This is a genomic window from Hymenobacter citatus (genome assembly GCF_014333615.1).
Classification (GTDB): Bacteria; Bacteroidota; Bacteroidia; order Cytophagales; family Hymenobacteraceae; genus Hymenobacter; species Hymenobacter citatus.
In genome coordinates this window covers 115006-156589 of the sequence record NZ_JACSCY010000013.1, presented here as the reverse complement: position 1 = coordinate 156589, position 41584 = coordinate 115006, and the positions used below count along the sequence as shown (strand labels likewise).

Annotated in this window: 31 protein-coding genes and 3 tRNA genes (1 of these 34 cut by a window edge); 13 read left to right on the top strand and 21 right to left on the bottom strand. The window is 56.2% G+C overall.

Going from position 1 to position 41584, the window contains the following annotated elements:
* Positions 1-58: 58 nt before the first annotated feature.
* The 3 genes from H8B15_RS15745 to H8B15_RS15735 are packed head-to-tail and all read right to left on the bottom strand — an operon-like array spanning position 59 to position 7195.
* Positions 59-667 (bottom strand): transposase, encoded by a 609-nt coding sequence (locus tag H8B15_RS15745; protein WP_187320617.1) that lies wholly within the window; start codon positions 665-667, stop codon positions 59-61.
* Between the two features lie 52 nt (positions 668-719).
* Positions 720-5471 (bottom strand): DUF3320 domain-containing protein, encoded by a 4752-nt coding sequence (locus H8B15_RS15740; RefSeq protein ID WP_187320616.1) that lies wholly within the window; start codon positions 5469-5471, stop codon positions 720-722.
* Positions 5472-5485: 14 nt separating this feature from the next.
* On the bottom strand, positions 5486-7195 hold the full coding sequence (locus H8B15_RS15735; RefSeq protein WP_425489804.1) for an amino acid permease: 1710 nt from the start codon (positions 7193-7195) through the stop codon (positions 5486-5488).
* Positions 7196-7525: 330 nt separating this feature from the next.
* On the opposite strand from H8B15_RS15735, the gene H8B15_RS15730 reads away from it, so the two are divergent.
* Both H8B15_RS15730 and H8B15_RS15725 read left to right on the top strand, forming a co-directional pair.
* Positions 7526-8269, top strand: a complete 744-nt coding sequence (locus H8B15_RS15730; protein WP_187320615.1) for a carboxypeptidase-like regulatory domain-containing protein — start codon at positions 7526-7528, stop codon at positions 8267-8269.
* 545 nt (positions 8270-8814) lie between these two features.
* Positions 8815-9942, top strand: coding sequence for a lipocalin family protein (locus tag H8B15_RS15725; protein WP_187320614.1), 1128 nt, complete (start codon positions 8815-8817; stop codon positions 9940-9942).
* Positions 9943-10113: 171 nt separating this feature from the next.
* Here the strand turns inward: H8B15_RS15725 and H8B15_RS15720 are convergent, their stop codons facing one another.
* On the bottom strand, positions 10114-11301 hold the full coding sequence (locus H8B15_RS15720; RefSeq protein ID WP_187320613.1) for a sensor histidine kinase: 1188 nt from the start codon (positions 11299-11301) through the stop codon (positions 10114-10116).
* Positions 11302-11709: 408 nt separating this feature from the next.
* On the opposite strand from H8B15_RS15720, the gene hemA reads away from it, so the two are divergent.
* The gene (gene hemA / locus H8B15_RS15715; RefSeq protein ID WP_187320612.1) at positions 11710-12981 is read left to right on the top strand and encodes a glutamyl-tRNA reductase; all 1272 of its coding nucleotides are present in this window, start codon (positions 11710-11712) and stop codon (positions 12979-12981) included.
* Between the two features lie 235 nt (positions 12982-13216).
* Here hemA and H8B15_RS15710 read toward each other — a convergent pair whose 3' ends face one another.
* Complete coding sequence (locus H8B15_RS15710; protein WP_185281918.1) at positions 13217-13525, bottom strand: ArsR/SmtB family transcription factor; 309 nt, start codon at positions 13523-13525, stop codon at positions 13217-13219.
* A 321-nt stretch (positions 13526-13846) separates the two neighbouring features.
* Here H8B15_RS15710 and H8B15_RS15705 point away from each other — a divergent pair, with 321 nt between their 5' ends.
* Positions 13847-15016: a mechanosensitive ion channel family protein gene (locus H8B15_RS15705; RefSeq protein ID WP_187320611.1), complete on the top strand. Its 1170-nt coding sequence runs from the start codon at positions 13847-13849 to the stop codon at positions 15014-15016.
* A gap of 104 nt (positions 15017-15120) precedes the next feature.
* On the opposite strand, the gene H8B15_RS15700 is transcribed toward H8B15_RS15705, so the two are convergent.
* Together H8B15_RS15700 and H8B15_RS15695 are read right to left on the bottom strand one after the other, a co-directional pair.
* Positions 15121-16020: a TerB family tellurite resistance protein gene (locus H8B15_RS15700; protein WP_187320610.1), complete on the bottom strand. Its 900-nt coding sequence runs from the start codon at positions 16018-16020 to the stop codon at positions 15121-15123.
* Positions 16021-16148: 128 nt separating this feature from the next.
* On the bottom strand, positions 16149-18677 hold the full coding sequence (locus H8B15_RS15695; RefSeq protein WP_187320609.1) for an AsmA-like C-terminal region-containing protein: 2529 nt from the start codon (positions 18675-18677) through the stop codon (positions 16149-16151).
* A gap of 191 nt (positions 18678-18868) precedes the next feature.
* Between H8B15_RS15695 and H8B15_RS15690 the strand changes: the two genes are divergently transcribed.
* The 4 genes from H8B15_RS15690 (at position 18869) to H8B15_RS15675 (ending at position 23710) form a co-directional block, all read left to right on the top strand.
* Positions 18869-18943, top strand: a tRNA-Val gene (locus H8B15_RS15690).
* Between the two features lie 322 nt (positions 18944-19265).
* On the top strand, positions 19266-20747 hold the full coding sequence (locus H8B15_RS15685; protein WP_187320608.1) for a glycosyltransferase family 39 protein: 1482 nt from the start codon (positions 19266-19268) through the stop codon (positions 20745-20747).
* 79 nt (positions 20748-20826) lie between these two features.
* Positions 20827-22461 carry an ArnT family glycosyltransferase gene (locus H8B15_RS15680; protein WP_187320607.1) on the top strand — a complete coding sequence of 545 codons (1635 nt, stop codon included), beginning with the start codon at positions 20827-20829 and terminating at the stop codon, positions 22459-22461.
* 70 nt (positions 22462-22531) lie between these two features.
* Positions 22532-23710 (top strand): hypothetical protein, encoded by a 1179-nt coding sequence (locus tag H8B15_RS15675; protein WP_187320606.1) that lies wholly within the window; start codon positions 22532-22534, stop codon positions 23708-23710.
* 180 nt (positions 23711-23890) lie between these two features.
* Here the strand turns inward: H8B15_RS15675 and coaE are convergent, their stop codons facing one another.
* The 7 genes from coaE to nusB form a co-directional block, all read right to left on the bottom strand.
* Complete coding sequence (gene coaE / locus H8B15_RS15670) at positions 23891-24487, bottom strand: dephospho-CoA kinase (protein ID WP_187320605.1); 597 nt, start codon at positions 24485-24487, stop codon at positions 23891-23893.
* The gene (locus H8B15_RS15665) at positions 24484-25449 is read right to left on the bottom strand and encodes a YbbR-like domain-containing protein (protein WP_187320604.1); all 966 of its coding nucleotides are present in this window, start codon (positions 25447-25449) and stop codon (positions 24484-24486) included. The genes coaE and H8B15_RS15665 overlap by 4 nt, the downstream gene beginning before the upstream one ends.
* A gap of 164 nt (positions 25450-25613) precedes the next feature.
* A complete protein-coding gene (gene yajC / locus H8B15_RS15660; RefSeq protein ID WP_187320603.1) occupies positions 25614-25901 on the bottom strand; it encodes a preprotein translocase subunit YajC in 288 nt (95 codons plus the stop codon).
* Positions 25902-26022: 121 nt separating this feature from the next.
* Positions 26023-26547 carry a DUF1573 domain-containing protein gene (locus H8B15_RS15655; RefSeq protein ID WP_187320602.1) on the bottom strand — a complete coding sequence of 175 codons (525 nt, stop codon included), beginning with the start codon at positions 26545-26547 and terminating at the stop codon, positions 26023-26025.
* 110 nt (positions 26548-26657) lie between these two features.
* Complete coding sequence (locus H8B15_RS15650; protein ID WP_187320601.1) at positions 26658-27659, bottom strand: isocitrate/isopropylmalate dehydrogenase family protein; 1002 nt, start codon at positions 27657-27659, stop codon at positions 26658-26660.
* Between the two features lie 192 nt (positions 27660-27851).
* Positions 27852-28163 (bottom strand): YtxH domain-containing protein, encoded by a 312-nt coding sequence (locus H8B15_RS15645; RefSeq protein WP_187320600.1) that lies wholly within the window; start codon positions 28161-28163, stop codon positions 27852-27854.
* Between the two features lie 136 nt (positions 28164-28299).
* Positions 28300-29487: a transcription antitermination factor NusB gene (gene nusB / locus H8B15_RS15640; RefSeq protein WP_187320599.1), complete on the bottom strand. Its 1188-nt coding sequence runs from the start codon at positions 29485-29487 to the stop codon at positions 28300-28302.
* Between the two features lie 383 nt (positions 29488-29870).
* On the opposite strand from nusB, the gene H8B15_RS15635 reads away from it, so the two are divergent.
* The gene (locus tag H8B15_RS15635) at positions 29871-31655 is read left to right on the top strand and encodes an ABC transporter transmembrane domain-containing protein (RefSeq protein ID WP_187320598.1); all 1785 of its coding nucleotides are present in this window, start codon (positions 29871-29873) and stop codon (positions 31653-31655) included.
* A gap of 196 nt (positions 31656-31851) precedes the next feature.
* Here the strand turns inward: H8B15_RS15635 and H8B15_RS15630 are convergent, their stop codons facing one another.
* Positions 31852-32229 carry a T9SS type A sorting domain-containing protein gene (locus H8B15_RS15630; protein WP_187320597.1) on the bottom strand — a complete coding sequence of 126 codons (378 nt, stop codon included), beginning with the start codon at positions 32227-32229 and terminating at the stop codon, positions 31852-31854.
* A 284-nt stretch (positions 32230-32513) separates the two neighbouring features.
* Between H8B15_RS15630 and H8B15_RS15625 the strand changes: the two genes are divergently transcribed.
* The 3 genes from H8B15_RS15625 (at position 32514) to H8B15_RS15615 (ending at position 33614) form a co-directional block, all read left to right on the top strand.
* Positions 32514-32587, top strand: a tRNA-Pro gene (locus H8B15_RS15625).
* Positions 32588-32695: 108 nt separating this feature from the next.
* Positions 32696-32769: transfer RNA gene (locus H8B15_RS15620), tRNA-Pro, on the top strand.
* A gap of 149 nt (positions 32770-32918) precedes the next feature.
* The gene (locus H8B15_RS15615) at positions 32919-33614 is read left to right on the top strand and encodes an outer membrane beta-barrel protein (RefSeq protein WP_187320596.1); all 696 of its coding nucleotides are present in this window, start codon (positions 32919-32921) and stop codon (positions 33612-33614) included.
* Between the two features lie 68 nt (positions 33615-33682).
* Here H8B15_RS15615 and H8B15_RS15610 read toward each other — a convergent pair whose 3' ends face one another.
* The 4 genes from H8B15_RS15610 to H8B15_RS15595 form a co-directional block, all read right to left on the bottom strand.
* Positions 33683-34207 (bottom strand): hypothetical protein, encoded by a 525-nt coding sequence (locus H8B15_RS15610; RefSeq protein ID WP_187320595.1) that lies wholly within the window; start codon positions 34205-34207, stop codon positions 33683-33685.
* 102 nt (positions 34208-34309) lie between these two features.
* Entirely contained in the window at positions 34310-36010 is a 1701-nt protein-coding gene (locus H8B15_RS15605) for an ABC transporter ATP-binding protein (protein ID WP_187320628.1), read from the bottom strand.
* 167 nt (positions 36011-36177) lie between these two features.
* Positions 36178-36966, bottom strand: a complete 789-nt coding sequence (gene truA / locus H8B15_RS15600; RefSeq protein ID WP_187320594.1) for a tRNA pseudouridine(38-40) synthase TruA — start codon at positions 36964-36966, stop codon at positions 36178-36180.
* Between the two features lie 90 nt (positions 36967-37056).
* The gene (locus tag H8B15_RS15595; RefSeq protein WP_187320593.1) at positions 37057-38256 is read right to left on the bottom strand and encodes a thiolase family protein; all 1200 of its coding nucleotides are present in this window, start codon (positions 38254-38256) and stop codon (positions 37057-37059) included.
* 92 nt (positions 38257-38348) lie between these two features.
* Here H8B15_RS15595 and H8B15_RS15590 point away from each other — a divergent pair, with 92 nt between their 5' ends.
* Positions 38349-38825, top strand: coding sequence for a DUF4293 domain-containing protein (locus tag H8B15_RS15590; RefSeq protein ID WP_187320592.1), 477 nt, complete (start codon positions 38349-38351; stop codon positions 38823-38825).
* Between the two features lie 117 nt (positions 38826-38942).
* Here the strand turns inward: H8B15_RS15590 and H8B15_RS15585 are convergent, their stop codons facing one another.
* Together H8B15_RS15585 and H8B15_RS15580 are read right to left on the bottom strand one after the other, a co-directional pair.
* The gene (locus H8B15_RS15585; RefSeq protein WP_187320591.1) at positions 38943-39866 is read right to left on the bottom strand and encodes a proline and serine-rich protein 1 family protein; all 924 of its coding nucleotides are present in this window, start codon (positions 39864-39866) and stop codon (positions 38943-38945) included.
* Positions 39867-40064: 198 nt separating this feature from the next.
* Positions 40065-41584, bottom strand: the 3' portion of a protein-coding gene (locus H8B15_RS15580; RefSeq protein WP_187320590.1) for a CHU_0125 family OmpA-like outer membrane integrity protein. Its footprint extends 418 nt past the window's final position; only the last 1520 of its 1938 coding nucleotides appear in the window; the start codon falls outside the window, past its right edge; its stop codon occupies positions 40065-40067.

The following is a 41584-nucleotide window of genomic DNA, read 5'->3' as shown; positions in this document are numbered from 1 at the left end:
CGTGATAAGGTCCTTCGCTCCGCTCAGGATGACACGCACTTTTCTACCATTCACAAACTCACAACTTCACCATTTCATAAACATAGGGCCAGTCGTGGAAACGCTCGGGTAGGCGCAGACGCTGGGCGTGGTGCTGCACGTAGGCGAGGATGCGGGTCAGTTCATCAGCATCTTGCACGGCGTATTCATAAGAGCCAGTTTGCCAGAAATCGGCTTCGGGTGGGAGCTGGTTGCGTAGGTGACGGCGGCACTGGGCGGCGGTGCGCTGGTGCAGCAGTTGCAAGGCTTTGTACATTGATAGGCCACTACCCGCTGGCAGGTGCAATACGGCGTGCACGTGGTTAGGCAGCACTGCAAAAGCCAGCACCCGGAAGCCTTGCTCCTCCAGCATCAGCAGCTCGCCAGCTACTATCTCGGCTAACTTCTCCTTTTCTAAGTAGGTAGGGCCTACCTCCGCACGGTCCAGCTCGGCATCGAACTGCGCAAAGAAGCGCTTCTGAGCGCGCTGATAGGCAAGCTGCTGCTGTTCGTCGGTGAGGCCGCCGGCGCGGGCTACCTCCATATTCGTCTGCAAATCAGCGTGTAGCTGGCGGCCGATGGCGTGGCGCAGGGAGCCAGCCAGACGGGAAGTGACGAAAAGCGTTTCGCCGGGGGGTAGGGCGTTCATGTGCACAGATGAGTTCTTGCAGAGGTAGGCGCAGAGGCTCGCAGAGTTCGTGCTAGTTTTTCTTCAGCACGCCGTTTACCTCCACCAATTCGCCTTGGGTCAGCAGGTACTGCACGGCCCCATCTACTTGCTGGCGCATCTCATCCGATAACCGATTGAAGCCGAGCAGGCGCACCGTAGATAGGTACACGGCTTCGCGGGGTAGGGCGAAGCTGTGCGCGATGATGGTGCATACGGCATGGGCCAGCTCTTCCGGGGCAACCAACGACAGCTTGCGGGAAATGGCAGGCAGGTGGCTCCGGTCGCGCAGAGGGGGTGTTTGCATGGTATTTTCCCACAGAAAATCGCCCTGCTGGCGCAGGTGACGCAGATTGGCGGCCAGCGTGGCAGCGGCCCTGCCCACCTTGCGCATGCGGGCGCCTACCTGCGTGGCACCGCTGGCCTGGGCCAGCCGCCGCGTGGCCTCGTCCACGTGAATTGGGCTTTCGATGCGCACTACCTGCGTCAACCAGTTGGCCAGCTGGCCCAGGCTGTGCTGGTGCAGCTCGCGGTGCCCAACGGCGGCGGGCAGTTGCGCCACTTGGTACGGAACGGCCAGCGCGGAGGAGCGCAACGCTTCACGCTCAATCACGACAGGCGCTGCGGCTTCTTCCTTCTGCTGTACCTCTTCCGGCTCGTTGGGCTCATCAAGGGTAGGCTGGTGGCGGGCTTCCTCGATGGCGGCCACCACACTCTCCAACGCTCGTTGCGGATTGCGGAACCAGTCGGTGCTCCAGATACGGTGCAGGCGCCAGCCCATTGCCTCTAGCACCTGCTGGCGTAGCCGGTCCCGGTCGCGGGCCGAGCGGGCGGCGTGATACAGGGTTCCATCGCACATAATGCCCAGCAGGTAGCGGTCGGGCTGGGTGGGGTCTACCACAGCCAAGTCGAGGTAGAAACGCTGGCTGCCTACCTGCTGGCGCACCTGGTAGCCCCGCGCCGTGAGGGCGCGGCGCACCACTTCTTCAAAAGGCGCCTCTACACGGCCAGTTTCTGCGTTGTGGTGGAGGTGACCGTGCTGGGCGAAGGAGAGAAACGCTTTGAGCGCCGCCACGCCTTTCGCTTGCGTGCGGCTGAGATCGAGGTCGTCGGAGGTGAGGTTGGTGAAGATTTCGCAGCGCTGTTTGGCGCGGGTGATGAGCACATTGAGGCGTCGCTCGCCCCCCTCGCCGTTCAGCGGGCCGAAGTTCATGGCGAGGTAGCCTTCCTTGGTGCGGCCGTAGCCGAGGCTGATCAGGATAACGTCGCGCTCGTCGCCTTGCACGTTTTCCAGGTTCTTGATAAAGAACGGCTCGTGCAGGTGCCCGTTGAAAAACGCCTCGGTTTCGGGGTGCTGGCGGCGCAACGCCTCCAGCGCATCCTGAATGGCTTGGCGCTGGGCCACACTGAACGCTACCACGCCCAACGTGAGTTGGGGCGTGGTGCGAGCATGGTGCAGCACGGCGGCAGCCACGGCCGCGGCTTCCCGCGGATTCGTGCGCGAAGTACCTCGCTCGTAGTACGTTGTGGATAAGTAGTGGTAGACCAAGCCCAACTTGCCTTTGTCGCCGGGGCTCGGAAAAACCACCAGCTTATCATCGTAGAACAAGTGGTTAGAGGCCGCAATCAACGACTCGTGCCGACTGCGGTAGTGCCAGCGTAGCATCCGCTCGGACATTTGGCGGGCTGTGCACAGCTCCAGAATACTCTGAATATCAGCCGTCACATTGTCCTCGTCGGTTTCTTCACCAGCGTTGGTGAGCGAGTCGAAGAACGAGGTAGGCGGCAGCTGCTTCGAGTCGCCGACTACTACCAGTTGCCGCCCGCGGGCAATGGCGCCCAGCGCCTCCACCGGCTTCACCTGGCTGGCCTCGTCAAACACCACGATATCAAACTCCACCGCGCCCGGCGGCAGAAAGCTAGCCACCGACAGCGGCGACATCATAAACACCGGTTTGATGGCCTGCACAGCCTGCCCGGCCCGCTCCATTAGCTGGCGCAGGGGTAGGTGGCGGGTTTTCTTGGCGAATTCGTTTTTGAGCACCAGCATCTGCCCCCCGGCTTGCTGATTGGGCAACTGCTCGTAGTGCCGGCGCACGGCCCGCACCCGATGGTGGTAGAGCGAGTCGCGGTCGGCGTGGCGGAAGCGGGCGGCTACCTCCTCGTGCCCAGCCTGCTCGAACTGCCGCAAGGCGGAATGCTGCTCGTAGGCGCTTCTTTGCAGGTATTCCAACCACGTTTGGCGCACGGCCGCCGCTAGTAGCTGCCCCGCCTCGGGCCAGTTTTCGGCGGCGCGTAGCAGCTCCGGTAGTTGCTCGGCCTCCACGGCGGCAGCCACGTTGTTCCATTCTACCGTGAGCTGTAAAGCTGATAGATCGGCCGCCCAGGCGGGTAGGGTGCGTAGTTGGTCATCAAAGGGCTGAAATTGCAGCCGCCCGTCGGGGCCGAAGCGGCGCACTTCGTTCAACTGCAAGCCGTCAACTACCGCTTGCACGGCGGTGCGCTGCTGAACCAGGGCCGCTTCTACTTCCTGCGTAAGCTGCCCGAGGCTTTCCCTGTCCGATGGCTGCGCCGCCCGACTCGGGGAGGCGGCTAGGTAGGAAAGCAACGCGGGCGGCAGTTCTCCGCGTGCAATGCGTTGGTGCGTCAGGGTCAAGTATTCCTGCACTTTACGCAGGGTACGCCAATCAGAATGCCGCCCCTGCCACATCGACCCAAACAGCGTTTGAAGTAGTGGCTCCGCTTCCGCCAGCGTTTGCTCGTGGCGAGCAGCTTCGCGAATGGCATCCACCACAGCTACTACGTCGGCGGCCTTAGTGGGTAGGGGCGCTTGCCACAGGCTTTGCAGCCGCTTGCGGGCGCGGCGGTAGTCACCGCTCAGAAATTTCCACCACTTGTCTCCGTATTGGAGTAGGGTCGCCCGCTCGGCTAGCAGCTCCTGCTGCCAGGCTTCGGGTAGTAGCTGGGTATCGTATTGCTGATGTAGTTGCTGCTGTTTCTCGCCGGCCTGCAACGCGGCTACTAAGCGGTTGTGCTGTTGGCCCCAGGTAGGGTCTGTCACGGCGGCATCAGCAAGCGGCGGGGCCTGTTGCGCGTGGCGGGCGCTGGGCAGCAGCGTTTCGGCGGCGGCGCGGTCGTGGGGCGCGGATAGGCCCAGGTGGTGCGCCAGGGCTTCGGCAGCGGATTGTAGGGCGGTTACGGCTGCGTGCGCCGCGTGCAGATGGGCTGTTAGCGCCGTTTGGTCGGCGGGTAGTAGCAGCGTCAGGGCGCTACCCCAAAAGAGTAGCTGCTTGGGCGTGCCGATTTTTTGCAGCGTGGCCTGTAGCCGGCCGGCCAGGGCCTCGGCGTGGGCCGCGTCAGCATCGGTCCAGGTAGCAAGTTGGGTGAAGGGTAGGCGGAGCAACTCTGCTCCGCCCTGCTTCTCTTGCAGGCGCAGCAGCTCGCCGGTTACCTGCTGCGCGGTGCGCCGACTACGGCCAATGGGCGCGTTCACGGCCAGGGCGTAGTCGTTGAGCTGTTGGCGGTAGCGGGGCAACTGCGCCATGTGGTCTTCCACATGGGCACCCGCAGTAGGTCGGCCTAGCGCCAGCGTCGCTTTCAGCTCGTTGTGCAGCGTCTTTTTGTTGGCTTTGTGGCTGTGCAGCTCCAGGCAGGCCACGCCCAGTCCCAGGCTGTCGAGGCGGCGCTTTACAACTTCCAGCGCGGCCATCTTTTCGGCCACAAACAGCACTTTCTTGCCTGCCCCAATGGCCTCTGCCAGCAGGTTGGCAATGGTCTGCGACTTGCCCGTGCCGGGTGGTCCCTGAATGACAAGGTTGCGGCCCTCGTGCACGGCCAGCAGCGCTAGTAGCTGCGAGGAGTCAGCATCGAGCACCTGGTGCAGTTCGGCGACCGGACTATCGGTATCCAGAAAAGCGGTTTCGCCGAGGGTAGGCGCCGGGTCGCGGAAGCCTTCTGAGCCGAGCAGCGCCGCAATGGTCGGGTGGTCGAGCAACGTAGACGAAGCCGGCCAGGTGGCCGGGTCTAGGTCGCGATACAGCATCAGCTTTCCGAAGGAGAAAAAGCCCAGCGCAATATCGTCGGGAGCTACTTGCCAATGACTTAGAGGTGCTACGGCCTGTTGCACAGCGGCATAATACTCGTTCAAGCCGCCTTCATCCTCCGGTTCGGGTAGAGGTAGCGTCAGGCCGAAGGTGGCCTTCAGCTTGGCTTGCAACGACAGATTGCCTTCTACCTCAGCCCCGGTATAGCGCAGTTTAAATCGCTCGGCCACCGTGCCGCGCTCCAGCAGCACCGGCACCAGCACCAGCGGCGCCCGGCGCGCCTCCTCGCTGCCAGCCGACTCGTACCACGTGAGGCTACCCAGGGCCAGGTACAGAATATTCACACCCTGCTCTTCCAGGCTGGTGCGGGCGGTATAATAGGTGTTAAGCAAGCGTGCTTCCAGCTTTGCCAGCGGCTCGGCGGTTTGCAGCTTGTTATCGGAAAGCGCTGTTGCGGGTATCGTGAACAGCGGTTCCGCTTCAGCATCGGATGCAACAGTAATTGCTGCGTTCAACGCCGCATCTTCTTGCCCGTGGCGCGGAGTGGAATCGGCCAGAAAGTACATGGCCTTGCCCTGGCGTACCAATATGTCGTAGACCGCCGCCGACTGCTCGTGTACTACCTGCACGCCCCGCGCTTTGGCCACCCGGAAGTTGAGCAGCGGATTGTGCAGGCTCAGGTCGAGCAGCTCCTCGCGGGAGGCGTGGAGCCGTTTGGCCAGGGAAAAGTCAGCGGACAGCATGATGGAGGTGCCGGCTACCCTACCCTTGTGTTCAGCTTGCTGTGCTTGTTGCTGTAACCGAAGTAGATAGCCAACCCAATAATCAGCCAGCCGAAGAACAGCATCCAGTTGCTGATGCCGAGCTGGGTCATGAGGTAGAGGTTGGTGAGCAGCCCCAGCACCGGCAGCAACGACAGGCGTTTGGTGAACGACACCACCGTCAGCCCCACGCAGAACAGCAGGAACACAACCATGGGAATCTGGTGGCGAAACTGCTCGTACTCGCCGCTGGTTACGGCGCCCCAAAACTCGTTGATAGCCGCTTGGTTGTACTGCCACAGGCCCACGGCGGCGGCCAGCAAAATCAGTCCCACGGCATAGCGGCCGCTGAGGTAGGGCACCTTGAAACGGGCATCAGATTGGCCGTGCGGGTCGATGATAAGGATGCCGCCGCACACCAGCGCAAATGCGAACAGCGTGCCGATACTGGTGAGGTCAATCACCAGATCCATGTTGAGCAGCAGGGCCGGTACGCCCACAAACAAGCCCGTAACGATGGTGCTGAATGAGGGCGTATGGAACTTGGGGTGCACCTTGGCAAATACCGGTGGCAGCAGCCCATCGCGACTCATGGTCAGCCAGATACGCGGCTGCCCGATCTGAAACACCAGCAGCACCGAGGTCATGGCAAACACCGCCGACACGGCCACCACGCCTGCCAGCCAATCGACCCCTACCTGCTTGAACACGAAGGACAGCGGGTCGCCTACCCCTAGCTCGGTGTAGCTCACCATACCCGTGAGCACCAGCGTGATGACCACGTAGAGAATGGTGCAAATCACCAGGGCGTAGATCATGGCGCGGGGCAGGTCGCGCTGGGGGTTCTTGCACTCCTCGGCCGTGGTGCTGATGGCATCGAAACCGATATAGGCAAAAAATACCGCCGACACGCCTTTGAGCACGCCGCCAATGCCGTTGGGTGCGAAGGGCGTCCAGTTGGCGGTTTTCACGTAGAACGCGCCCACCACAATGACTACCCCTACCACGGCTAGCTTCAACAATACCAATAAGTTGGAAGCCGTTTTCGATTCCTTGATGCCGATGTAGACCAGCGCCGTGACGAGCACCGTGATGATAAACGCGGGCAGGTCGCAGACCAGCTTGAAGTCGCCGAACAGGGTAGGCGCGGTGCTCCAGATGCGGTAGGCTTCCTGCTGGGCGGCGGTGGCCTCCGTGAGCGGCCGGCCAGCTAGCATCAGGTCCAGCACGGCATGGTAGCCGGCATAGGCACTTTGGGTTCCAAGGGTCAGATAATCAGGAATATGCAGTCCCACACCATCCAGCAAGCCGGTAAAGTAATCAGACCACGAAATAGCTACCACGATGTTGCCCACGGCGTATTCCATAATCAAAGCCCAGCCGATAATCCAGGCAGCCAGCTCCCCAAACGAGGCGTAGGCGTAGGTATAGGCCGAGCCGCTGACGGGAATAGTAGCCGCAAACTGCGCGTAGCACAGCGCTGAGAAGGCGCAGGCTATAGCAGTGAACACAAACAGCAGCGACACGGCTGGGCCGCCGTCGTGTGAGGCATTGCCGATGGTACTGAAGATGCCAGCGCCAATGACGGCCGCAATGCCCAGGGCCGTGAGGTCGCGCACGGAGAGGTGGCGGGCCAAGTGGCCTTCCTGCTCGCCGCCTACCCCGGCGTGGGCATCAGCAGGCGGGTTCCACTGAAGTTGGGCAATACTTTTGCGCCGGAACAAGCCGGCCGTGCGCGTTGGAGGTAGCGGAGTAGGCAATGCGGTAGAATCGGTTTTGGAGGGCAAAAGATACTGAATAAATGCGGCGGGCCCGATGTGGCAGCGCTGATGCGCTTGATTCTCAGATCAAAAAGAATCAGGACTTACCCAAATGGCGCGGGCGTTGGTTCCCGCAGAGGTGCGCAGAGGAAAACGCAGAGGTGCGCAGTGTTCTATTGGCACCTTTGCGTAATTTTTTTAGAATTTTGACCGGCGTGTGTGGAATCCAGCGGCGGGTGGCATCTACTGGGTAGTATCGTTCCTACTTCCATCGTTATGCCCACGCCCACTATCACCATCCCTACTCCCTGCCACGAAAGCTGGCAACACATGACGCCCACCGCCCAAGGCCGCCACTGCGCCGCCTGCCAGACCGTGGTAGTCGATTTCACGCAGTTTTCCGACGCCGAGCTGCTGGCCTATCTGGGGCAGGGCGCGGGCCAAGCTACCTGCGGCCGATTTCGGGCCGGGCAGTTGGGGCGACCATTGCGGCCAGCGCTAGCAACAAATACGGTTTCGCGGTGGCGGGCGTGGCTGGCGGCAGCCGTGGCGGTGTGGGGGCTGCGGGAGGTAGCCGTGCCGGCCGTGCGGGCGCAAGTACCAGTGGAGCAGCGGGAACCGAATATCGGTACTATCTCCCTTACAATGGGTTTAGTAGCGCAACCGCCGGTGGTGGTGCGCGGTGTTGTGCTGGACTCTGTTTCGCAGGAACCCCTACCCGGTATTACCGTTCTGCTGACAGGTACCGAAATTGGCACTACTTCCGATATAGAGGGTAAGTTTGAATTGGCTGTACCGCCCGCGGCAGTGGCGATGCACCAAAAACTTACCGTCTCGTTTGTTGGGTATGAACCGCAGCAGGTTGCGCTGTCTGCATCTAACCAGCCGCTGCAAGTGTTGTTGAATCCGTCTATAATGGGAGGGTTATATGTAGTAGCGGGCGGTATCCATTCCTATCATCCCTGGTACACGCCCCGCGGCTTATGGCAACGGGTGAAGCGGCCGTTTCGGCGGTGGTAGAGTGCGGTGCATACGATGTTAGAATACGCGAAATACAGTATAAGATATTTATAATGAACTGCACTCGTTGGTTTTTCCCTAAAATGTGGCGATTTCCGCTAGCTGTTATCTGGTTGTGCTATGCTACTGCCTCCCAGGCGCAAGTGGTCTTATTTCCTCAGGATTCGATAAGGCCGTTTCCATCCCGTAAAAACGCTAAAGCATCATTTCCTGTAGCACCCGACGAAAGCAACGCTGCTGCTATCGTAGAAGGGAAAATTTTAGATGAGGCCAGCAAACCTATCTATGCTTTCGTTGCAATTGCTAATACAAAACCGGAAGTATGGACCAATAAGGTAGGGAACTATCGGCTCCCTGTACCGGCAGCATACATAGTACGACGCCACAAGGTGAAGGTAGTTGTGGGAATGATTGGCTACCTCCCGCAAAGGCTTACTCTTGACCTACGACTTCCAGTCCAACCAGTGATTTATCTTCGGGAAGACACTAGGCCATTATATTGAGCGTCACCAAACCTTTTCCCCCTAAAAATCCTTTATGCGGGGATGAAGAACCTGCTGCTCGCTACCCTACTATTACTCGGCACGCTGTCTGGCTGCGCCGTGAAGCCAACTAACCGCTACGACGTTTTCACCAAAACCGCCCAACTCCCTCAGGAAGAAGCGCCGCACGAGCGCAACTCCCTGGAATGGTGGTATTTCACCGGCCATCTGCGCGATAAGAAAACCGGCGAAGAATTCGGCACCGAGTATGTATTCTTCCACTTCAACATGAATGGCAAGCAGGATTGGCAGATGGTCAACTTTGCCGTGACGGACCCCAAGGCCCAGCAGTTCCGCTACGACTACAAGGTGCGCAAGTTGCCTAAGCTGCTGGCTCCTACCCTACCCATAGGCCTCTCTATGCAGAAGAAGGCCCAGCAGTGGCAGCTCACAGGCCAGGAGGGCCGCTACCACTTGCAGGCCCGTATGGCCCGGCACGCCGGTACTGCCATCAACCTCACCACTACCCCCGCCAAGCCCGTGCTGCTGCACAGCGGCACCGGTTACGAGAACTACGGCGGCAAGGCTACGGCCGGCTATTACAGCTATCCGCGCCTAACGGCCACCGGCACTATGGAGGTCAACGGCCAGCTGCACGAGGTAGAAGGCGAGCTGTGGTACGACCGCCAATGGAACTGCAACTCCGTGATGGCCAAGGACGCCGGCTGGGACTGGTTCAGCATTCAGCTCGATGAGCCCAAGGAAGACTTAATGCTGTACCAACTGTTCAACCGTGCCACTGGGGAGCACGTGGGCGGCGGCTCGCACTATTCGGCCACTGCGCAAAACACTCACCTCGGCGAAGACGATTTTGAGCTGGAAACCCTGGCCGAGTGGACCAGCCCCCACACTCACAAAACCTACCCCAGCAAGTGGCGCGTGCGCATTCCCAGCCAAGGATACGACCTGATTGTAGAACCCGTGATGCAAGACCAGGAGCTGAGCATCAAACTTCTACCCGGCATCAAGATGAGCTACTGGGAAGGCATGTGCCGCGTATCGGGCACGCACCACGGCAAGCCCGTGACAGGCCGCAGCTACGTCGAAATCACCAACCGCAAGGAAAAGCAAAAGGTGAAAGAAGCCGTAGCTAATGCAAGTGACGGAGTGACGGAGCGGCAGAATGATTGAGTGATGGAGTGACTGAGTGAAAACGCCTGTCATCCTGAGCTTGCGAAGGACCTTCGCACAGCAGAACGAGTCGTTGTTACAATGGTTGTTCAAGCGTGAAAAGGTCCTTCGCTCTGCTCAGGATGACAGGCGTCTTTCTCACTCACTACTCACAATTTCACAACTTCACCATTATTCCCCATTCAGCACAATCCGGAACGTAGTACCCTTCCCTACCTCCGACCACTTCACGAAGAGCTTGCCTTTGTGGTAGTTCTCGATGATGCGTTTGGCCAGCGCCAGCCCTAAACCCCAGCCGCGCTTTTTGGTGGTATAGCCTGGTAGGAACACCGAGGCCATCTTGTGCTTGGGAATACCCTTGCCAGTGTCCGTGATGTCGATGGCAATCTGGTTTTTGCTGCGCACCGGCCGTCGCAGGTGGATGTGGATGCTGCCCCGGCCATCCATGGCGTCCACGGCGTTTTTGCAGATGTTTTCTACCACCCAATCAAACAAGGGCACGTTTACCTGCGCGGGTGTATCGGTGGGTAGGGAGGTAGTGATGGTGAAGATGACCTTGCGCGAAACTCGGCTTTGGAGGTAGGCAATGGCGTTTTGCGTCACCAGCAGAATGTTCTCGTCTTTGAGCACGGGCACCGAGCCGATGTTGCTGAAGCGCTCCGTAATGATTTCCAGCCGCCGGATATCCTTACCCAGCTCCTCCACAATCGGCTCGTCCTTAAAACGTTCCGACTCGCGCAAATACGCCTGCCAGCCTACCAGGCTGCTCAGGGGTGTGCCCAGCTGGTGGGCTGTTTCCTTGGCCAGCCCTACCCACACGCGGTTCTGCTCGGCCCGCCGCGACGAGCTGAACGAGAAATACGCAATAACAGCCAGGCAGCTCACCACCGCCAGCTGCACCAGCGGGTAGGTCTGGAGCCGATCGAGCAGGGCGGAGTTCTTGTAATACAGATAGTTACGCAGACCTGCGCCCAGCTCAATCACAATGGGCGGGTGCTTTTCCTTCATTTCCAGCACTTGCTCTTTGAGGAACACCTGGCGCTGCTCGTCGTTCAGGCCCTTGGGCACGTCTACGTATTTGTAGTCCACCACGTCGCCGTCACTGTTCACCAGCAGAATCGGAATGGTTTTGTTCAGCTGAATGATTTCGTCGAACACGAAGGTGGTATTGGCGTCCTCTACCTCCGTATTGATCAGAAAGCGCATGGCCTTGGCGTAGAGGTCAATCTGCTGCTGCTCGCGCTCGGCCAGGTGGCCCACCAGAATGTTGGTATACAGCACGGTAGCCACCGCAATGAGCAGCGCGCTGGCCAGCACCACCAGCTTGCCGCGGGATTTTTGGTCGTAGATCGGAATCAAGGAAAAGCAGTGGAGCCATGCCCCGGGTAGGTGAGACAACGAAGGTAGGAACTCGACGCGGGTAGTACCCAAATAGCCTGCGCACTACCCCGGCCTACCCCTGTGATGCTACCCAACCACAACCTGATAAAAATCATCCACCAGCAGCCACAGAAATGCACCGCCGCAGGCTATACTCACTACAAAAAGCCCAAATAAAGCTGTTTCGGCATAGGTAAGCTGTTTAGAATAAAATAAATATGTCTCTCTACTAGAGTTGAATATTCTTCAAAAAGGCCGTTTTGCGGGGCTATACCCCCTTCTTTCAGAGAACTTGCTTCCGTCCGAACCTCTACCGACTGCCTGCTGTTTTCAATCTATCGAATTGCGCCGTAATTTTGCGCCCTACGCTCCGCGTCAGTACCTGCTATGCTCCACCCGTTCAAAGCTGTCAGCCTCTCCTATAAAAAAGCGCCGCTGGAAATCCGCGAGCTTATTGCCCTGGACGAGGCCGCTTGCCGCCGCTTTCTGCACACGCTCCACCACGACCTGCACTTGCAGGACCTGTTGGTGTTAAGCACCTGCAACCGTACCGAAATCTACTACGCTGCCGACCGCGACCAGAGCCCCGCCATTATCGAGGCCCTGGCGCAGCTCAAGCAGCTACCCGATGCAGCTGCCTACTACCCCTACTTCGATATTCTGGATACCTACGAAGACGCCGTGCAGCACCTGTTTGAGGTGAGCATGGGTCTTGATGCCCAGGTGGTAGGCGACTTGCAGATCAGCAACCAGGTGAAGATGGCCTACCAGTACTCGGCCGATGCCGATGCCGCTGGCCCGTTTTTGCACCGTTTGCTGCACACTATCTTCTTCACCAACAAGCGCGTGCAGCAGGAAACCGCCTTCCGCGACGGTGCGGCGTCTACCTCCTACGCTGCGCTGGAACTGGTAGAGGAACTGACTGCTGATGTAGCCACCCCCCGCGTGCTGGTAGTAGGACTGGGTGAGATTGGTGCCGACGTGTGCCGCCACCTCGGCGACAGTCGCCAGTTCTCGGACGTGACCATCTGCAACCGTACCCGCCACAAGGCCGAGCAACTGGCCGCCGAGTGCGGGGTGAAGGTTGTTGATTTTGAAAACCTGACGCAGAGTCTGCGCGAGGCCGATGTGGTGATTTCCTCTATCGCCCGCGACACGCCGTTTTTCACCCGCGAGCTGGTAGCGCATTTAGATGTGCTGAGCTACAAGTTCTTCATCGACCTATCGGTGCCGCGCAGCATTGAAGCAGAGGTAGAGACGGTGCCCGGCGTGCTGGTGTATAACATCGACGCCATCCATAGCAAGACGTCGGCGGCCCTGGAGCGGCGCTTGGCGGCCGTGCCGCAGGTGCGCGCCATCATTGCCGAGAGCATTGCAGGCCTGGGCGACTGGGCCAAGGAAATGATGGTGTCGCCTATCATCCAGAAAATCAAAGGTGCTCTGGAAACGCTGCGGCAGGAAGAGTTGGAGCGCCACCTCAAAAAGGCCAGCCCCGAGGAAGCCAAGCGTCTCGAAGACGTGACCCGTTCCCTAATGAACAAAGTGCTAAAGCAGCACGTGCTCCAACTGAAAGCCGCCTGCAAGCGCGACAACGCCGACCAACTGGTAGACGCCCTCACGGAGCTGTTCGACCTGGAAAATCAGCCGACTACGGCTTGATGAAGTGGTGAAATAGTGAAATGGTGAGTTGAAAAAGTACGTGTCATCCTGAGCTTGCGAAGGACCTTATCACGAGAGAACGACCGGCATAACAACGACTCGTTCAACTGTCATAAGGTCCTTCGCAAGCTCAGGATGACACGTACTTTTTCAACTCACCATCTCACCACTTCCTCTAAAACACGAAAAGACTGCCCAAAAGCAGTCTTTTTTCTTGTCCTTCCGTGCGGGAGGGTTAAATCGCGTCGCAGCAGTCTTCCAGCGAATCGATTACGTCCAGCAGTTTGGGGATGGAGAGCGAGTAGTAGATCTTGGTTCCTACTTTGAAAGACGACAGGATGCCCCGGTCTTTCAGGGTGATAAGGTGCTGAGAGGCAATAGCCTGAGGCAGATCGAGCGAGCGGTAGATTTCCGTTACGGTCATCTTGTCCTCTTTGCCCAGCAAGTCAACGATGGCGAGGCGCTTGGGGTGAGCCAGCACTTTCAGCATCGCAGCGGCCTTATCTACTTTCTTGGATTCGACGCGCGAGAGCAAAGGTTTCATAGTATGGAGTAGAACGTGGATCGGGCTGTTCATCACAAGGTCGTTGCCCGGAATATGCGTAATACGCTATTTCCCCCTTGCAAAGTTCCTCGGAAAGCAGTACGTGGCGGAAATTTGTACGCCAATAGGGCCTGCGAACCGGGGTAGCGTTTTTTATTTCCTTTGCGCAGACAGCATATCTCTCCACGCTAGCCCATTTGCCCGGCCGGAAAGCGCTGTTGAAGTAGCTATTTCTTTTGTTTTGCGTAACCCAATAGCCGGTCGCATGTTCCTATACGATACGGTTGTTTCGCCGTGTACGCTTCCGCAAGTTTATTGCCTATGACCCTTTCTGAAATTTTGCACTACCGTTTTCTGGGCAACGACGTCCAGACCTACCTCATTGCCTTGGCCATTCTGCTCTTTGGACTGCTGTTCAAGAACCTGATGTCCAGACTTTTAACCAAGTTGCTGTACCGCTTTGTGCGGGGCAAGTCGGAAGGCGTTACGGAAGACCAGTTTCACGAGTTGTTGATTCAGCCGGTGTCGTTGGTCATCTTTCTTACCAGTCTTTATCTGGCCTTTCAGATCCTGAATATTCCGGTGCGTAGCGCCGAGCTGGCCCGCTCCGACCCGTGGTATGAGGTGGCGATTTTCCGGCTGTATCAGATCTGCATCATCTCCAGCATTGCCTGGATTATCACCCGTTTCATCGACTTTTTCGTGCTGGTTTTCCTGCGTCGGGCCGAGGCTTCGCCGCGTGTAGCCAACCAGCTGGTGCCTTTTGCCCGCGACCTGCTCAAGTTTCTGGTTGGCGCGGTGGCCTTCCTTATTATTCTGGGCAAAACGTTTGGGGTAGACGTCACCGCACTGATTGGTGGTCTGGGTATTGGTGGTTTGGCCGTAGCGTTTGCTGCCAAAGAAAGCCTGGAGAATCTGCTGGCCTCCTTCACTATCTTCCTCGACCGCCCTTTTATTGTAGGCGATTTGGTGAGCGTAGGCGACATCACGGGCACCATCGAGCAGATTGGTTTTCGCAGCACGCGCCTGCGCACCGTAGAGAAAAGCTACGTAACGGTGCCCAACAAATCCATGATTGATAAGCCGCTGGACAACCTTTCGCTGCGCACAGCCCGTCGGGTATTCTTCATGATGTCGTTGCGGCAAAACACCTCCAACGACCAGTTGCACAGCATTGTTAACCAAGCGTTTGAGGCCATCAACACGCACCCCCTCATTCAGCCCGACGCCCAGGTGAAATTCACGTCGCTGACTTCCAACTCCAAAGACATTCGCATTCAATACTACGTAGCTACCGACAGCTACGACGAATACCTGAATGTGATGGAGGAAATCAACTTCAAGCTGGTAGAGATAGTGGAGCGTAACGACAGCTCGTTTGTGGACACTACCCGCCTTACAACTACTGCTTCAGGCTCCGGCACTGGTTCCACGGCCCTACCCCGTAGCCTGCAATCCAGCCCCGATGGGTCGTCGGTAGCTAGTTCGTAACATCACAAAAAAGCTGCGGGCGATTGTCCGTTAGCTGTTAGCTCTCATTCTGGCGAAGGAGCTAACAGCTAACGGACAATCGCCCGCAGCTTTTTTATCGCAGTTTATCGGTTACCGCCGAGCAGGCCGCCCAATACGCTGCCCATGTTGCCGCCAAGCAAGCTGCCTAAGCCGCCACCGCCTGCGCTACGAGGGGCAGAGTTGGGCTGTTGCCCCAGGCCGCCCAGAATAGAAATAAGAGAGCCCAGGCCGCCACTGCCGGCGTGCGAGCCCTGCCGGGGTAGGGAGCTGGTATCGTAGGGGTGGGTTACATCGCTCATAGAGCCGCCTAACACATTGCCCAACAGCGAGCCACCCATCAGGCCGCCCAGGATGTCGCCAAAGCCGCTGCCCGATGTGTTGCTGTTCATCAGGTCGCCTACCGTATCTGAGGAGTTGGTAGCGGCACCCGTGTTGCGATTCATTACTTTGGACAAAATCATGGGGGCTACTACCCCCAACAAGCCCGACAGCAGCGCGCTTTTGGGAATGCCCACGCTGGAGAGTTTGTCGGTGAGGCCACCCAGGAAGTTTTGCTTGGTAGGGTCGTTGACATCGTGCGGCACCTGTTCGGCTTGGTCTACCACCTGCTCCAGCACTTGCTGCTGGCCAGCGTTTACTTGCAGGTAGGCCGCAATTTTGTTGATCATAATCTCCTCATCGTTGGTGTACGACCCATCGGAGCGGGCAAAACTGATGAGGTCGGTGATGAGAGAGAAACGCAAGTCGCTGCCGCGCAGGGCGTCCAGGTTTTGCTGCACGCTTTGATTGGTGGAATCTCTGGCCGCCGACAGCACCTGCTGCGTACCAGCCTCACTGAGGCCGGCAGCTTTGGTAAGCTGCTGCAAAAAGTTTTGCTCGGCAGCTGATGCTTCGCGGTCAGCCGAAGACAAGCTGGCAATAATGCCCAGGTAGGCCGTTTTTTCCGGCTCAGAATAGTTTTGCAGAAGTTGAGAGTTGCTCATGGAAGTGAGGACAGAGAGAAGATAAATAGCGGGAGAAATCCTTGCTATCCTCAAACGGGAATGTTCAGTTGCGAGTTATGCGGGCTTCGTCCTCCTTCGCCGCACTCAAGAGGACAGATGCAAACACATTAAAACTCAAAATACTCGCCGGGCTGCGGTTGCGCAGCAGGTTTGGGCGTTGGCTTTCGAGGAATCGTAGCAGGGCGGGTATCGCCTCCACCTGTGCTCGGACGAGCAGTAGGCTGCAAGATGCGGCCCAATATGCCTGGCCGGGTAGTAGACCGAGGCGTGGTCGGGGTGGCCGCAGGGCTGGCCGCCTCGGGCCGTGCCCCCGTCACTAGCTGTGCGCGGGCGCGGTCGTAGCGCACTGTAAAATCCTGCTCGTTGCCACGCACAGCCAGCAGCAGGCGCGGCCCGGTAGGCATGCCCCCGGCCGCATCGGGGCGGCGCAACAGTCCCGGCAGTAGCGGAATGCTGAGGTGGTAGTCCATCTGCTGATCAAAGGTATGCGTGCCCGTCACCTGAATCAGCGAGGCCGTGCGCACATTGGACCGAATGTCCATCTCCGGAATATACACCGTGCGGCTCTGCACGTAGAGGCTATTCTTCAACTCAGCAAAGCGCAAGTGGCGCAACTGCTCGCGGTTAGCCACCATCGAGAGCTTTTGCAGGGGCGCAAAGTTGTTTAGCTCGCCATTACGCACAGTGGCCTTCACCTCGGCCTCCAGCCGGTCGGTGAGGGGGTAGAGCGCTCCGTTGAGGTATACATCGGACTCGATCTGGGCCGTGAGCTGCCCACGCAGGTGCCGCGCCGTGATAAAGCGCTGGCCGAAATCCTCAAACACATAGAACAGGCTGTCGAGCGGTACCTGCGTACAAGTGGCAGTGGTGCTCACCTTCACTAGATTGGGCCGGCGTACATCAACGATGCCGCGAATACTGGCCCGTCCGCCCGCTGCTCGCACCGACAGCGCCGGTGAAGATACAATCTGGTTGCGCAGCCGCACGGTGCCATGTAGCTCGCGCCCACGCAGCCGGCGGAAGCGCAAGTGGCGTACGTTGGTTTGCACATCCAGTGCTAGGGTAGCAGGCAACTCCAGGGCGTATTCCCCCCCGGCGCGGTGGCCGCGCCGGGGGGTAGGCGCTGCCGTGGGTAGGCGCAGCAACTCATCAAAATCCCAGAGACTGGAGTTGACCTGAGCCTGAACTAGGAGCGTCTGACGCGGAGTAAGCAGCCAGCTCACGGCATTTTTCAGCGTCCCGTTCACCCGGAAGTCGGAACGGCCCAGGTAGCCAGTCAGGGCTTGCATGGCTACGTTGTTGCCACGCAACTCCAGGCGGCCATTCAGGCGGCGCAGGGGCTGTGAGTAGGCCCGCAGCTGCACAGCCACATCGCGTAGTGTTAGTTCGCCGCGGGCATTTGTTGCATGGCCGGCCCGTAGTTGCGCTACCGGCCCGGCCACTTGCAACGAAAGCTGCGCTGTACCCGTGGCGCCACGCACCGCAGCCACCGGAAAAAACCGCGTGGCCCGTGCCATGTCCAGATCGGCCGCTAGTTGTAGCTGTACTGTGGGTTCCTGAAAATCAGTATAGCGCAAACTGCCGCTAAACGGCCGCCCACCCAACTGGCCGCGCACATTGCGCAAGTCCAGCACAGCCGTCCGGACGGAGTGAGCGGCGCCGTTGGTAAAAGTGCCGGTCAGGAATACGTGCTCCACCTCCTGCTGGTACTTAGGGTGATAGAAAGCCGCATTGCGGCAGCCAAACTGAAAATCAAGCCGGGGGTTAACTTTTGTAGAAAACTCGCCGCGTACCGTTCCCCGGAAGTATACCTCGCCGCGGCTGCGGTAGCCGGCCAGCCGGTGGTTGAGGCGGGGCGGCAGCAACGCCAGTAATGATTGCACGTCCGTTTGTCTACCCTCCAGCCGCAGATCCAGCCTAGTAGTCGGGTAGTAGCCAATGGTACCCGCCACACCATAGGTAGCAGGTCCAATCTGTATTTCGGAAGGTAGCACAGCAATTTCCTGGGTCTGGCGGTTGATGCGCAGGTGAGTCGTCAGGGTCAGGTCCTTCTCCTGAAAATACGCATCATCGACTACGCGCAGGGCCTGTACGTGCGTTTCGCCCTGGGCTCGCACGGTCACCTCCTCTCCTTTCACGCTTAAAGTAGCGCGCATCTGGCGCGTATGTCCCGCAAATTGTTGCTGCCGGCTGGCGTCTACGTACGTCACGCCAATACGGCCCAACTGAATGCCTTCCAGGTCGAAGGCAAATGGCTCGTCGGTTGCTGAGGCAGTCGTATCGATTTGTAGTACATCATAGTTGGGCTGCCCCTGCGCATTGAGGCGTACAGCCACCTGCCCGTCGGTGAGCGTTACAGCCCGCACGCGGTAGCGCCGGACCAGCAGATCCCAGGCATCGAAGGCGAAATACAGCCGCCGAGCGCGGGCCAGCGCGGTGGTATCGTGGGGTAGGGAGCCGGTTACCACCACGCGGTGCATGGTGATGGCCACCCGCGGAAACTGGTCGAACAACGACAGCTCAATCTTCCCTACCCGCACGGGTGTGCGCAGGTAGTGGTTGGCCTGCTGCACAAACAACCCAATGATGCGTTCCTGCCCCCACCATACGGCTGCCGCGACGCTTCCCAGCGTCAAAAAACAGCCTACAAACAAAAAAATGAAAAATTTTTTCAGGCGAACCGACACCACAAATTTTCTGACAATGAATAGTTTGAGTCTTTTTTTAACTCAAAACCTAAAAAAATCTTACCCGAAGTTCGGTAAATATGTTGTGTAATCGAAAATGACCCGCCATATTTGCAGCACCAAACGGCACAACGCCACTAGGGAGATTAGCTCAGCTGGTTCAGAGCATCTGCCTTACAAGCAGAGGGTCACTGGTTCGAACCCAGTATCTCCCACTAAAAAGGACAGTCAGAAATGACTGTCCTTTTTTATTTCCGGCGCCGTAGAATTTCTTTACAGCTCAGCAAAAACGGAACATACGTCTTCTCCGCTACTGATTCCCACCTATTGGAGCGTGCAAAGCGACTGTAGCCCTTCTTATCTTAGCTTGTCCCATTGTCTGTTTTCTTGAGTGCAGTGCTGGTCCGTGCACAACACCGCCATTTCCGAACGCTCAGCGTAGGCGGCTTTTTCGGTTTGCTACTGCTACTTGGGCTCTGGCTGCACCGCGACTACGGCGTATCCGCCGACGAGCCCAACAACCACTTGAACGGGCTGGTGCAGATCAAATACGTGGCGCAGCTATTCTTCCCAGAGAAGGTACAGCAACAACCTTCTGCCGCCCTGATTCCGGACATCCGGCAGTTCAAAGACAGTGACCATGGTGTGGCGTTTGAGTTGCCGTTGGCTGTGCTCAGCTTTGTTTTTACGCATAATGATTCGCGGGCTTTCTATTTCATGCGGCATTTATGCAACTTCTTTGTATTTGTGCTGGGTGTGTATGCCCTCTATACCTTGGCACGCTGGTACCTGCGTGATTGGCGCTGGGGGTTACTAGCTGCAGTATTGCTGGTGCTTTCGCCGCGCTTTTTTGCTGAGGCCTTCTATAACTCCAAGGATATTGTATTCATGGCCTGCTTTGCTATGAGCATGGCTACCCTAGTGTATGCCTGGCAACGGCCTACTACTGCCCGAATACTGTTGCACGCTTTGGCCACAGCGCTTGCTGTAGATGTGCGGGCGCAGGGAGTGCTACTTTTCCTGTTCTCGCTGCCGCTCCTGCTGTTGGCAAACCCATTGGCAACAGTCAGGCAGAATCCTCTCAAAACAGCAACCCTGTATGTCGGCGCTAGCCTTGCACTGATCGTAGCCGGCTGGCCTTACCTATGGTCGCTCTCATTCGCAGAGTTGTGGCAGGCGTCGGATAAAATCAGTCATTATCCCTGGAGTGGCCCTGTACTATACCTGGGGCATGTATTCCGAGTACCCACAGAGCAGCTTCCTTGGCATTACATTCCGGTTTGGCTGTTTGTGACGACTCCTGTAACCTACAGTCTTGCTGCTGGTCTGGGTATTATAGGGGCTATTCTGGCAATAACGCGCACGCAACACCTACCCCTCCAGCGTTGCATCAACTTGCTGACTCTACTCTGGCTGCTACTCCCACTAGGCATTGTTATCGTGTTTCACCCCATCCTATACAATGGGTGGCGCCACCTCTATTTTATATATCCTGCCTTTATCCTCTTAGCAGTGCATGGGCTAAAATTGCTCTATCAAGCAGCAAAAAGCGCTGCTTTGTTTTGGCGGGTAGTAGCCCCAGTGCTTTTACTGATTACGGGTGCCGAAGCAGGCTACACGCTCTGGCGAATGGCCAAAGCACACCCATACGAAAACGTGTATTTTAGCTTTCTATCGCCTCAAAAGGCCGAACAACTGTTTGAGTTGGATTACTGGGGATTATCTTACCGAGAGGGCCTAGAATGGGTGTTGGCTCATGACACTACCCAAACAATAACTTTCTGTGGTAAAGGAGGATACCTTGAAAATAACAGCTTACTACTACCTGTTGAGCAACGGGCACGCCTCCTCTTTATACCCAGTGATACGTATGCTTCGCCATCGGCAAAAGCACGCTATTTCTTAACGGCCTACCATTATTACGGCGGAAAGCCACAACACTACCCGGTTGATCCTGGCCAGGAAGTATATACTATCTACGCCGACGGTCTGAGAATCTTCTCCGTGTTTCGGCGTTAGCTCAGATTTGAAAAGTACCATTTGCCTATCCCTATAGCACAGTATACTTTCTTCTGGTTGCTTACGCAGCTTGTTCGCTATGCCATCATTGACTATTACACGCTGGGCTGCTGCTACTCGATGGAAAAATATTGTTGTGCTGCTATTTTTCAGCGCTATACTTGTATTAGGCCTATGCATTTACCGCGACTATGGCGTATCGTGGGATGAGCCGGTGGATCGGGCAAACGGGGCCGTCAATCTGAAGTATGTGGCCGAGCGTCTGACGCCTCAGCTGATTCGTCAAAATGCGGCTTACGCCGCTATTCCTTCCCTGGCAGACTATCCTGATAATGACCACGGTGTTGCTTTTGAGCTACCAATGGCAGTGCTTGGTGTACTCTTCGCACACGGCGACTCAGCAGCCTATTATCACCTGCGGCACCTATTAATTTTTGGTTTTTTCTGGGCAAGTTGTTGGTCTTTGTATGGATTGGCCCGGCAATATTTTGGTAGTTGGCTTTGGGCACTGCTTGCAGTAGGGATACTAGTGCTCTCGCCTCGTTTTTTTGCCGAGGCTTTTTTCAACGGCAAAGATATTGTGTTCATGGCCTGTTTCACGGTGGCAATGCACACCCTGGTTCGGCTGCTGGTCCGTCCTACCCTGGGGCGGGTCGTGCTACACGCGCTGGCTACTGCGCTAGCGATTGATATGCGGGTGCCAGGCTTGCTACTAGTCTGGTTCACGATTGGAATGCTGGGATGGCAATGGTTGGCACGCCCTTCTCGGCAATTGGTATGGCTAAGCTTGCTCTATGTGCTCTTCACCGCGGGGGGAGTTGTAGTCGGCTGGCCCTTTCTCTGGGAAGCTCCTTTAACCAACTTCTGGTGGTCTTATCAGCACCTGAGTCATTACCCTTGGGGCGGACTCAGTTTATATTTTGGGCAGCTCATCACAAGCCACGTGCCTTGGCACTATCTACCTGTCTGGATTATTATTACAACGCCACTCCCCTACCTGCTGGCTGCGCTCGTGGGCATAGCCATCAGTATCAGACGCTTTCTACAGCAGCGTTTGACCCTAACGAATTTCGCCAACCAACTCAACTTGCTAGTAGTAAGCTGGTTTGTTGGCCCCCTGTTGTTGGTAATTATTCTGCACTCTACCTTTTATGATGGCTGGCGGCACCTATATTTCATCTACCCAGCGTTGGTGCTGCTGGCGGTGCAGGGCATTCGCTGGCTAACGTATGTTGCCCGCCGACCGCAGCCCGCTCGCTACCTAGCATTAGGCGTATTACTGCTCAGCCTGGCCGAAACGGTGCATACGGCTATCCGCATGGTCCAGATGCACCCCTTTCAACAGGTCTACTTCAGCTTTCTACCCCCCCAAACCGTCGAGCGTTTCTTCGAGCGTGATTATTGGGGGCTGAGTTATTATCAGGGCTTGCAATGGTTGATAAACAATCACCTTGACAATGCTCCTATTTCTGTCAGCGCACCTGTGTTTACACCCATTGTAGCCAATAGTTTGCTGTTACCTGCTACCGAGCAAGCACGTTTTGAGATCCATCGTGATCCACAGAAAGGGCGCTATTTCATCACCAATTACCGCTGGCACCCCCAAACGTACGCCGACAGCTTGGGCCAGGAAATCTATACTATTCGGGCGGAAGGCATCAAGATCTTGTCCATCTTCGACCGCGAGGCTACTTCCAATAGCAAGGCACCGTAAGCCTTTCCTTCCGATCTTTGTTTCCCAAAAGCCTGCTCTACTCGCACGTTTTCCGCTAGTTTCTTTGCCGATGCCTTTATTTGAAGTACACAACTCGCAGCAGATACGTCAGTTTCTGGATGTGCCTACCCGCCTGTATCAGCAGTACCCGGAGTGGATTTCACCGCTTGATCATGAGATTGAAGCAGTCTTTAGTCCGCAGAAAAACCGCTTGCTACGCGAAGGCAAAGGCGAAGTTGTGCGTTGGATCCTGACCAACGATGCTGGTACCGCTATTGGACGGGTAGCCGCTTTCATCAACACTGCCCTACCCCAGGAAATACCCAACCTGCCCGTGGGCGGCATGGGTTTCTTTGAATGTATTGATGATCAGCAGGCGGCTGTCACGCTTTTCGATGCCTGCCGTACTTGGCTGGAGGCCCGCGGCATGGCGGCGATGGATGGCCCTATCAACTTTGGTGAGCGGGACCGGTTCTGGGGCCTGCTTGTGGATGGCTTCACGGAGCCCAACTACGGGATGTTCTACCATCCGCCCTACTACCAGCAACTTTTTGAGCAATATGGGTTTCAGGTGTACTTCAAGCAGTATACCTACGATATTCCGACGGATATCAAGCTACACCCCAACTTTGCCAAGGTAGCAGACCGCTACGCCCGCGAAGAGCCCGAATATCGCTTTGCCTACGCCAACGCCAGCGACCCGGAAAAGCTGGCGCGTGATTTTCACCACGTGTACTCCCTGGCCTGGGCGCGCCATTCCGGCGTGAGCGATATGTCTCTGGAGCAGGCGCGCAATATTGTGCGCGAGATGAAACCCGTGCTGGATGAGCGCCTGCTGTGGTTTATCTACTACCGCGACGAGGCCGTGGGCTTTTTCATCTCCCTACCCGAGCTGAACCAGATTTTCAAGCACGTGGGTCGTAAGCTGGATACGCTAGGCAAGTTGCGCTTTCTGTGGGAAAAGTACCAGTACCAACGCCGCCAGCCTAAAAAGGCCTTTGGGGTTATTTTTGGGGTAGTACCCGAGCACCAAGGCAAAGGCGCCGAGTCGGCTATGATTTACCGGGCACAGTCCGTGTATCAGAAGGCCGGTTATACCAGCCTGGAAATGAACTGGATTGGGGACTTCAATCCCCGCATGATGGCTGTGTGCCGCTCTATTGGCGCCCGCATCGTGAAAACCCACGTCACTTACCGTCTACTTTTCGACGAAACCCGCCCCTTTGAGCGGTGCCCGATCATTAGGTGAGTGGTGAAGTGGTGAAATTGTGAGTAGTGAGATAGTGAGTGCACAAGCAGCTGTCCTCCTGAGTGGAGCGAAGGACCTTTTACGTTTGAACGAGTCGTTGTTACGATTATCGTTCTCATGTGATAAGGTCCTTCGCTCCACTCAGGAGGACAGCTGCTTGTGCACTCACTATCTCACTACTCACAATTTCACCACTTCACTATTCACCCTCAGCACCTGCGGGATAAGCAACTGCTGGTCATCATTATACACCACAAAATCGGCGCGTTGCAGCTTTTCTTCCTCGCTGAGCTGCTTGCTGATGATGGCCTGCACATCCTGGGCGGTGCGGTGCGGGTCGCGGCGTAGCACGCGGGCTTCGCGGATGGGCTGCGGGGCAAACACCGTAATAATCCGGTCGAGTTGCTGGTAGGCACCCGACTCGTACAACAGCGCCGCTTCTTTAAGCACGTACGCATGGCCGGCCTGGGCTTGCTTGGCTACCCACTCCGCGAAGTCGCGGCCCACGTGGGGGTGCACCAGGGCATTGAGGTGAGCAAGCTGGGCAGGATCGTGGAAAGCTAGCCGGGCCAGGTAGGGACGGTCGAGCTGGCCGTGGGCATCGAAGGTAGCCGCTCCAAAGGCCGCTTGTAGCTCCGCTCGCAGAGCTACATCGTGGGCCATCACCCATTTGGCCCGCGCATCCGAATCGTACACGGGCACGCCCAATACCTGAAACAAGCGGCACACCACGCTTTTACCGGACCCAATGCCGCCGGTAATTCCAATCTTTTTCATTCGTGTACCATCGATACTTTCACCTGCGACGTAACGATGCGTGCCCCGCGTGCCTGTTCTGGCGTCTCTACCAGCATAGGCGTCAGCACGGAGTCGGGCCCTACAAGCTGTCCAAAGTATAAGGCCACGCGCAGGCGTTGCAGGTCGAGGGCGGCTGTATCTTCCGGAAAGCTCTGTAGCTGCACCTGCACCGTGGCTGGCTGCAACCGAAACCGCCGCTGCGCCGGAAAATCGCGCAGTTCAGGGGTAGTCCACACCGGTACAGTAACGACAGGCCGGGGGCGCAGACGCACACGCACATCACGCACGTTGATTTTCACCATTTCCGGCCCGCCAATAGGGACACTGATACTGCCCGAGCTGCTACCCGCTGGCGCCTGTGGTAGGTGCACGGGGTAGGGACTCGCCAGTGCATTCACAATGCTGGCTGGCCCCTCAAAGAGAATGCTAGCCGGCTCAAACTGCGCTGCATAGGGTAGTGCCGAGCCGTCGGCGGCCCGGCTGAGGGTGAGCGGTACGCGTCGCCGCACTAGTTTATCGAACTCAATCCAAAGTGTGTCGCTGAGCAGATAGTTGAGTTGCAAGCCATCCATAGCATTTTGCAGAGCCGGCCGCAAGGCCGATGACAGTACATAGCGCTGGCTAGGAAGGCGCGTCAGGCGTACTTCGGCAGGACGCACATCGGGCATGATATTCTTGCGCAATAGCTTCCAGCCCCTACCCGTCACATTCACGGCTACCTCCGGGGGTAGCTCTTGCACGGGCACGTAGCGAGCCGCATCATACACCCACTCCACGGGGTAAGAAATGCGCGTGGTGTAGGTTTTATTGAGCGCATTGAGCAGCCAAATGGTAGAAGCCGCTAGAAAACACACCAGCACCGGCCGCCAATAGCCCTGCTCCGACCCATAGAAAGGTCGGGCAAACCAGAACAGCAGACGTTGCGGGCGGGATGTTTTCAAGATGGTTTTTAGTTAGTGGTTGCGATTGAAATACGTTTGTCATCCTGAGCTTGCGAAGGACCTTTTCACGTTGAACGATTGATGTCCCAACGACTCGTTCAGTCGTGAAAAGGTCCTTCGCAAGCTCAGGATGACAAACGTATTTCACCAACAATTAGCACTATCTACAGCTGCCGGGCAATAGCCGTGCGGTCAAATGTCAGGCGAGTGCCTTTGTCGACTTCTACTACGACAGAATTTTCAGCTACGTCTACAATTTTGCCATGCAGGCCTCCAATGGTTACTATGTTAGCGCCTTTCGTGAGAGAGTCGCGCAGGATTTTGGCCTCCTTGGCCCGCTTCTGCTGGGGCCGAATCATGAAGAAATACAGCACCACAAACATGGCACCCAGCAGCAGAAATTGGGTCATGCCCCCGCCACCGGGAGCTTGGAGTAGAAGAGTGAGTAGCATAGAAAAGAAATCAAAAAAGGAGAAAGACGCCCAAATGAACGGGAAGCCGCCCGGGGTAGAGGTACGCTATACGCACCTGTCCGCCCAGACGGCTTCCCGCACCAGTGCGCCACAAAAACGACTAGCGCACCGGACCGTTAGCGCCGTCAGACAAAATGTTGGCTTTGATGGCAATCTGGGTGATGCTAGGCTGGGTGTTGGCGCGAACTGCTACCTGCTTGTTCTGCATGCCGGTTTTGCCGTGGCTGTCAAATTGCACTTGCATGGTGCCTTTGGCGCCGGGCGCTACAGGCTCTTTGGTCCACTCTGGCGTGGTGCAGCCGCAGCTAGCCTGGGCATTCTCAATCACCAACGGCGTTTTACCAGTGTTGGTGAATTCAAACGTGTGCTTCACCACGTCGCCGGGCTTGATGTCACCGAAGTCAAACTCTTGCTCCGTGAAAGTCATTACCGGCGCGTTGGGGTTAGGTGCTTCCGTTTCGCCCATCACGTTGGGGTTGTCCACGGTGGGGTTGGCGGCAGCGTTGGCATCGGCGGCGGCGGCATTCATACCCTCGGTGCCTACCTCAGCCGGCTTGTCCTGGCTGCAAGCTCCCATCAGCAGGGTAGCGGCCAGCAGCGCAGTTGAAAAAAAAGTGCGTTTCATACAGGTAAATAACAGCTGCTGCGCAGCTTACAAAATGGGTGTGAAACCAAAATTACGACTTTCTTCTGGCATTTGACATCCGTGCCAGCACCAGCGAAAGCCGCGTATGCTTACGCCAGATTGTCAATAATAGCTTGTGCAAACTCGCTGGTGGAAGCCTTGCCACCCAGGTCGCCGGTTAGCTTTTCGGGCTCTTGCAGAGTTTTGTTCAGCGCATTTTCGATGCGGGCAGCATGATCTTTCTCGCCTAGGTGGTGCAGCATCATCAGAGCAGAGCGCAGCAAAGCAGTAGGGTTGGCTTTACCTTGGCCGGCAATGTCGGGGGCTGAGCCGTGCACGGCTTCGAAGATGGCTGCATCGTCGCCGATGTTGGCGCCTACCACCACGCCTAGGCCGCCTACCAGGCCAGCACACAGGTCGGAGAGAATATCACCAAACAAGTTGGTGGTTACCACTACATCGAACTGCTCGGGCCGGATAACCAGCTGCATGCACATGTTGTCGATGATTTTGTCTTCGTACGTGATGTGCGGGTACTCGGCAGAAATTTCCTTGCCAGCATCCAGCATCAGCTTGCCAGCCAGTTTCAGAATGTTGGCTTTGTGCGCCAGCGTCACCTTCTTGCGGCCGTGTTTGTCGGCGTAAGCAAAGGCCGCGCGCACAATCTTGTGGCAGCCCTCTACCGTTACGCGCGAGATGGAATCAGCAATACCCAGGCGGTCATCGTAATACTCCAGACCCGAGTACAACCCCTCGGTATTCTCTCGGAACAGCACCAGGTCCACGTTTTCATAGCGCGACTTAATGCCAGGCGTGGTTTGGGCCGGGCGCACGTTCTGGTACAGGTTGTACTTCTGGCGCAGCATGATATTGATGCTCCGAAAACCCTTGCCTACCGGCGTGGTGAGCGGGCCCTTCAGGGCCACGCGGGTTTTGTCCAGCGAGTCGAGCAGAGCCTGGGGCAGCAGCTCACCTGAGGCCTCGAAGGACGTCAGGCCGGCGTTGTGCTCTTCCCAGGTAACGGGAACCTGCGCCGCCGCGAAAATATCGGTTACGGCTTTCGTGATTTCGGGACCAATCCCGTCGCCAGGGATAAGAGTGACAGTGTGCATTAGAGAAGGGTAGATTAGCGTAGGTAGAGCACGCGGCCCGGCAAGCTGCTAGGCCGGCCGGTGGTTGGCCGGAGAGCCTACCTGGTTAGGGGTAGACACAAAGAAACAAAGGAGCGGATGAAGGAACGAGGAAGGCGGACACTAGTACCGGTTTCTCATTCCTTCATCCGCTCCTTTTGCAGGGTAGGGCGCTTAAATCGTTTTGCGCGAGTTGATTTGGTTGATCAGCTGGTCGACGTCGCCGAGCAGCTGTTCGGCTTTGGTTTTGGCGTCCTGAATCACGCGCTGGCCTTCCGATTTGGCCGACATTGGGCCGGCGTCTACCCGGCTGGTCACCAGGTTTTCGGTGAGGTCGGCCAGGGTTTCGCGGTAGCGCTCCAGCTGGTAGCTAAACCAGCTGCGCACCTCGCGGCCTTTCTCGGGGGCGTATAGTATACCAAATACGGCGCCGGTGAGGGCACCGCCGGCAAAGCACAGAATACCAGTGGTGGTTTTGCTGCTCATATTAGGTGAGGAGTTGGAGTAGAAGGGTGGAAAAAGCGGCGTTTTGTTTCCTGTTGGTACGAAAAACGTAAACTTAACGATGGGATTGAGACAAAAAACGTGCGCTTCTCGCTTTTTTCGCCCTTTCAGACAGAATCTACTGGTTATCAAGCAAGCCCCTACCCGACTTGCGGATGGCGCCGCTAGCCGTGAGGTCCTGCGCCAGCTTGTCCAAGATGCCGTTCACGAACTGCTTGCTCTTAGGCGTGCTATACAGCTTGCTGATTTCGATGTACTCGTTGATGGTCACTTTTACCGGAATGCTGCGGAACAGGTGCATCTCGCACAGGGCCATTTTCAGGATAATCTTATCCAGCAAAGCCACGCGCTCCACATCCCAGTTCTGCACCGATTCGGCAATCAGCTTTTCGTAGCGCTCGTCTTCGTCCAAGGTATGGCGATAGAGCGTCTGGGCAAACTCCTTGTCGTCCTGCCAGTTGGCCGACAACGACATTAGCTCTAGGTTCTCATCGGCGGCTTCGTCCAGCATTTTCACCGTCTTCAGCGTCAGGTTCTTCACCACCGGGCGGTTTTCCTCCCAGTTCAGATCATCCTCTTCCAACTGGCGCGGCAGCTCCTCGCCTTTGAACACATAGGTTTTGTAGAGGTATTTCAGAAACTCCTGGTCGGCGGCGTAGTCGCCGGCCGGGGCTGCCAGGTAGCTCAGCACCTCCGCATCCTGCTTTATTTCGTTGCGCCAGGCGGTACGCAGGGCTTCCATTTCCTCCTCGCCGTTCCAGAGCAGCTTGCGCCGGATGGTGAGGTCTTGCAGCTGCTTGTTGTTGATGAGCTTTTGCACGGCCTGGTTTTGCTCTAGGCGGGTCGTGTCCAGCGGAGCATCTTTGGGCGCCGTGAAGCGGCGGTTGCCGCGCTCCTGCTCCTCTTCCAGCACCCGCAGCAGCGCCGCCGGTAGGTTCAGCAGGTGAATATACTGGTCATGAATGCTCTCGGCATTGTGCACCAGCTGGCCGCCGTAGAAGTTGCCGTCCTTGGTTTTCTGCTGCTGGTAATACTTCATGGCATCGCGCACAGCCTCGTGCACGTCGGCATCGTCGGGCTGCTGCTCCGGCTCACTGCCGGTTTTGTGCCACTCTTTGAAGATTACTTCGGCCAGCTTACGCTGCCCTTGCAGCTTGCGCCGGTCCTGGGGCTCGGGCGAGTTCAGATCGGGCGCAAAGGCCTCCGCGATGCGGTCATTTGCCAACAAAAAATCAGATCCTACGGCCTGGTGGTAGGCATACAGGGCCTGCATGACTTTAATGCGGAGCGTGCGTCGGTTGAGCATTGTATGAAAATGAAATCAGCACCATTTATGCTGATCTTGATGAGGTTGAGAATCTGAGCGAAAAGCGGGACGGGGTAGGTATCTTTGAGCAGTAAACTGCTCGGAGCGTATACGCAGCGCCTACCAGAACAGTGCGGCCATCCTACCCTTCGCGGGGTGTTAAACGTACGCATCGTGGAGGTACAGCGCCCCGCAATTCGGGCGCAAAAGTACCGGTTTTTTCCGATTAAGGCTAGTCAGCGCGTATCTTTCCTACCTGTTTAGAAGTTTGGCAGCTAGCCGATTAGCCTCGGCCATACCCAACTTACCGGGCATCCCGAAAACCGTTTGCCTGCTTTTTAACTTTCTACTACTCAAACTGCTAAACCACTTCCCTCCTACCCGTGAGTGCCCTCTCCGCTACCAATAAGTACCTGTTTCGTTACAAATGGCATTTCCTCGGCGGCGTGCTGTTTGTGGCCCTGAGCACGCTGCTGGCCATTTTTCCGGCCCAAATCGTGCGCTACGCCTTCGACCTCGTGAGCGAGGGCATCGACCTCTACCACCTCTATGCCGGCACCGAGGCGCAAAGCAGCGTGTATAAGCTATTCGGGCGTAACGTGCTGCTCTACGGCATTTTGATTATCCTGCTGGCCGTGTTACGCGGCATTTTTCTGTTCTACACGCGGCAAACACTCATCGTGATGTCGCGCCTGATTGAGAATGACCAGAAGAACGAAATCTTTCAGCACTATCAATCCCTACCCCTCTCCTTCTACCGCCGCCACAGCACCGGCGACCTGATGTCGCGCATTTCTGAGGACGTGGGGCGCGTGCGCATGTACATTGGGCCAGCTATTATGTACTTCTTGCAACTGGTCATCCTGTTTGTGCTCATTGTGCCGCTCATGCTGATGGTGAACGTGAAGCTGACTGTGTATACGCTCCTACCCCTACCCATCCTAAGCGTCAGCATCTTCTACATCAACAACATCATTCAGCGCAAATCCGACGAAATTCAACGTTCCCTGGCCGGCATGACCACGTTTGTGCAGGAGGCCTTTTCGGGCATTCGGGTGTTGAAGTCGTTTGTGCGCGAGGAAGACTCGCACCGGCAGTTCACGGTAGCCAGCGAGAATTATAAGGAGAAATCGTTGAGTTTGAACTTTGTGAACTCGCTGTTTTTCCCGCTGATTCTATTCTTGGTAGGCCTCAGCACCATCATCACCGTATGGGTAGGCGGCCAGGAGGTAATCCGCGGCACCATCACTACGGGTAGCATCGCGGAGTTCCTGATTTACGTGAACCTGCTTACCTGGCCCGTGACGGCCCTGGGCTGGACGTCGTCGTTGGTGCAGCGTGCCGAGGCCTCACAGGCCCGCATCAACGAGTTTCTGCACGAGAAAACGGATATTATTTCCCACCATAATGTGCAGCGCGAAATACAGGGTGACATCGTATTCGACCACGTGTCGTTCACCTACCCCGACACCGGCATTGAAGCTCTGCGCGACGTGTCGTTCCGCATCCGGCCAGGGCAAACGCTCGCAGTCATCGGTAATACCGGCTCGGGCAAAAGCACTGTGGCGGCCCTTCTTTGCCGCCTCTATGATGTGACGCAGGGCACAATTACTGTAGACGCTACCGACGTGCGCGACTACGCCCTCACGTCGCTGCGCAGCCAGATTGGCTACGTGCCGCAGGACGTGTTCCTGTTCTCCGACACCATCCGCAATAACATCAACTTCGGCCTCGATAATCCCAACGAGGAGCGCATGAGGCAAGCCGCTCAAGACGCCAATGTGTACGACAATATTGTACAGTTTCCGGAGGGGTTTGATACGAAACTAGGCGAACGGGGCATTACGCTCTCGGGCGGGCAAAAGCAGCGTGTGAGCATTGCGCGGGCATTAGTAAAGGAGCCCAGGATTCTGATTCTGGACGACTCACTTTCGGCCGTAGATACCAACACCGAAAACGCCATCCTCAACAGCCTGCAACGGGTAATGGAGAACCGTACCAGCCTTATCATCTCCCACCGCGTCAGCTCCGTGAAGCTGGCCGACGAAATTCTGGTGCTCGACGACGGCCAGATTGTGCAACACGGCACCCACGACGTCCTCATGGCCGAAACCGACGGCTTATACCGCGCCCTCTACGAACGCCAGCTGCAAAGCGAAGAGGCGTAGGTAGATAGTGAAATGGTGAGGGGTGAGATGGTGAGTTAAAAAATGTGCGTGTCATCCTGAGCAAAGCGAAGGACCTTATCACGTTGGAACGAGTCGCTAATACGATAATCGTTCAACTGCCATAAGGTCCTTCGCTTTACCCAGGATGACACGCACATTTTTTAACTCACCATCTCACCCCTCACCATTTCACCACTCACTGCCCCAGGTGCACACGGCGGACGCCGCTTCGTTCGCCGCTGGTGCAACGCACTATGTAGAAACCAGAGGGTAGGCGACTCACGTCGATGTTAGCGGCTTTGTCGCCCGAAATCATATCTTTTGTCAACACAGGCCGGCCTTCGTCGTCGTTGATTTCTACTCGAACTGGACCAGGCACGTCTGTGCGCACGGTCAGGCGCTTGCTAACGGGATTTATCTCTGCTTTCACTTTTACAGCGTCAGAAGAAGATGCTGGGGCTTCCATTTTATCCGTTACCAAGGCAACCGGTTCGGGTACACTCTTGGGTGCAGTTGCTACCGGCTTGGTGGCTGTTTGGGCATTAGCAGTGGTAGCCAACACTAAACAGAGCATACTCGCTAGCATTGATATAACTATTTTCATATCGGTTTTTGCGTTAAACATGTACAACTATAACTCAAAAGCAAAAGTACGAATTGTATTTATTCGCGACTTCAAAGACTACTGAGCTTTCTCTATCAACAGCAAAACCATTGCCAAGAATAACTATCATCTAACTATCTAATTCCCAACATGTCGCTAGCCTACCTGCTCTTAAATGCAAAAATAAGCATTTATTTTCTTCCAAATATTGCGGCAATATCAAATCTTCTCTTACCTTTGCAGCTCAATTCTATCGGGGTGTAGCGTAGCCTGGTATCGCGCCAGCATGGGGTGCTGGAGGTCGTAGGTTCGAATCCTGCCACTCCGACAGAAGAGCTTCCGGCTCGAAAAGCCGCCGAACCTTGGTTCGGCGGCTTTTTTCGGCCGCTAGCAAAAATTTCCTGACTAGTTGGATGCCTATGCTGCACCAGCAACTCGGGGTGTAGCGCAGCCCGGTAGCGCGCGTCGTTCGGGACGACGAGGCCGTAGGTTCGAATCCTGCCACCCCGACTTTTCTTTTTATTCCGGCTATAAAGAACGGCCCGCTAAGCGTAATGCTTAGCGGGCCGTTCTTATTTAAAATACTATATACATATATTTTACAATATACTTTCTGAAGGATCGTTAGTGGTAGTATATATTCATCAAATTTTCTCTTTATGAAAAAAATAATCCTGAGTGCTGCTTTACTTAGTGGAGCTTCACTCAATGCATATTCTCAAATTTCTGCCGGGACTGTCTCAATAGGAGGTGGTGTTAATTACGGAAGATCAACTACTAAGAATGAGATACCACCAGCAACTGTAGGCGTCAATGACAATTACACTTCGTCTTCATTAAGTATACAACCAATTGCAAGCTATTTTATAAGCGAAAACTTATCCATAGGGATAAATACAGGTATTAATATTAACAGATATAAACAAGCTCAATTTGGCCGTTACAACAATCCAAGTCAATTTTTTGACCGCACATATAATAGAAAAGAACGTGTAGTGTCTTTAGGACCTGTTGCGCGTTACTACAGATTTATAAACGATAAATTTGCGGTGTATGGACAACTTGGTGCTGGCTATACAAATAATTATTTCAGTATTCATGATTACGATTATTTCAACAACTCTGTAATAGTTAGCAATAATGGTCGCTCACAGGGGTTTTATGCTAATTTTTCTCCTGGAATTACTTTCTTTCCAGTAAAAAAAATAGGTATAGAGCTTTCCGTAGGTGGTTTAAATTATAATTGTGTCACACAAAAGAAAGATGGATTCAGATCATCTAATAGCTATTTCTATACAAATTTTGGTTTAAGCTCTCTATTCTTAGGAGGGTCTATTTATTTAGGTCGCAGCTAACAAATACCTCCTAAGCAGACGGCCCCAACAGGATATCCTGTTGGGGCCGTCTGCTTAGGAGGTATTTGTTATTTTACTAATGCTATTACCTCTGCCGGTGCATCAACTGGAAACTGTTCCAAATAGATTTTAGCCGAAGTTAGCTTCTGCTCTTGCATAAAATTCTTCACACCCGAATAGAGCTTATCCGGCGCTACCATATAGCTGGCGTCTATGCGCGCCTGCACTACGCGCTGCCCGGCTGGGAACGTGCGGTAGCGGTAGTCAGCGGGTAGCTTTTGGGAGGTAGTATCGGCTACTACTAGGCCCACGAAAGCCCGCACGGTATCGTCGGAGGCTTCGGGGTCGCTGTAGTAGATGTTACCTAGGGCGCCGCGCAGTTGGCCATTGTCTAGCGCCTGTTGAGCCTGCCGGAACAGCGGGCCAAACTCGGCGCTATTTGCTTTGCCTTCGAAATAGCGACCAGCCAGATAAATGGGCTGCGTAGTAGTCGTGAGTTGTACATCTGGACTGCGGAAACCACCCAGGTAGGCATACCACACGGCCACGCTTAACGATACAAGTAACAGCCCTAAAAAAAGCCAACGAGTCATAAGAGGTGAAATTATAAGGTGTTGAGTAGTGAGTTTGTGCTCTGATGGGGCAGCTTACAAAATAGAGCAAGAAAAACGTCAAACTTACTACTCACCATTTCACTACTCATTGACATACTGCATCTGGTAGAGTTGGGCGTAGAAACCACCGCGGCGCAACAGCTCTTCGTGCGTGCCGGACTCCTGAATCTCGCCCCGATCCAGCACAATGATGCGGTCGGCTTTTTGAATGGTGCTGAGGCGGTGGGCAATAACCAGCGAGGTGCGGCCTTCCATCAGTTTGTCAATGGCCTCCTGGATCAGCTCTTCGGTTTCGGAATCGACGGAGGACGTGGCCTCATCCAGAATGATAATGCGCGGCTGGTAGACCATGGCGCGCACAAAGGAAATCAGCTGGCGCTGGCCGACGGAGAGAGTAGCACCGCGTTCCATCACCTGATAGTGCAAGCCACCGGGTAGGCGCTCGATAAAGCGACGGGCACCCACCAACTCGGCAGCTTCCCAAATCTGCTCCTCCGTAATATCCTTGTTACCGAGCGTGATGTTATCGGCAATGGAGCCGGCAAACAAGAACACGTCCTGCAACACTACCCCAATTTGCTGGCGCAGGGCCTTCAAGTCGTACTCATGCAGGTCGTGACCATCGATACTGATGGTGCCTTTGTTGATGTCGTAGAAGCGGGAGAGCAAGTTGATGATGCTGGTTTTGCCCGCGCCGGTAGCACCTACAAATGCGATGGTCTGACCGGCTTTCACCTCAAAGTTGATATCCTTGAGCACGTAGTTTTCCTCGTTGTAGGCAAACCACACGTGGTCGAAGCGCACGTCGCCACGCAGGGTAGTGGGCAGGTAGGTACCGTTATCGGCAATTAGTTCTTTGCTGTCCAGGAGTTTCAGCAGACGCTCTGTGCTTACCAAGCCGAGCTGCAACGTATTGAAACGGTCGGCAATCTGGCGTATAGGTCTAAAGAACAAGCTATTATAGAGGATAAAAGCAATCAGGGCTCCTTTGGTTATGGTACCCTCAATCTGTCCTTGCGCTGCGTACCATACCAGCAGTCCGATACCCACGGCACCCAATACCTCAGCTACAGGGTAGTACACCGAATAGTAGAGCACCGATTTGATGTTGGCGCGGGTGTGCTCCTGGTTTATTTTCTCAAACTTTTGCTGTTCGCGGGCTTCGTTATTGAAAATCTGCACCACGCTCATGCCCGTGAGGTGCTCCTGCACGAAGGAGTTGAGGCTGGCCACGGCCGTGCGTACCTCCTGAAATGACTTTTTCACCTTCTCTTTGAACACATAGGTGCTGAACAGCAACGGCGGAATCACAGACAAGCTTACCAGCGTCAGGCGCCAATCGATGTAAAACATAAAGGCGATGATGAACACCAGCTGCAATATGTCGCCAATCATGGCCGCCAGTCCTTCGCTGAACACGTCGGACAGCGTTTCTACGTCGGAGATGTTGCGCGTTACGAGCACGCCGATGGGTGTGCGGTCAAAAAACTTCAGGCGTAAATCGAGAATGTGCTTGTAGAGGTCTACCCGGATATCGCGCACAATGTACTGGCCCAGCCAGCCGCCATAGTAGGTTTGTAGGTAACTAACCAGTGTATGGCCAACGAGCAGCACAATCAACCAAGTGAACATACGGTTCACGCCAGTCATGTCGCCCTGGTCGATACTGACATCGACCATTTTCTGAATCAGAAAGGGCCGTAAAGTGCCCAGGGCCGCCGTAGCAACCGTCAGAAAGATGAGGAAATAGAAGACGCGTCGGTAGGGTCGCACGTACGCCATCAGCCGGCTCAGCACCTGCCAATCGAAGATATTGCCGGTTTTGGTGGCAGTAGTGGTTTGCTCCACGGAATATAAACTTGAAGGGGAATCGATTAGCTAACCAGTAGTATACGGGGAAGGTTATGGGTTGCTATGGGATGCGAGTGAATACGTTTGTCATCCTGAGCCTACCCCGCAAAATACGGCAACCCTGTGGGCAGCAGCTCCGCGGGCACCAACTCTGCCGGATACTCCACCCGGCACAGAAATAGCCCCTGCGCCTTGGCAGCGCCGCTAGCGTGCACCCGGTTCAGCGACTCAAACACCTGCCGAAACTCGTTGGGTGTCAGCTTGCCTTTGCCTACCGTGAGCAGAGTGCCTACCACCAGCCGCACCATGCCCCGCACAAAGCGGTTGGCCCGGATGCGGAACACCACGCCACCCGGTGTGGGGTGCCAGCCAGCCTCATAGCAAAGGCAACGGTAGTGCTTTTCGCTGCCGCCTACCTTAGAAAAGCTGGTAAAATCATGGTCGCCGATGAGGGCGGCAGCGGCCTCGTTCATAGCGGCTACGTCGGGGGCGCGGTCGAGGTAGAGGGCGTGGGGGGCGGCAAAGGGGTCGGGCACGAGGCGCACGTGGTACTCATAGGTGCGTATCCGCGCGTCGAAGCGGGCATGCGCGGTGGGTGGCACCGGATGCACGAGGTAGCCGCGCACATCGGCGGGCAGGGCACGGTTGAGGCGGTAGAGCAGCGTATCGAGGTCGAGGCCCGCAGGCAACACCGCATCGAAGTGCGCTACCTGATGGCTGGCGTGCACCCCCGAATCGGTGCGGCCACTGCCCAGCGAGTACACCGGCTGCCGCAGCACCTGCGACAGGCACCGGTCCAGCTCCTGCTGCACCGTGAGCGTGCCCGGCTGAATCTGCCACCCATGAAAGCGCGTGCCGTCGTAGGCAAGATGAAGAAAGTAGCGCAAGGCAATGTGCTGATGTCTGATGAGTTGATGTTCTGAACCGTTTAACTCAGAAGCATCAACTCATCAGCACATCAATTATCAGCAAATTAATTACAGCTTCTCGTAAATGGCCGAAGCGCCTTGCCCCACCCCTACGCACATGGTCACGAGGCCGTAGCGGACGTTTTCGCGGCGCTGCATCTCGTGCAGCAGCGTGGCTGTGATGCGGGCGCCGGCGCAGCCCAGGGGGTGCCCAATGGCAATACTGCCACCGTTCACGTTCACCTTAGCGGGGTCTAAGTCTAGGTCGCGCATGCAGGCAATGCTCTGAGCGGCAAAAGCTTCGTTCAACTCAATCAGATCAATGTCGTTCATGGTCAATCCAGCGCGCTGGAGCACTTTCTGAGTAGCCGGCACCGGCCCGATACCCATATAGGCCGGATCAACGCCTGCCACGGCTGAGGCCACAATGCGGGCCATTGGTTTCAGGTTGTAGCGCTTCAAAGCCTCTTCACTTACGACCAACACGGCAGCGGCACCATCGTTGATGCCCGCCGAGTTGCCAGCCGTTACGGTGCCATTTTCGATGAAGGCCGGCCGTAGAGTAGCTAGCTTTTCCATGCTCGATAGGCGCGGGTGCTCGTCGGTATCAAACAAAGCCGTATCGCCTTTGGGCTGCGCAATGAACACGGGTACAATCTCCTTGCGGAAACGACCTTTCTCATAGGCGTGCTTGTATTTGCGCTGGGTGTCATAAGCAAACTGGTCCTGCTCTTCACGCGTGATGCCGTACTTAGCAGCCACGTGCTCAGCGGTTTCGCCCATAGTGTAGGGCAAGTGCATGGCCGAGAGCTTGGGGTTCACAAAGCGCCAGCCCAGGGTAGTGTCGTGGGCGGTGAAGTCGCGGCCGAACGCCGTAACGGACTTCGCCATCACAAAGGGCGCACGGGTCATGTTTTCCGAGCCACCCGCCAGATACACGTCGCCCTCACCGGCTCGAATAGCCCGGAACGAGTCCATAATGCTTTGCAAGCCCGAAGCACAAAGGCGGTTCACGGTGTTGCCGGGTACCGACAGAGGTAGACCAGCCAGCAGGGCGGCCATGCGAGCCACGTTGCGGTTGTCTTCGCCAGCCTGGTTAGCGGCGCCCATAATTACGTCTTCAATGGCGGCAGGCTCGATGCTTTTATTGCGGCGCATCAGCTCGCGCAGGACGTGCGCGGCCATATCATCGGGGCGGACGCTGCTAAGTGCGCCGCCAAATTTACCAATCGGGGTGCGGACGGCGTCCACGATATATGCTTGAGACATCAGAAGGGTTGTGCGGTTATTCCGGTCGTTGTTGGCTACTTTTGCGGCTTCGGTACCTGTTAGCACCCGCCCAAAACTGTTCAACTACAAAGATGATACAAAGAATTCAAAGCGTATTCCTGCTTTTGCTAGCCCTGGCAATGGGCAGCGTTTTATTTCTACCAATCTGGAGCAAAACCGACCCTACCACTGGGCAACACCTCGTGCTCACGGCCTTCGAGCTAGGCTATGCCCCCTCCGACCCGGGCATGTCCGTCTCTACCAACACCTGGCCTATTGCGGCGCTGGCTGCGGCCGCCTCGGCTATAGCTTTCATCGAGATTTTCCAGTACCGCAGCCGTCTGCGACAGTTGCAGCTGGGCCTGCTGAACCTGTTGTTCATGCTCGGCACCATTGGCACCAGCTATTACTACTCTACCCTAGGCGAGCAAATGCTGAACCTGAAACTCACGGGCAGTTTTCATGCCGGCTTCTACCTCCCTACCTTGGCGCTGCTGCTAAATATCCTGGCCAACCGCTTTATCCGGCGCGACGAGCAACTAGTGCGCAGCATGGACCGCCTGCGGTAAGTGGTGAAATTTTGAAATGGTGAGTAGTGAGTTTTAAGCTGCTACCCACGCCAAACAGCAAGGGCTTCTGCGATACGCAGAAGCCCTTGCTGTTTGTATTAATTCCCTATCTCAGCCCTACTGACTATTGCCGCTCAGACGTTGCAACTCCTGAATGCTGGCTTCGAAGTCGAAGACATCATACACACGGCTGAAATTCTGCGGGTCGGCTACGTAAGGGTAGGCGTATTTGGCCAGCGTCAGGCGGGAGCCTTCCATGCTGAGCGTTTGGAGCAGACGCACCAAGTCATTGCTCTGGATGCTGGCTTGGTTGATGGTCTGGCGGGCCAGGCTGAGCCGGGTTTCGTCGGAAGCCGTGCGCTGCATCGACTCAGCAAGACTCGTTATTTCTGTTGCCATGAGCGAGCGGTAACGGAGGGCGTTGTTGTAGCTGCCGCTGCCGGGGTAATTGGGGGTAGGGCTACCTGCTTGGTTAGGATAGGGCGCATTAGGCGCCTGGTACGAATCGTTGGGCTGGTTGCTTGCATTTGGTGGGTAGCCGTGGCCGCCGGGGTAGGCCGCACCCGGTACTGGTTGTGGTGCGGGGCTAGCATTAGGGTAGGCATTGCCGTTACGACGGTAGCCATAGTCGTCGGGGTACTGGCCGTAGGGTGTGGCGGGTGGGTAGGGCATTGCCTCCCCAATGCTATACCCGCGCCGGATGGGCGCTTCCGCCACTTTTCGCAGCTGCAACCCATAGCCGGGGCGCGCCAGCAGCACATAGCTGCTTTCCAGGCCAGGGTCGAGGAGCACGCGGGTGCGATAAGCTACCACCCGCCCGTAGCCGGTCGGAATCAGAAACTCGGCCCAGTGAAAACCTGATGCCAGACGGTCGATGCGCACGGCACGGGCACCGGGCTGCGTAAGCGGGCGACCATCAAAAATCAGCTGAAACGCCACGCCGCGCTCCGACGAGAAGTTGACTACGGCCGGCGCTGCGTGTAGCTTTCCGCCTAACAACAAGAGCAGTAGCAAAGCAAAAGCAGAGAGCAGCTTTTTCATGGCAGTAGAGAATAAGGAGAGGAGAAGGGAGAGCAGACTGCAAAACAATTACGTGCTATAAAAGCCAAGTATTGTGCCAGAAGCGACTTTCTTTTTCAACGATGCATTAGAGCCTTACTTGCCTTATAGCTGAACTAAAAATACAAAAAGTCTCGACAGTTTGCCGAGACTTTTTTCTGGTAATGAATAACTTACCTCTTATTCGGCGATACGCGTCACCTTAAACTCAGTACGGCGGTTCTGCTGATATTCGGCCTCCGTTTTGGCATTTTTGATTACAGGTCGGGTTTCGCCGTATCCTTTGGCCGTCACGCGGCTGGCATCAATGCCCTTCGACACAATATAGTCCACAGCCGACTGCGCCCGGCGTTGCGAAAGGGCCATGTTGTAGGCGTCTTTACCCCGCGAGTCGGTGTGGGAGCTGAGTTCGATGGTAATTTTTGGATTGTCTGTCAGCGTTTCTACCAGCTTGTCCAACTCCACAGCCGCATCCGGCCGGATATCGGCTTTGTCGTAATCGTAGAAAATATTCTCTACCACAATGGCCTTATTTTTCACAATCTCCGTCAGCGTCAGCGTCACCGGAATACGAATTTCCGTTAGGTCGTTGGTGAGCTGGTCCTGCGGGGGACGCTTGCCTACCGTTGTCACGCCCTGGCGCGCCGTAAAGTAGCCCGAGCGCTCGGCCACCAGCGAGTAGGCCGTGGCCGAATCCAGCTTCAAGCTGAACTTGCCATTGGCGTCGGCCGTCACGTCTTGTAGTTTCTGCCCTCTTGCGTACACCGCCACTGGTTCGCCACCAAGGGGCTGCACAGCGCCACCGCTAGCTGGGCGCGTCTGCACGGTACCATCCACGAAAAAGACTACCTCCTTAAACAGGTTGCGTTTAAAGGAGTAGAGGTCGTCGGCTCCCTGTCCGCCGCTGCGGTCTGAGGCAAACAAGCCCGTCGTGTTGGTGAGTAGGTAGGGCGCAAAGTCGTCCCCAGGGCTGTTGATGGGTGCGCCCAAGTTCTTGACTTTGCCCTTCTCCACCACAAAAATATCGAGCTTGCCTAAGCCGGCGTGGCCATCAGAGGAGAAGTAGAGCGAGCCATCGGGCGCTACGGCCGGGAAGCTCTCATTGCCGGGTGTGTTGATTTGTTCTCCCAGGTTTTCGGGCGGCGAGAAACGACCGTTTTCGCTTAGCGCTGCCTTGTACAAATCGGTACCGCCCTGCCCACCGCTGCGGCTGGAGGCGAAGTAGAGCGTTTTGCCATCAGGCGAGAACATGGGCGAAAAGTCGTCGGCCGAGCGGCTGTTGAGGCCCCGTGCCAGTTCCGGCTCCGTCCAGGCTCCGTTCTGGTAGGCCGACATATATAAGTCAACGCTTTGCAGGCCGAGTTTCGCCTGCTTTTTGGTACCGTTGTTGGAACGCGCAAACACCATAAAGCGCCCGTCGGGCGTGTAGGTGGCGCTAGCCTCGTGCATGTCGGAGGTGTTGATGGGGGCCGCCAGCTTGCGTACGGTACCGCCACTCATCGTATTCTCGTCATCAAACTTGATGGCATACAAGTCATTAAACCCTAACCCATTGCCCAAGTACGTTTTGCCTTCCCTACCCGACGCAAACACCAGTTCCTTGGTCTGGGGCATGAAAGCGGCGCCGAACTCAGAGGAAGCTGAATTCAGCTGGGCCACGGGCTGCACCTCATCGCGGGTGCGGGTAGCGGCCAACTCCT

What these genes read in the sequence shown, in the direction of transcription:
- H8B15_RS15745 (WP_187320617.1), bottom strand. Translation starts at nt 667, where the DNA reads ATGAACGCCCTACCCCCCGGCGAAACGCTTTTCGTCACTTCCCGTCTG.
- H8B15_RS15740 (WP_187320616.1), bottom strand. Translation starts at nt 5,471, where the DNA reads ATGCTGTCCGCTGACTTTTCCCTGGCCAAACGGCTCCACGCCTCCCGC.
- H8B15_RS15730 (WP_187320615.1), top strand. Translation starts at nt 7,526, where the DNA reads ATGCCCACGCCCACTATCACCATCCCTACTCCCTGCCACGAAAGCTGG.
- H8B15_RS15725 (WP_187320614.1), top strand. Translation starts at nt 8,815, where the DNA reads ATGAAGAACCTGCTGCTCGCTACCCTACTATTACTCGGCACGCTGTCT.
- hemA (WP_187320612.1), top strand. Translation starts at nt 11,710, where the DNA reads ATGCTCCACCCGTTCAAAGCTGTCAGCCTCTCCTATAAAAAAGCGCCG.
- H8B15_RS15710 (WP_185281918.1), bottom strand. Translation starts at nt 13,525, where the DNA reads ATGAAACCTTTGCTCTCGCGCGTCGAATCCAAGAAAGTAGATAAGGCC.
- H8B15_RS15705 (WP_187320611.1), top strand. Translation starts at nt 13,847, where the DNA reads ATGACCCTTTCTGAAATTTTGCACTACCGTTTTCTGGGCAACGACGTC.
- H8B15_RS15700 (WP_187320610.1), bottom strand. Translation starts at nt 16,020, where the DNA reads ATGAGCAACTCTCAACTTCTGCAAAACTATTCTGAGCCGGAAAAAACG.
- H8B15_RS15680 (WP_187320607.1), top strand. Translation starts at nt 20,827, where the DNA reads ATGCCATCATTGACTATTACACGCTGGGCTGCTGCTACTCGATGGAAA.
- H8B15_RS15675 (WP_187320606.1), top strand. Translation starts at nt 22,532, where the DNA reads ATGCCTTTATTTGAAGTACACAACTCGCAGCAGATACGTCAGTTTCTG.
- coaE (WP_187320605.1), bottom strand. Translation starts at nt 24,487, where the DNA reads ATGAAAAAGATTGGAATTACCGGCGGCATTGGGTCCGGTAAAAGCGTG.
- yajC (WP_187320603.1), bottom strand. Translation starts at nt 25,901, where the DNA reads ATGCTACTCACTCTTCTACTCCAAGCTCCCGGTGGCGGGGGCATGACC.
- H8B15_RS15655 (WP_187320602.1), bottom strand. Translation starts at nt 26,547, where the DNA reads ATGAAACGCACTTTTTTTTCAACTGCGCTGCTGGCCGCTACCCTGCTG.
- H8B15_RS15650 (WP_187320601.1), bottom strand. Translation starts at nt 27,659, where the DNA reads ATGCACACTGTCACTCTTATCCCTGGCGACGGGATTGGTCCCGAAATC.
- H8B15_RS15645 (WP_187320600.1), bottom strand. Translation starts at nt 28,163, where the DNA reads ATGAGCAGCAAAACCACCACTGGTATTCTGTGCTTTGCCGGCGGTGCC.
- nusB (WP_187320599.1), bottom strand. Translation starts at nt 29,487, where the DNA reads ATGCTCAACCGACGCACGCTCCGCATTAAAGTCATGCAGGCCCTGTAT.
- H8B15_RS15630 (WP_187320597.1), bottom strand. Translation starts at nt 32,229, where the DNA reads ATGCTCTGTTTAGTGTTGGCTACCACTGCTAATGCCCAAACAGCCACC.
- H8B15_RS15615 (WP_187320596.1), top strand. Translation starts at nt 32,919, where the DNA reads ATGAAAAAAATAATCCTGAGTGCTGCTTTACTTAGTGGAGCTTCACTC.
- H8B15_RS15610 (WP_187320595.1), bottom strand. Translation starts at nt 34,207, where the DNA reads ATGACTCGTTGGCTTTTTTTAGGGCTGTTACTTGTATCGTTAAGCGTG.
- H8B15_RS15605 (WP_187320628.1), bottom strand. Translation starts at nt 36,010, where the DNA reads ATGGCGTACGTGCGACCCTACCGACGCGTCTTCTATTTCCTCATCTTT.
- H8B15_RS15595 (WP_187320593.1), bottom strand. Translation starts at nt 38,256, where the DNA reads ATGTCTCAAGCATATATCGTGGACGCCGTCCGCACCCCGATTGGTAAA.
- H8B15_RS15590 (WP_187320592.1), top strand. Translation starts at nt 38,349, where the DNA reads ATGATACAAAGAATTCAAAGCGTATTCCTGCTTTTGCTAGCCCTGGCA.
- H8B15_RS15585 (WP_187320591.1), bottom strand. Translation starts at nt 39,866, where the DNA reads ATGAAAAAGCTGCTCTCTGCTTTTGCTTTGCTACTGCTCTTGTTGTTA.